Annotated in this window: 55 protein-coding genes and 6 tRNA genes (1 of these 61 running past the window's edge); 30 read left to right on the forward strand and 31 right to left on the reverse strand. The window is 51.0% G+C overall.

Annotation, left to right across the window (positions count from 1 at the left end):
- The 8 genes from ileS to rplU all read right to left on the reverse strand — a co-directional run.
- Positions 1-979: the start of an isoleucine--tRNA ligase gene (gene ileS, locus AC4GL5_RS07135; protein ID WP_490382106.1), read on the reverse strand. It extends 1,829 nt beyond the left edge of the window; only the first 979 of its 2,808 coding nucleotides appear in the window; its start codon is at positions 977-979; its stop codon lies off the left edge, out of view.
- Positions 980-1,114: 135 nt separating this feature from the next.
- Positions 1,115-2,083, reverse strand: a complete 969-nt coding sequence (ribF, locus tag AC4GL5_RS07140) for a bifunctional riboflavin kinase/FAD synthetase (protein ID WP_490382107.1) — start codon at positions 2,081-2,083, stop codon at positions 1,115-1,117.
- A gap of 224 nt (positions 2,084-2,307) precedes the next feature.
- Positions 2,308-3,900, reverse strand: coding sequence for a murein biosynthesis integral membrane protein MurJ (gene murJ, locus AC4GL5_RS07145; RefSeq protein ID WP_490382108.1), 1,593 nt, complete (start codon positions 3,898-3,900; stop codon positions 2,308-2,310).
- 124 nt (positions 3,901-4,024) lie between these two features.
- Positions 4,025-4,291 (reverse strand): 30S ribosomal protein S20, encoded by a 267-nt coding sequence (gene rpsT / locus AC4GL5_RS07150; RefSeq protein ID WP_490382109.1) that lies wholly within the window; start codon positions 4,289-4,291, stop codon positions 4,025-4,027.
- 215 nt (positions 4,292-4,506) lie between these two features.
- Positions 4,507-5,628 (reverse strand): glutamate 5-kinase, encoded by a 1,122-nt coding sequence (proB, locus tag AC4GL5_RS07155; protein ID WP_490382110.1) that lies wholly within the window; start codon positions 5,626-5,628, stop codon positions 4,507-4,509.
- An 88-nt stretch (positions 5,629-5,716) separates the two neighbouring features.
- A complete protein-coding gene (cgtA, locus tag AC4GL5_RS07160) occupies positions 5,717-6,928 on the reverse strand; it encodes an Obg family GTPase CgtA (protein ID WP_490382111.1) in 1,212 nt (403 codons plus the stop codon).
- A 341-nt stretch (positions 6,929-7,269) separates the two neighbouring features.
- Positions 7,270-7,527 carry a 50S ribosomal protein L27 gene (gene rpmA / locus AC4GL5_RS07165; protein ID WP_490382112.1) on the reverse strand — a complete coding sequence of 86 codons (258 nt, stop codon included), beginning with the start codon at positions 7,525-7,527 and terminating at the stop codon, positions 7,270-7,272.
- 93 nt (positions 7,528-7,620) lie between these two features.
- Positions 7,621-7,932 (reverse strand): 50S ribosomal protein L21, encoded by a 312-nt coding sequence (gene rplU, locus AC4GL5_RS07170; RefSeq protein WP_490382113.1) that lies wholly within the window; start codon positions 7,930-7,932, stop codon positions 7,621-7,623.
- 391 nt (positions 7,933-8,323) lie between these two features.
- On the opposite strand from rplU, the gene ispB reads away from it, so the two are divergent.
- Positions 8,324-9,295, forward strand: a complete 972-nt coding sequence (ispB, locus tag AC4GL5_RS07175) for an octaprenyl diphosphate synthase (protein WP_490382114.1) — start codon at positions 8,324-8,326, stop codon at positions 9,293-9,295.
- Positions 9,296-9,498: 203 nt separating this feature from the next.
- Positions 9,499-11,574: a putative bifunctional diguanylate cyclase/phosphodiesterase gene (locus AC4GL5_RS07180; RefSeq protein WP_490382115.1), complete on the forward strand. Its 2,076-nt coding sequence runs from the start codon at positions 9,499-9,501 to the stop codon at positions 11,572-11,574.
- Here AC4GL5_RS07180 and AC4GL5_RS07185 read toward each other — a convergent pair.
- Positions 11,571-14,453, reverse strand: coding sequence for a bifunctional diguanylate cyclase/phosphodiesterase (locus tag AC4GL5_RS07185; RefSeq protein WP_490382116.1), 2,883 nt, complete (start codon positions 14,451-14,453; stop codon positions 11,571-11,573). The two genes, AC4GL5_RS07180 and AC4GL5_RS07185, sit on opposite strands and share 4 nt — an antisense overlap.
- Positions 14,454-14,518: 65 nt before the next feature.
- Positions 14,519-15,742 (reverse strand): MFS transporter, encoded by a 1,224-nt coding sequence (locus AC4GL5_RS07190; protein WP_490382117.1) that lies wholly within the window; start codon positions 15,740-15,742, stop codon positions 14,519-14,521.
- A gap of 206 nt (positions 15,743-15,948) precedes the next feature.
- Between AC4GL5_RS07190 and AC4GL5_RS07195 the strand changes: the two genes are divergently transcribed.
- The 6 genes from AC4GL5_RS07195 (at position 15,949) to AC4GL5_RS07220 (ending at position 20,509) form a co-directional block, all read left to right on the forward strand.
- Complete coding sequence (locus tag AC4GL5_RS07195; RefSeq protein ID WP_490382118.1) at positions 15,949-16,134, forward strand: YgaP family membrane protein; 186 nt, start codon at positions 15,949-15,951, stop codon at positions 16,132-16,134.
- 341 nt (positions 16,135-16,475) lie between these two features.
- Entirely contained in the window at positions 16,476-17,417 is a 942-nt protein-coding gene (locus AC4GL5_RS07200; protein WP_490382119.1) for a hypothetical protein, read from the forward strand.
- A 21-nt stretch (positions 17,418-17,438) separates the two neighbouring features.
- Positions 17,439-17,822 carry a CoA-binding protein gene (locus AC4GL5_RS07205; RefSeq protein WP_490382120.1) on the forward strand — a complete coding sequence of 128 codons (384 nt, stop codon included), beginning with the start codon at positions 17,439-17,441 and terminating at the stop codon, positions 17,820-17,822.
- 84 nt (positions 17,823-17,906) lie between these two features.
- Positions 17,907-19,148 (forward strand): HDOD domain-containing protein, encoded by a 1,242-nt coding sequence (locus AC4GL5_RS07210; protein WP_490382121.1) that lies wholly within the window; start codon positions 17,907-17,909, stop codon positions 19,146-19,148.
- A gap of 114 nt (positions 19,149-19,262) precedes the next feature.
- Positions 19,263-19,700 (forward strand): D-aminoacyl-tRNA deacylase, encoded by a 438-nt coding sequence (dtd, locus tag AC4GL5_RS07215; protein ID WP_490382122.1) that lies wholly within the window; start codon positions 19,263-19,265, stop codon positions 19,698-19,700.
- Positions 19,701-19,729: 29 nt separating this feature from the next.
- Entirely contained in the window at positions 19,730-20,509 is a 780-nt protein-coding gene (locus tag AC4GL5_RS07220; RefSeq protein WP_490382123.1) for an SDR family NAD(P)-dependent oxidoreductase, read from the forward strand.
- A gap of 240 nt (positions 20,510-20,749) precedes the next feature.
- Here AC4GL5_RS07220 and AC4GL5_RS07225 read toward each other — a convergent pair.
- The 10 genes from AC4GL5_RS07225 to AC4GL5_RS07270 form a co-directional block, all read right to left on the reverse strand.
- Positions 20,750-20,825: transfer RNA gene (locus tag AC4GL5_RS07225), tRNA-Thr, on the reverse strand.
- A gap of 20 nt (positions 20,826-20,845) precedes the next feature.
- A tRNA-Gln gene (locus AC4GL5_RS07230) sits at positions 20,846-20,920 on the reverse strand.
- A 14-nt stretch (positions 20,921-20,934) separates the two neighbouring features.
- Positions 20,935-21,010 (reverse strand) — tRNA-Phe (locus tag AC4GL5_RS07235).
- A 52-nt stretch (positions 21,011-21,062) separates the two neighbouring features.
- Positions 21,063-21,138 (reverse strand) — tRNA-Thr (locus AC4GL5_RS07240).
- Between the two features lie 20 nt (positions 21,139-21,158).
- Positions 21,159-21,233, reverse strand: a tRNA-Gln gene (locus AC4GL5_RS07245).
- A gap of 14 nt (positions 21,234-21,247) precedes the next feature.
- Positions 21,248-21,323 (reverse strand) — tRNA-Phe (locus AC4GL5_RS07250).
- An 86-nt stretch (positions 21,324-21,409) separates the two neighbouring features.
- Entirely contained in the window at positions 21,410-21,685 is a 276-nt protein-coding gene (locus AC4GL5_RS07255) for an oxidative damage protection protein (protein WP_490382124.1), read from the reverse strand.
- Between the two features lie 44 nt (positions 21,686-21,729).
- A complete protein-coding gene (gene mutY / locus AC4GL5_RS07260; protein WP_490382125.1) occupies positions 21,730-22,779 on the reverse strand; it encodes an A/G-specific adenine glycosylase in 1,050 nt (349 codons plus the stop codon).
- 165 nt (positions 22,780-22,944) lie between these two features.
- Positions 22,945-25,197 (reverse strand): AsmA family protein, encoded by a 2,253-nt coding sequence (locus AC4GL5_RS07265; protein WP_490382126.1) that lies wholly within the window; start codon positions 25,195-25,197, stop codon positions 22,945-22,947.
- Positions 25,198-25,260: 63 nt separating this feature from the next.
- Positions 25,261-25,704, reverse strand: a complete 444-nt coding sequence (locus AC4GL5_RS07270) for an acetyl-CoA sensor PanZ family protein (protein WP_490382127.1) — start codon at positions 25,702-25,704, stop codon at positions 25,261-25,263.
- Positions 25,705-25,929: 225 nt separating this feature from the next.
- Here AC4GL5_RS07270 and hisB point away from each other — a divergent pair, with 225 nt between their 5' ends.
- The 7 genes from hisB to AC4GL5_RS07305 all read left to right on the forward strand — a co-directional run bounded on the left by hisB (position 25,930) and on the right by AC4GL5_RS07305 (position 32,336).
- Positions 25,930-26,523 carry an imidazoleglycerol-phosphate dehydratase HisB gene (gene hisB / locus AC4GL5_RS07275; RefSeq protein WP_490382128.1) on the forward strand — a complete coding sequence of 198 codons (594 nt, stop codon included), beginning with the start codon at positions 25,930-25,932 and terminating at the stop codon, positions 26,521-26,523.
- 19 nt (positions 26,524-26,542) lie between these two features.
- Positions 26,543-27,193 (forward strand): imidazole glycerol phosphate synthase subunit HisH, encoded by a 651-nt coding sequence (hisH, locus tag AC4GL5_RS07280; RefSeq protein WP_490382129.1) that lies wholly within the window; start codon positions 26,543-26,545, stop codon positions 27,191-27,193.
- 183 nt (positions 27,194-27,376) lie between these two features.
- A complete protein-coding gene (gene hisF / locus AC4GL5_RS07285; RefSeq protein WP_490382130.1) occupies positions 27,377-28,150 on the forward strand; it encodes an imidazole glycerol phosphate synthase subunit HisF in 774 nt (257 codons plus the stop codon).
- 41 nt (positions 28,151-28,191) lie between these two features.
- Positions 28,192-31,113: an intermembrane phospholipid transport protein YdbH family protein gene (locus tag AC4GL5_RS07290; RefSeq protein WP_490382131.1), complete on the forward strand. Its 2,922-nt coding sequence runs from the start codon at positions 28,192-28,194 to the stop codon at positions 31,111-31,113.
- Complete coding sequence (locus AC4GL5_RS07295; protein WP_490382132.1) at positions 31,110-31,295, forward strand: YnbE family lipoprotein; 186 nt, start codon at positions 31,110-31,112, stop codon at positions 31,293-31,295. Before AC4GL5_RS07290 ends, AC4GL5_RS07295 begins: the two co-directional genes overlap by 4 nt.
- 12 nt (positions 31,296-31,307) lie before the next feature.
- The gene (locus tag AC4GL5_RS07300; protein ID WP_490382133.1) at positions 31,308-31,679 is read left to right on the forward strand and encodes a YdbL family probable chaperone protein; all 372 of its coding nucleotides are present in this window, start codon (positions 31,308-31,310) and stop codon (positions 31,677-31,679) included.
- Between the two features lie 111 nt (positions 31,680-31,790).
- The gene (locus AC4GL5_RS07305; protein WP_490382134.1) at positions 31,791-32,336 is read left to right on the forward strand and encodes a hypothetical protein; all 546 of its coding nucleotides are present in this window, start codon (positions 31,791-31,793) and stop codon (positions 32,334-32,336) included.
- A 79-nt stretch (positions 32,337-32,415) separates the two neighbouring features.
- On the opposite strand, the gene AC4GL5_RS07310 is transcribed toward AC4GL5_RS07305, so the two are convergent.
- The 5 genes from AC4GL5_RS07310 to gpmI all read right to left on the reverse strand — a co-directional run bounded on the left by AC4GL5_RS07310 (position 32,416) and on the right by gpmI (position 38,542).
- Positions 32,416-33,006: a YjaG family protein gene (locus AC4GL5_RS07310; protein WP_490382135.1), complete on the reverse strand. Its 591-nt coding sequence runs from the start codon at positions 33,004-33,006 to the stop codon at positions 32,416-32,418.
- A 54-nt stretch (positions 33,007-33,060) separates the two neighbouring features.
- Positions 33,061-34,221, reverse strand: coding sequence for a divergent polysaccharide deacetylase family protein (locus AC4GL5_RS07315; protein ID WP_490382136.1), 1,161 nt, complete (start codon positions 34,219-34,221; stop codon positions 33,061-33,063).
- A gap of 61 nt (positions 34,222-34,282) precedes the next feature.
- Positions 34,283-35,593, reverse strand: coding sequence for a S41 family peptidase (locus AC4GL5_RS07320; protein WP_490382137.1), 1,311 nt, complete (start codon positions 35,591-35,593; stop codon positions 34,283-34,285).
- Between the two features lie 83 nt (positions 35,594-35,676).
- On the reverse strand, positions 35,677-36,903 hold the full coding sequence (locus AC4GL5_RS07325) for a murein hydrolase activator EnvC family protein (protein ID WP_490382138.1): 1,227 nt from the start codon (positions 36,901-36,903) through the stop codon (positions 35,677-35,679).
- 94 nt (positions 36,904-36,997) lie between these two features.
- Positions 36,998-38,542, reverse strand: coding sequence for a 2,3-bisphosphoglycerate-independent phosphoglycerate mutase (gene gpmI / locus AC4GL5_RS07330; protein ID WP_490382139.1), 1,545 nt, complete (start codon positions 38,540-38,542; stop codon positions 36,998-37,000).
- 331 nt (positions 38,543-38,873) lie between these two features.
- Between gpmI and AC4GL5_RS07335 the strand changes: the two genes are divergently transcribed.
- From AC4GL5_RS07335 to AC4GL5_RS07390, 12 genes are all read left to right on the forward strand, one after another.
- Positions 38,874-39,290: a rhodanese-like domain-containing protein gene (locus AC4GL5_RS07335; RefSeq protein WP_490382140.1), complete on the forward strand. Its 417-nt coding sequence runs from the start codon at positions 38,874-38,876 to the stop codon at positions 39,288-39,290.
- Between the two features lie 221 nt (positions 39,291-39,511).
- Positions 39,512-39,766: a glutaredoxin 3 gene (grxC, locus tag AC4GL5_RS07340; protein WP_086479874.1), complete on the forward strand. Its 255-nt coding sequence runs from the start codon at positions 39,512-39,514 to the stop codon at positions 39,764-39,766.
- Between the two features lie 181 nt (positions 39,767-39,947).
- Entirely contained in the window at positions 39,948-40,400 is a 453-nt protein-coding gene (gene secB, locus AC4GL5_RS07345; RefSeq protein WP_490382141.1) for a protein-export chaperone SecB, read from the forward strand.
- Positions 40,401-40,405: 5 nt separating this feature from the next.
- Positions 40,406-41,131 (forward strand): 16S rRNA (uracil(1498)-N(3))-methyltransferase, encoded by a 726-nt coding sequence (locus AC4GL5_RS07350; protein WP_490382142.1) that lies wholly within the window; start codon positions 40,406-40,408, stop codon positions 41,129-41,131.
- A gap of 93 nt (positions 41,132-41,224) precedes the next feature.
- Positions 41,225-42,184, forward strand: a complete 960-nt coding sequence (gene gshB, locus AC4GL5_RS07355) for a glutathione synthase (protein WP_490382143.1) — start codon at positions 41,225-41,227, stop codon at positions 42,182-42,184.
- A gap of 19 nt (positions 42,185-42,203) precedes the next feature.
- Positions 42,204-43,121 carry an energy transducer TonB gene (locus tag AC4GL5_RS07360; RefSeq protein WP_490382144.1) on the forward strand — a complete coding sequence of 306 codons (918 nt, stop codon included), beginning with the start codon at positions 42,204-42,206 and terminating at the stop codon, positions 43,119-43,121.
- A 29-nt stretch (positions 43,122-43,150) separates the two neighbouring features.
- Positions 43,151-43,735, forward strand: a complete 585-nt coding sequence (locus AC4GL5_RS07365; protein WP_490382145.1) for a YqgE/AlgH family protein — start codon at positions 43,151-43,153, stop codon at positions 43,733-43,735.
- 1 nt (position 43,736) lies between these two features.
- Positions 43,737-44,192: a Holliday junction resolvase RuvX gene (gene ruvX / locus AC4GL5_RS07370; RefSeq protein WP_490382146.1), complete on the forward strand. Its 456-nt coding sequence runs from the start codon at positions 43,737-43,739 to the stop codon at positions 44,190-44,192.
- Between the two features lie 81 nt (positions 44,193-44,273).
- A complete protein-coding gene (gene pyrR, locus AC4GL5_RS07375) occupies positions 44,274-44,819 on the forward strand; it encodes a bifunctional pyr operon transcriptional regulator/uracil phosphoribosyltransferase PyrR (protein ID WP_490382147.1) in 546 nt (181 codons plus the stop codon).
- A 126-nt stretch (positions 44,820-44,945) separates the two neighbouring features.
- Positions 44,946-46,004 carry an aspartate carbamoyltransferase catalytic subunit gene (locus tag AC4GL5_RS07380; protein WP_490382148.1) on the forward strand — a complete coding sequence of 353 codons (1,059 nt, stop codon included), beginning with the start codon at positions 44,946-44,948 and terminating at the stop codon, positions 46,002-46,004.
- The gene (locus tag AC4GL5_RS07385) at positions 46,001-47,275 is read left to right on the forward strand and encodes a dihydroorotase (protein WP_490382149.1); all 1,275 of its coding nucleotides are present in this window, start codon (positions 46,001-46,003) and stop codon (positions 47,273-47,275) included. Before AC4GL5_RS07380 ends, AC4GL5_RS07385 begins: the two co-directional genes overlap by 4 nt.
- A 220-nt stretch (positions 47,276-47,495) precedes the next feature.
- Positions 47,496-48,476, forward strand: coding sequence for a chemotaxis protein CheV (locus AC4GL5_RS07390; RefSeq protein WP_490382150.1), 981 nt, complete (start codon positions 47,496-47,498; stop codon positions 48,474-48,476).
- Between the two features lie 142 nt (positions 48,477-48,618).
- Here AC4GL5_RS07390 and AC4GL5_RS07395 read toward each other — a convergent pair whose 3' ends face one another.
- The 6 genes from AC4GL5_RS07395 to AC4GL5_RS07420 all read right to left on the reverse strand — a co-directional run bounded on the left by AC4GL5_RS07395 (position 48,619) and on the right by AC4GL5_RS07420 (position 54,430).
- Positions 48,619-49,134 (reverse strand): nuclear transport factor 2 family protein, encoded by a 516-nt coding sequence (locus AC4GL5_RS07395; protein WP_490382151.1) that lies wholly within the window; start codon positions 49,132-49,134, stop codon positions 48,619-48,621.
- The gene (locus tag AC4GL5_RS07400; protein WP_490382152.1) at positions 49,124-49,888 is read right to left on the reverse strand and encodes an SDR family NAD(P)-dependent oxidoreductase; all 765 of its coding nucleotides are present in this window, start codon (positions 49,886-49,888) and stop codon (positions 49,124-49,126) included. The genes AC4GL5_RS07395 and AC4GL5_RS07400 overlap by 11 nt, the downstream gene beginning before the upstream one ends.
- Before the next feature lie 68 nt (positions 49,889-49,956).
- Positions 49,957-50,775: a DUF6134 family protein gene (locus tag AC4GL5_RS07405; RefSeq protein WP_490382153.1), complete on the reverse strand. Its 819-nt coding sequence runs from the start codon at positions 50,773-50,775 to the stop codon at positions 49,957-49,959.
- Positions 50,776-50,780: 5 nt separating this feature from the next.
- A complete protein-coding gene (locus AC4GL5_RS07410; RefSeq protein ID WP_490382154.1) occupies positions 50,781-52,100 on the reverse strand; it encodes a class I SAM-dependent methyltransferase in 1,320 nt (439 codons plus the stop codon).
- A 3-nt stretch (positions 52,101-52,103) separates the two neighbouring features.
- Positions 52,104-52,952 carry a DUF1365 domain-containing protein gene (locus tag AC4GL5_RS07415; protein WP_490382155.1) on the reverse strand — a complete coding sequence of 283 codons (849 nt, stop codon included), beginning with the start codon at positions 52,950-52,952 and terminating at the stop codon, positions 52,104-52,106.
- 14 nt (positions 52,953-52,966) lie between these two features.
- On the reverse strand, positions 52,967-54,430 hold the full coding sequence (locus AC4GL5_RS07420) for an NAD(P)/FAD-dependent oxidoreductase (protein WP_490382156.1): 1,464 nt from the start codon (positions 54,428-54,430) through the stop codon (positions 52,967-52,969).
- A 266-nt stretch (positions 54,431-54,696) separates the two neighbouring features.
- Here AC4GL5_RS07420 and AC4GL5_RS07425 point away from each other — a divergent pair, with 266 nt between their 5' ends.
- From AC4GL5_RS07425 to AC4GL5_RS07435, 3 genes are all read left to right on the forward strand, one after another.
- On the forward strand, positions 54,697-55,296 hold the full coding sequence (locus tag AC4GL5_RS07425; protein ID WP_490382157.1) for a sigma-70 family RNA polymerase sigma factor: 600 nt from the start codon (positions 54,697-54,699) through the stop codon (positions 55,294-55,296).
- Entirely contained in the window at positions 55,293-56,006 is a 714-nt protein-coding gene (locus AC4GL5_RS07430) for a ChrR family anti-sigma-E factor (protein WP_490382158.1), read from the forward strand. Before AC4GL5_RS07425 ends, AC4GL5_RS07430 begins: the two co-directional genes overlap by 4 nt.
- Positions 56,007-56,252: 246 nt before the next feature.
- Positions 56,253-56,930 carry a fumarylacetoacetate hydrolase family protein gene (locus tag AC4GL5_RS07435; RefSeq protein ID WP_490382159.1) on the forward strand — a complete coding sequence of 226 codons (678 nt, stop codon included), beginning with the start codon at positions 56,253-56,255 and terminating at the stop codon, positions 56,928-56,930.
- Positions 56,931-56,944 lie beyond the last annotated feature (14 nt).

Genomic DNA, 56,944 nt, shown 5'->3' on the forward strand with positions numbered 1-56,944 from the left:
CATCAGTGGTGACGTGGTCGCCCAGAATGACAGGGACCTGCTTGTCGAAGAACGGGTGTTTCAGCAGCTGATTTTCCAACGCCTGACCGGAAGCGGTCGCCAGTACTTCATATTTGTCTTCGCCCCAGCGCGCCATGATGTCGTCCACCATGGTCGCTGCCAGCACAAAGCGCTGATCACGCAGCTGAACCAGCGCGTAATCAAGATTCGCATTCAGGGATACCGCCTGACTGACCGGCAATGTCCACGCGGTGGTGGTCCAGATCACTACCGACAGATCGCCAGTACCAGCCGGATTACCAAACAACTCCAGCGCTTTTGTCTGATCGATAAAGGTGTACGCCACGTCCAGCGCAATAGAGATCTTATCCTGATACTCCACCTCAGCTTCTGCCAGAGCAGACTGACCCACCACACTCCAGTAAACCGGCTTGTAGCCTTTCACCAGATGACCGTTTTCCACGATACGACCCAATGCACGAACGATGTCAGCTTCAGTCTGATAGTTCATGGTCAGGTATGGATTTCCCCAGTCGCCAACAATACCCAGACGAATAAAGTCCGCCTTCTGTCCGGCAACCTGTTCCGCAGCATATTCACGGCACTTAGCACGGAATTCACGGTAAGGCACCTTATCTCCGGCACGACCGATCAGAGTCTCAACTTTGTGCTCAATCGGCAGACCATGACAATCCCAGCCCGGTACATAAGGGGCATCAAACCCTGCCAGAGTACGAGACTTAACAATCATATCCTTCAGAATTTTATTTAAAGCGTGGCCAATGTGAATGTCACCATTCGCATAGGGAGGGCCATCGTGCAGAACAAATTTCGGACGACCGGCACCGGCCTTACGTAACTTCTCGTACAGGCCAATCTCATCCCAACGTGCCAGACGAGATGGCTCGCGCTTAGGCAAATTGCCGCGCATCGGGAAATCAGTTTCCGGAAGATTAAGGGTATGTTTGTAGTCGCTCATGGCTATGAATCGCTGCTCTTTGTCGGTTTATCTGGTATTGGATTGCTTATGTCAGACGGCCGGTTATCACTCCCGGTTTGGAGGATAGAGTTCGTCTCTATGTCAGCAGCGGCGTTCACTCTGACATCGGCCCGGTCAGCCTAACAGCCCACTGGCCAGCGGAATACCCTGGCTGGCATGCTGCTCAAAATAATCCCGCGCCTGTTGCAGATCCATCATAATCTGCTCCCGCAGGGCGGCAACGTCTGAGAAACGCTGTTCGTCCCTCAACTTACTGCAAAAAGTCACCTGTACACGCTGCCCGTACAGGTCACCATTAAAATCAAATAAGTGCACTTCCAGTGCCGGTCTGACACCATCAATCGTCGGACGGTTACCAATGTTAGCGACGCCCTTATGCAGTAAGCCATCGCCACCACTCATCAGAACGGTATAAACCCCCTGCAGAGCAGGCTGCTTGTCTTTCAAAGAAAGATTGGCAGTAGGCACACCCAACTGGCGGCCCAGTTTACGGCCATGCAATACACGGCCACTGATCTGATAGGGAACACCCAGCAGTTTATTGGCCAGCACAAAGTTAGCTTCAGCCAATACGGTGCGGATTCGGGTGCTGCTGACCCGTTCAGCCTCAACTTCGAAAGTGGTCGTGTTGACCACATCAAAGACCTGTTCCTGCCCGACCTGCTGCAGAAGCGCAAAGTCACCGGCGCGGTCACAGCCAAAACGGAAATCATCACCCACGACCAGATGACGGACACCCAAGCCCTGAATCAGCACCTGATCGATAAACGCCCGACCCGACAGGCTGGCCAGTTTCTGGTTAAAAGGCAAACACAGAATGCGATCGATGCCCTGGGCAGACAAACGCTCGACCTTATCCCGAAAACGGGTCAAACGGGCCGGGGCCTGACTGGCGGCAAAAAACTCTCTCGGCTGAGGCTCAAAAACCACCACAGCAGAGGGCACGCCCAGCTCCAGAGCCTTGGCTTTAACCTGACGCAAAATAGCCTGATGTCCCAGGTGCACACCATCAAAGTTGCCGATTGTGGCGACACAGCCCTGATGCTCCGGACGTAAATTGTGCAAACCCCGTATCAGTTTCATTTTGCTCCTGTCGGTCATAACCTGTTTCTGTCAGCTGATTTATTTTTATAGTACGACTCATCATCGGCCTGCCATTAGCCCAACCGATTGCAATTCGTATGCCGGCATTACCTGCCGGATGGTTGAGCATACGAATTTTCTAAAAGAGACCGATTATAGCGAAATTCCTCGCCACTGCACCCCTTCAACCCACTGATTATCCGCTGCCTGAAACAAACTCCGGACTAATGGCGGATATGGCGTAAACGCAGCCCCGCCAAAACCAGCATGATCAGATAGCTACCTCCTCCGGCAACTACCAAAGCCCCGAGCCAAAACACCCGCTGCTGCCAGCTAAAACCCGCCCATTGCTCGACACCCGGCATCATCCAGATAAGGAGAGCAACCATCACCGCTGCCGCCGGAACCAACTGAAGCAAATAGCGCCCCCAGCCCGGCTGCCAGACAAAAACACCGTCACGACGCAAGGTGTACCAAAGCAAACCGGCATTCAGAAACGCGGAAAGCGAGGTTGCAAGGGCGAGGCCCGCATGATCAAGCCAAAAAACCAGCATCAAGTTAAACACCATATTCGCCACCATGGCGATAATACCGATCTTCACCGGAGTCTTCGTATCCTGACGAGCGTAAAAACCCGGTGCCAATACCTTGATCAGCATAAAGGCCATCAAACCTACGGCATAGGCCCTAAGGCTCAACGCCGCCATATCCACATCATGCACAGTCATCGCACCATACTGAAACAGAGTAAAAAGCAGCGGCTCAGCCAGAACGATAAGCGCCAAAGCCGCTGGCACCGCAATCAGCAGAATCATGCGTACCGCCCAGTCCAGGGTTTTGGCAAAGGCTTCACCGGATTTTTCTGCATGCTTCGTAGAAAGGCTTGGCAGAATGACGGTTGCAACGGCAATACCGAAAACACCCAGCGGAAGTTCGACCAGACGGTCTGAATAGTAAAGCCAGGAAACACTACCGCTGATCAGGAAAGACGCCAGCACCGTATCCAACAGCAGGTTGATCTGGCTGACCGAGACACCGAACAAGGCCGGTGCCATCAGTTTCATAATCCGACGTACGCCCTCGTCCTTCCAGCGGACTTTGGGACGGGGCATCAGGCCGATACGCGCCAGAAACGGCAGCTGGAAAAACAGCTGAGCACAACCAGCAATCAGCACACCCCAGGCCAGCGCCATGACAGGCTCATCCATATAAGGCGTGAGCCATAGCGCTGTACCAATCAGAGAGAGATTCAGCAGTACTGGGGTAAAGGCGGGAATGGCAAAGCGGTCATAGCTGTTGAGAATACTACCCGCAAACGCGGTTAGAGAAATGAGTAACAGATAGGGAAAGGTAATACGCAGCATCTCAGCGGTAAGCGCCTGCTTTTCCGGCAGCTGACTAAAACCCGGAGCAAACACCCAGACCAGCAGCGGCGCAGCAACAATCGCCACCAGAGTAATCCCCGCCAGGGTCAGTCCCAGCGTACCTGCCACGGAATCGATCAGGCCACGAACCGCAGTTCTGTCTCTTTGGCTGCGGTATTCCGATAACACAGGCACAAAAGCCTGATTAAAGGCCCCCTCGGCAAACAAACGCCGGAGAAAATTAGGAATCTTAAAGGCGACAAAAAAGGCATCGGCACCGGCACCGGCACCAAAAAGCCCGGCAATCACGATATCCCGCATCAGGCCCAGCACACGGGAGAGCAATGTCATGACACTGACTAACGCGCCTGAACGCAAAAGTCCCGGCGATTTAACCGCCTTACCTGACTCTACCGAACCAGAGGAGGTGTTCTTGGGATCCTGTTCTGCCATTACGCTACCCTGCAATCAAAGAGACCAATAAACGACAAAAAGATTGTTATAACCGAGATTTACCAAATTTCAGGCACAAAAAAACCGGCCTAAGCCGGTTTTTTCAAAGGTAAAACCTCTAAAATCATGCAGCCAGTGCTTTAACTCGCGCATTCAGACGGCTCTTAGTACGAGCTGCCTTATTTTTAGAGATGATGCCTTTGTCAGCAATACGATCAATTACAGGCTGTGCTGAATTGAACTCTGCCATAGCTTTAGCGTGATCACCCGCTTCAACTGCCGCAACAACGCGCTTGATGTAAGTGCGCACCATGGAGCGCAGGCTGGCATTGTGATTGCGGCGCTTTTCAGCCTGGCGTGCACGTTTTTTTGCAGATGCGATATTCGCCACCGTTAAGCTCCTTGGAGAAATCGGTATTATAAAATTGAAAGACGCATTATGCGTGTTTCACGAATTAAAGTCTAATGTCTTTAGGGGTGCGCATTCTACGGCAATATGTAGGGTATGAACAGCCTTTTTGACAATTAAGACTCATTTTTTACTACGACTTTACGCCATAAAGAAAAAAAATGATGAAAAATCAGCTTCAAAGAAGCCTCTTTTTCTTAAACCAGAACCAGATTATCGCGATTAATCAACTCAGGATCTGCGACATAACCGAGCACAGATTCTATCATACTGCTGGGCTGGCCGAGGATTTTTAATGCATCCTCATGATCGTAATTAACCAGACCTTTAGCAATCAACTCACCCTGCTCACTAACACACTGCACCATATCACCACGACGGAAACGACCAGAAATGCGTTTTACACCGACAGACAGCAAACTGGTATTTTTGTCCCGCAACACGCGCACAGCACCTTCATCCAACACCAGTGTCCCACGGGTTTGCAAGTGCCCGGCCAGCCAGCGTTTACGAGCGGCCCAAGGCGTATCTTTGGGCAAAAAGAGTGTCCCGATAGACTCACCGTCAACCGCACGAACCAAAACATCCGGCTGACGACCACTGGCAACCAGCGTTGTTGCACCTGAACGCGCAGCCAAGCCTGCCGCCCGAACTTTAGTAATCATTCCACCACGACCCAGGCGACCGCCATCCCCGGCCATATCAGCCAGCTCAGGATCATCAGCCCAAGCTTCTTCAATCAGCGTCGCATCAGGGTTTGAACGCGGATCAGCAGTAAACAGACCTTCCTGATCGGTCAGGATTATAAGCGCATCAGCCTCCAGCAAATTAGCCACCAGAGCACCCAGTGTGTCGTTGTCACCGAATTTGATCTCATCGGTCACCACAGTGTCGTTCTCATTGATAATAGGAACAACCCCCAGATCCAACAGTGCTTTAACCGCACTGCGGGCATTCAGATAACGCTTGCGATTTGACAGGTCATCATGGGTCAGCAAAATCTGAGCGGCACGCAACCCATGTCGCATAAACTGCGTTTCATAAGCCTGCACCAATCCCATCTGCCCGACAGCTGCTGCCGCCTGTAGCTCATACAGCGTTGACGGTCGCTCTTTCAGCCCAAGGCGGCTCATGCCCTCCGCCACAGAACCGGAAGATACCAGGATCAGCTCAAGCCCCTGCTCTCGCAGCCTGGCCATCTGGTCAACCCATGCTGTTATTGCCGGCAAATCTAACCCCTGACCATCATTGGTCAACAGTGCACTGCCAATTTTCACTACGATGCGCTTCGCACGCGCCAGTCTGTCACGCTGAGACATCTTTTCTGGCCTTATCATCCAAAAGCTGCCACCTGAGGTGGCGGTTAATCCATGACATCTGAGTTTGGCCGACACCAAAGGGAATCACCTATTTGGCGTATTCCACCTCAACATCGTAATCATCGTCATCAAAATCGTCGTCATCTTCGTCATCCTCAAGCTCAGCAGTCGGTCGACTACGGCCATGGCGACGCTCAAGATAAGCCTCTACACGCTCAACAGCTTCCTCTTCCATGCGAGCACGAATCTCAGCTTCTTCCTCAGCCAGCTCAGGGTTTTCTGCCTGAAGCTCACGCTGCTCATCCAGCCAATTCATAATCTGCTGACAGACAACCTGTGTGCCTTCGCTACTGATTGCAGAAACCCGGAATACCGGCCCATTCCAATTCAGCTCGCTGATAATCCGCTCACAAACTGCATCCTGCTCATCTTCCGGCAGCAGATCCAGTTTATTCAGCACTAACCAACGCGGACGCTCTGCCAGTGTCGGACTGTACTGCTCCAGCTCACGGATGATCGCCTGAGCGGATCCAACCGGATCAGACTCATCAAACGGAGCCACATCAACCAGATGCAACAGCAGTCGTGCACGAGTCAGGTGCTTCAGGAAACGAAAGCCAAGACCCGCACCTTCAGAAGCCCCTTCAATCAATCCGGGAATGTCAGCCATCACAAAGTGCTTATACTGACCCAGCTTCACGACACCAAGGTTTGGCACCAGCGTGGTAAACGGATAGTTAGCCACTTTCGGCTTAGCCGCAGAGACCGAACGGATCAGGGTCGATTTACCGGCATTCGGCAAACCCAGAAGACCCACATCGGCCATCACCTTCATCTCAAAGCGCAGATTACGCTCTTCACCCAGTGTACCGTTAGTGGTTTTACGCGGTGCGCGGTTGGTACTGGTTTTAAAACGGGTATTACCCAGTCCGCGACGACCACCCTGAGCAACCGTCAGCTCCTGACCGATCTCGGTGATATCACCCAGAACTTCCAGCGTATCTTCATCGATAACCGTGGTACCGACCGGTACCTGAATATACAGATTCTCACCAGCCTTACCGGAACACTGACGTCCCTGACCACCTTCACCGTTCTCAGCCCGGTAACGGCGCTGATAGCGGAAATCGATCAGGGTATTCAGGGAATCATCACCCACAAGGATAACGTCGCCACCATGACCACCATCACCGCCATCAGGACCACCTTTGGCGATATATTTTTCACGGCGAAAACTCAGACAACCATTACCACCTTTACCGGCAGCAACGTGAATACTTGCTTCATCTACAAACTGCATGCTTGCGTGCTCTTAATCTGGTGTGTTGTTCCAGCTTTTCATCAGCCATACCCCTGCGGATCTGTCATCGGGCCATACCGACACACGTCTGTCGGCTAGCTCCGTGTATCCCACCGATTGTTCATCCAGCCGTAGAAAAGCCCTGTATTTAAGGTATCTGACGCAGGTATTCGACACCTCAGATTAAAACGGTGCCGATGGAAACGCTTAACTGCAGTAAACCTGCAGGTTCTGCCCAAACACCCTGTAAGACTTAAGCCTGAACAGAGAAACATTAAGTTATGGCAGATACGAAAAAAGCCCCGCACACGGCGAGGCTTTTTCAACCGATAAAATCGGTCTTACGCAGGTACGATAGTAACGGTTTTACGTTTCTTCGGACCACGTACTTCAAATTTCACAACACCGTCTGTGGTAGCAAACAGAGTGTGATCTTTGCCGATACCAACATTAACCCCAGGGTGGAACTTAGTGCCACGCTGACGAACAATGATGTTACCTGCTTTAACTACCTGACCGCCGAAGCGCTTAACACCAAGGCGTTTCGATTCGGAATCGCGACCGTTACGGGTACTACCACCAGCTTTTTTGTGAGCCATGAGTACTTCCTCGTTAAATGGATCTTGCCGGGCAGACTCCACTCCGCGAGTGATTATTGAGCCTGACCGAAACTGAAATTTTGTTAGTAAAAATTAACCAGCGATGCCGGTGATTTTTACTTCGGTGAACCACTGACGGTGGCCCTGACGCTTCATGCTGTGCTTACGACGACGGAACTTGATGATAGTAACTTTATCACCGCGACCGTGGTTTACAACTTCAGCAGAAACTTTAGCGCCATCAACCAGAGGAGCGCCAACTTTAACGTCTTCACCGTTAGCAACCAGCAGAACCTGATCGAAATCTACAGCAGAACCGGTTTCCAGTTCCAGCTTTTCGATTTTCAGGACATCGCCTTCTTTAACGCGGTACTGTTTACCGCCAGTTTTGATAACTGCGTACATGCTTGTTCTCCAAAAAACAGCAGTGCTTAGTAGAGTTGGATGCTTCTTACTTACCTGCTTTGAATAGAAGCGCTCTGGCAACTATCGGACAGGGAGCAAAGGACTGCAGACAAATCAAAATTTGCGCACAGTAACTAAGCAGGGCGCGCATTTTATAGCAAGCAGCCATTAACAGCAACCAAAAGACCCGCTTTTTAAGGGCGATTTTAATGACCGAAGCTTAAAAAACAGACAACACACTGATAATTCAGTAAAAGCGCATAATGACCGATTATTCCCTATGCATATTCCGGCCTTTCCTTGACACCCCACCCCCTGCCCAATAGCATTCAGACAGCCCACGGGCAATCTGACAACTGATAGCCAATCAACGAGAAAAGCAGTCCTGAACATGCAGCCAAAGAGCGCCATCCACGATCTGGTAGCGGACGACTTCACCGCACTGAACACCTATATTATCGACCAACTGCACTCACGGGTGCCCCTCGTTGAAAAAATCGCTGAATATATCGTCGATAGTGGCGGCAAACGCATGCGCCCCCTGTTAGTACTTCTGACCTGCAAAGCCTTCGGTTGTAATGATGACAAGCGTATACCGTTGTCGGCACTTGTAGAGTTTATCCACACTGCTACCCTGCTGCATGATGACGTGGTCGACGAATCAGACCTGCGCCGCGGCCGGGATACCGCCAACAACAAATGGGGTAACGCCCCAAGCGTTCTGGTCGGCGACTTTCTTTACACCCGCGCCTTTGAACTGATGGTCAACATCGGCCACATGGATATTCTGAAAATCTACGCCAACGCCACCAACGTGATCGCAGAAGGCGAAGTGCTGCAGCTGACCAACGTGCGCAATCCGAAAATCACTGAAGAACAATATATGACAGTGATCAAGGCCAAAACAGCCATGCTGTTTGAAGCCGCAACGGAGTCTGCTGCTATTCTGTCCGGCGCGAATGCAGAACAGCAAAAGATGATGGCAGACTACGGTAACTATCTGGGACTGGCGTTCCAGCTGCAGGATGACCTGCTGGACTACAAAGGCGATGCCAGCGCCATGGGTAAAAACGTTGGTGATGATCTGGCAGAAGGCAAGCCGACTCTGCCACTGATTCGCGCCATGGAGGTCGGTAATGAAGAAGATGCCAAGCTCATCCGAAAAGCAGTCCGCAAAGGTGGCCTGGAATTTCTGGAACCGGTTCTCGAAATCATCAACAGAACAGGTGCTCTGGACTATACCGAACAAAAAGCCTTTGAGATGGCGGATAAAGCCAAAGCCAGCCTGGCTTGCCTACCGGACTCACCCTTTAAAGAGCGCTTGGCTCTGTTCGCTGACATGGCAGTGAAACGCAGTAACTAGCTGAGTGACCAGATTTGCCTGTGCTCAGCAGAGCTTTGGGCAAATCAGGATCACGTAAAAAAGTGCTTTTAAAACAAGGGTATAAAATACCTCTCACAACCCTCTATGATGCAGTTCTCAAGACTGATATTTTATAGGGACTGTTATCAGGATTAGCTTAAAGGGGCACAGGAACGCCTACTGATGAGATATCGACAGGCGGCATGAACGCAAAAAAAACCTCTTTATATTCTGCAAGCGCGGCGCAATTGGCCACGCTGGACAATCTTAGCGTTCCAACCCTGATCGCAACCCGAGACGGCAGCCTGCAATATGCTAACAAGGCTGCACGTCATCTGCTGACCTACGGTTTATCCATCAGCCACCCTCTTTCCGGTCAGGAACTCTTCAACCGGCTTACTCCCGATCAGTCAGAACAACTGAAACAAGCCTGTGGACGCTTCTGCGATGGACAGCTCAGCCTGACATTCCACTACGGTCAGCATCAGAAAAGCGTACAGATTTTTTTGTCGCCATTGCCAACCAGCACCCTTGCCGAAGAACTGCTGCAGATCACCCTCAAAGACGTTACCCAATACGAAGCGGCTCAACGCCTCCCGGTACACTTCCATCAGGCGATGCAGCAAACGGAAGACATGGTGATGGTTACGGACTGTCACGGCAGTATTGAATACGTCAATCCAGCCTTTATGAGCCAGACAGGCTACAGCGAAGCCGAAGTTCTGGGTAATAATCCGCGCCTTCTCAGTTCGGACGAGCACGATGCTGAATTTTATGCGCAAATGTGGAAAACACTGCGTGCAGGTGAGAGCTATCGCAGTATTTTTATCAATCGCCGTCGTAATGGCGAGCGCTACCATGAAGAGAAAACCATTACACCGATCCGGGATGATAACGGACAGATCAGTCATTTTGTCGCGACCGGTCGTGACATCACCGACCTGATCAACAGTGAACAGCGTCTGAACTATCTCAGACGCTTTGACACTTTGACCGGTCTCCCGAACCGCCAGCGTTTGTCTGAGCAGTTTGAACAGCACGTTATGCAGCGCCGTAAAACCCCTATGGCACTCTTTCTGGTGGACCTGGATCGCCTCAGTCGGATCAATGACAGCCTAGGCCGGGGCGCAGGTGACGAGCTTCTTCGTCAGACCGCGAACCGACTGCGTAAAGCACTACCCTCGCATTATGTTGGCCGCCTTGGCAGCGATGCCTTTATGGTGCTGGCAGAAGAAGTACAAACACCGGACCAGGCGGCACATCTGGCACAAAAAATTCAGCAGGTGATCGCACTACCTTTTGAACTGACTCAGGCAGAACTTTTTATTAGCGTCAGCTTAGGCATCACCCTTTACCCTTACGACGGTGATCAGTTTGATGAACTGGTCAATAAAGCCGACAGCGCTATGCACCGCTGTAAAGAACATGCGCAGCCATTCGGGTTCTTCACCGAAGACCTCACCTTACAGACTCAGCGCCGTGTTAAACTGGAAAACCAACTGCGTCAGGCACTGTTACACAAAGAGTTTCACCTTGTCTTCCAACCCAGAGTCGACCTGGCAAGCGGCCTGATTACAAGCGCTGAAGTATTACTGCGCTGGATCAAGGCTGACGGAAAAATGACATCACCGGGTGAATTTATTCCGGTTCTTGAAGAGATGGGACTGATCACATCAGTGGGCGAGTGGGTACTGATGCGCGCCTGCATCTCTGCCAGCCAGTGGCAAAAGCAAGGCCACCGGATGCGTATCTCGGTCAACCTTTCTGCACGACAGCTGCGCCAGCCTAATTTACCGGACATTGTCGACCGGTGCCTTACCTCATCAGGACTGGAACCGGATCTACTGGAGTTGGAACTGACTGAAACCAGTATGCTGGAAGATGTTGAACACTCTATCGCAACACTTACCCAGCTTAGGGCAAAAGGTATCCGGATCGCCATCGATGACTTTGGTACTGGATACTCCTCTCTGGCCTACCTGAAAAAATTGCCGGCAGATACACTGAAAATCGATCAGGCATTTGTTCAGGAGCTGGATAGCGATGATCCAAGTGACCGCAATATTGTGCAAACCATCATTCAGCTGGCTCACAATTTTAACCTCAGCGTTACGGCAGAAGGGATTGAAACCAAAGAGCAGCTGGCGATTATTCAGGAACTGGGCTGCAATGAAGCCCAAGGCTTTCTGTTAGCCAAGCCGATGAACGAGACCGAGCTTCTGACCACTAAACACCGGTTTGAAGAAAAGTCCGGCTGTTTCAGCAACTCTGCCCCTTAACGATTCTCATCCTGCAGAAATGCCAGACGACGCTGTTCAGCTTTTAGCCGGGCTTCCATATCATCAGGCCATAGCGGGCGATCCAACAAAAAACCCTGAGCGATATTGCAGCCTAACTCCTGCAGATACTCCAGCTGCTCGGTTGTTTCCACACCCTCAGCGATCGTCAGCAAATTCAGGTTTTTAGCCAGACCGATTATCGCGCTTGTAATCGCCGCATCATCGGTATCCATCGGCAGATCAGAAATAAAGGCTTTGTCGATCTTGAGCTTATCCAGAGGGAAGCGCTTGAGGTAAGCCAGCGAAGAATACCCGGTGCCAAAGTCATCAAGAGACAGCCAAACGCCCAAACCTTTCAGATCAGCCAAAATCTCAATCGCCTGAGAAGCCCCCTGCATCAGAGTGCTCTCAGTTACCTCAATAACAAGATTTTCCGCAGGGAAGCCTGTCTCTTTTAATACCTGCTGAACCTGATCAGCCAACCCCTGCCGGAACTGAAGGGCTGATACATTAACCGCCAGCTCTATATCCGGATAGCCCGCCTGACGCCAACGCTGCCCCTGTGTACAGGCTTCACGCAAGACCCATTCACCCAGTTCTAAGATCAGGCCGGTATCTTCTGCCAAACCAATAAAGAAATCTGGCGGCACCAACCCTTGTTCAGGGTGTTGCCAGCGCACCAGAGCTTCAACGCCCCGCAAACGCATACTCCCCATACAGAACTGAGGCTGATAAACCAATCGCAGCTCTCCTCCGGCAATCCCTTTACGAAGCGCATTCTCCATCACCAGCCGACGGGAAACATCATCATTCATCTGCTGTGTAAAGAACTGATACTGATTCCGACCCTGCGCTTTAGCATGATAAAGCGCCGCATCCGCATTTCGGAACAGCATCTCAAAATTCAGCCCATCACCGGGATAAAGCGTAATACCAATACTCGGTGTCAGGGTCAGTGTATGACCACTCAACTCCACGGGCTGACTGATTTGCTGCAGAATGTCTCTAGCCAGCACCGCTGCCTCATTGGGATGTTCCAACTCGGGCAAGAGCAATACAAATTCATCACCACCAACACGACTCACGGTCACGCCATCAGGCACCAGAGCGGTCAACCGCTTAGCAACGGCACACAACAACCGGTCTCCAACCTCATGCCCTAAAGAATCATTCACATTTTTGAAGCGATCCAGGTCGACAAACAACAGCGCCAAAAGGGCCTGATTATGACGGGCCAGATGAATCGCCTGATCCACACGGTCAGCCAATAACCGACGATTTGGCAGGTCGGTCAGAGAGTCGTACTCAGCAAGATAGCGCAGCCGCTTCTCATTAGCTTTGCGCAGCGAGATATCGCTGAGGGTAGCGATATAGTTTTTAATTTCACCCTCTTCTTTCACCATACTAAGTGAAAGCCACTCAGGGAAAAGAACCCCGTCTTTTCTTCGGTTCCAAACCTCGCCCTGCCACTGCCCTGTCTTAACCAGACGGGACCACATATCCTCATAGAAGCGCTCATCGTGATTTCCCGATGCCATGAAAGAGGGGTTCTTCCCTAGCGCCTCAGCTTCCGAATATCCTGTAATCTCAGTAAATGCCGGATTAACGGCTAAGATCCTGTTCTGGGCATCGGTTATCACAATCCCCTCAGTGGCATTGCGAAATACCTGGGCAGATAATTCCAGTTCACGGCTATTATCGGTCAACTGGGCTTTCTGCCGTTCAATATTCAGCTCATAGTTAACAAACAGGACTTTCAACCAACGGGAATAGAGAAGAATCAGGACAAGGGATAGCAACAGAGCAATACTCAGAACCAGCAGAAAAGCACGAACCGATTCACTGCTCTCCTTATCCAGCAGCACTTTATGCTCTTTCAGCATAGGCGCCAAATCATCCGGGTAGATGCCTGCCACCAGAATCCATCCCCACTCAGGCACAACCTTAACCAGAGAGCGCTTGACCACCGGGCCTCGCCCATCAGGGTAGAACCAGCTGTACTCCACAACACCGCCACCACCCGCGGCACTATTCATAATGGATTCAATGGCACCCCGTTGAAGTCCCTGTATTGCCGGAGTATCCGCCAAAGTGGATAACGCAGTATTCACCAGAGTATTGCCCTGCATATCCAAAACTGAGATGTAGCCATTATCACCAAAGCGGAAATTCTTCAGCCGGCGCAGAACCTCCTGTTTCAGATCATTCTCGATGCGGTAGAGATAATCCCCTGCACCGATGATCCAATCGTAAGGCTCGAACAAGCGCACATAAGCAATTTTATCTTCCATGTACTTTTTATTGTCCGGCGGATACCAGCGATAACGGGAGAAACCATATTGTTGAGGGCCCTGTACCGCATCAATCAACCCCCTCATAATGTAATGCCCGGTGTCATCCCGGTTATCAAACAGAGACTTGCCCTCCAACTGAGGGGCGGTAGGCAAAAGCACGCACATGCCATCAGTATCATCAATAAAAAGATAGCCACGACCATCAAAGAAACGAACCTGACGCAGTGATTCACGGATCAGCTGCTTAATTTCAGCATCTGGCAGCTTATCCTTACTCTGTTGATAAATAGATCTGGCAACATTGATAGCCTGATCCACAAAGACTTTTGACTGATCTTTCAATACTTGCTCTGTACGGGTGCGCATGTATTGAATATAGCTGATGGTCGCATCGAGTTCGGATGTCAGAAGTGCCTCCTGCTGCCCCAGAACCTCCTGCTCCAGGCTCTGTAGCTGCTGCTGTTTCTGACTTTGAAGCGCAAACAGGAAATAACCACTGACAATCAGGCTGATAAACAGCACAACCGCCAGCATTCCTATTGTTTGTAACCCCGGCAAACGACGGGCGTTGATCTCAAAATTCATAGATAGCCTTAAATACAGCCACTCCGATAGCTTGATTCAATTCGCTTCAGGAACGGCAAACCAGATCATCCGGAATGGACACGGGATAATCTGACATAAAGTCCAATAATCATCAGCACATGTAATGCGAGCGTTGCACCAACTAAGATCACAATACTCTGCTCAAGAAGGCCCAGCACGACCATCCCAAGAACAGCGCTGACAATCATAAAGATAGCGTTGTAAATATTATTTGCTGCAATCAGCCATGCACATGACTCACCGGAAGTTTGCTGCAAACGGGTATAAAGAGGTACGGCATAAATACCACCGCCAATGCCTATAACACCAAAAGCCAGCAGTGTTGTTTCAAGCGCTGAACTGGGGATCAGTAAAAGCATTCCAAGCGCGATAAGAACAGCACCCAACCAGTAAACACCAACAAAGTTGATTTTAACATACAGCTTTCGACTACTCAGAGACCCAATGCCTACTCCCCCGGCAAAAAAACCTAATACCAGAGAGAAAACCCAGGGCTCCGCCGCAAGATGATCTTCTACCCAGGCAGGCAACTGAGTCAAAAGAGTCGCACCAACAAACCAGAACCAACTGATCGACAAGACCAGATAGAGACCTTCTTTGTTGTCATGGCAAAGCTTCATCGTCTGAGAGAAACTTAGCCGGTCCGATGCTGGCTGCTCATTTTTTAACGGCTCAATGCGTCGACTTTGCCATAAGCCGATCAACGCCAATAGCACGATAGTGATCGCCACCAGATCCTTCGGCATCAGTGTAATTCCCAAACTCAACTCGGTACTGAGCAGTACACCCGCAGCCAGTGTTCCCAGAAGAATCGCCAGAAAAGTTCCCAGTTCCACCCAGCCATTAGCCGAAATCAGGTCTCCCTGCTTAAACCAGGCCGGTAAAATGCTGTACTTCACCGGCCCGAATAACGCTGACTGAGTCCCCATCAGAAACAGCAACAACAGGAGCACAATCCCCTGGTCCAGCCAAAGCATAAGCGCTGCCAACAACATGATCATGCATTCCGCCATTTTAAGTCGGCGCATCAGCAAAGCATGGTCGTGACGAATCGCCAGATTTGCTCCGACCGATGAGAACAGCAGGAAAGGCAAAATAAAAATACCCGCAGCCAGATTGTTAACCAGCCCAACATTGCCCATCGGCACCGTCAGCACACCGTAGGCAAACAGAATTAACAGCGTGTTTTTATAAACATTGTCATTAAATGCACCAAAAAACTGAGTCAGCCAGTAAGCGGTAAAACTCTTGTGTCGTCCTAAAAGCATCCGAAGCTCCGTGCACCTGTTGTAAATAGGGAGTCGTGTTGCCGAAATTTAAGCCAGACAACAGTTCAGTAAACAGCTTTAACAAAATAGCGCTACTCTAGTGCTTTTTTAACCGTAAAGAAAAGACTACTCTTCACAAGCGTTATATAAAGCAACGCTAAAGTAACATTCATATTTTTCTTGGAAAAATATATAAGGAAAGCATTATGAAAAATGTTGGCTCTATCGATAAAATCTTGCGAGTGGTTGTTGGCCTGGCTCTGATTGCGATTGTATTTGTCGGCCCGCAAACGCCATGGGGCTGGATTGGTGTTATTCCTCTTCTGACAGCCGCTATCGGCTTCTGCCCGCTATACAAATTAATCGGTGTAAATACCTGTCGGACAAAATAAACGACAAGCCCGGTGATAAAAAAGCTCTGGCAAGATTTCTTCATGTCGGGGCTTTTTTTGCTTTAAACTAAGCCTCAGGACGGTTAGATTACCTTTTGAATCCACAGAATATTTTCCAAGACTGATAGCGACAATCTGAGTCACACAAAGTCTCACGATGTTACAACGTGAAACAGTCATTAAGGAGCGGACAGCGCTAATATGACTCCGGTTAATCCCAATCACATATAAGCCTGCTTAGACAAAAAATGGATGAAAGAAAATTAGCGCCCAGCGCTACTTCTGCAGAAACACCCAAAGACCTGCCATCAGTGCCGGGAGTATACCCTGCGCATCATAAAATGACGTCTGCAGAAATGGCGGAAAAGGAAGCCGAACGAGAACGGGAAAAAATCAAAGCGCAGTGGGAAGCCAAACAAGCCGAGAAAAAACAGGAAGAGCGTAAAAAGGCTGAAGAAGCCCGAATCAAAGCTGAACGTGAAAACCTGTATAAAGACCTGGAAACACTGGATTACACACTGCTGTCTCTTGACGATTACCCCTCTGATTACGAAATTGAATCTGCCCGTCGCTCACGCCTAGGCTGGTTTTTTGGTTTGGGTATTTCTGTATTTCTGTTTACCAGCTCATTATTGAACCTGGTACACCCTTGGGTGGGTGGTATAGCAGGCGGCATCGCTTTCGTTCTCTGGCTGAGCCATGGCACCGGCATGATGCATTTTTTACCGGGTCTTTCCCGCTATCCGGAGCTTTTGGCTAAACGTCGCCGTATAAAAAACAGTGTGACCGAATATATTCAGCAGATCGAAGGTAAACGGGGCTTTATCCATCGTATCTATCCGTTAGTACATCATAACTCTCGCCTAAGAGCCCGCAAGTTTCGCCGAATTGCGCTGATGTCAAAAGAACACAATCTGATGAGCAATATGAAGACACTTCAGGATGTTGCTCTTTATCACGAGTATCTTGATGAGTGCCGTAAAGCCGCAGAAGAGTATTTCCGCAAAGAACGAGAAGATCAGTTACTTGGGGATCTAGATATTGACCCCAATGTGGAAAATCTGGAGCAGGATCTTGACGAAAATCAGCAGAAAGACGATGACACAGACAGAGAAACCACTCCATTAGATGAAAAGCCTCTAAAAACAGACAATACGCTTGCTGACAATCAAGAACCCGAGCCAACTGACAAAACGAATCCTGAGCCTAACTCAGATGAACCTCAATCAGAAGACTTGGCGGCAACCTCATCCGAACAGGACGATCAGGCAAAACAACGCTGACCCCTCATTAAGGAGCGAACAATGGCAGAGACAACCTCCCCCCTTCAACATGTTGTGGTTCTTGGAGCCAGTCCGAAAACAGAGCGTTATTCCAATCAGGCTGTTCGCTTACTAAAAGAGCATCATCATCGGGTTACTGCAGTCAATCCCGCATTTGACCAAATCGAAGGTCAAGCCTGCGTTCACCATCTGGCCGATATTCAGCAGCCGGTTGACACCTTATCTCTTTATCGCAATGCATCTCAGCTTTCAGAGCAAATTAATGATATTATCAGCTTGAATCCAAAACGCGTGATTTTTAATCCCGGCACCGAATCATGGGAGCTTCAGCAAGCTTTAACTCAGGCAGGTATTTCCTGGCAGGAAAGTTGCACGCTTGTCATGCTACGCAGCGGTCATTTCTGAAGGACTTCGCCCCCTCAGAAATACATTAGAGGATTTTGTATTGCACAACATCTCGTGACAAAATCAGAAAGACATACTCCCTCTATGCAAGTACCTACTTTAACTCCGGAACGTCTGGCCGTTTTTATTCCCTTCTCAAAACTTTCTGGAGAACACCTGATTCTACTTTGCCTCCGTATAGACGTCTGCCGTCTGGAAGAAGGTAACGAACTGAGCTCACGGGGAGATAAACGCAATGAAGAACTGTTTCTGCTAAGCGGCCGTGTCAGCATTTTTGGTGAAAGTGAAGCCAATATCACCCTGTCGGCCGGTGATGACCGTAGTCGTTTCAGCCTGTTGAATCTACGCCCCAGCCCCAACCGCATCATAAGCCAGACTCAAATCGAGTATTTTCTGATCGATAGTGAGTTACTGCAATCTCTTCAGGCGGAGTGCTCACAACCCTCATTACCTTTGACAGAAGTACTTGCTAACGACAACAGCCATCCCTTGGTACTTCAATTCTATCGTGCCCTGATACAAAACCAACTATCACTTCCAGCCCTGCCCGAAGTCACCCGCAAAGTCAGCCAAATCATTTTAGACGAAGAGCTCAATACCGATAAGGTCGTTGCACTGGTTGCTGCCGATGCTACTGTGGCAGCACGCCTTTTAAAATTGGCTAATAGCACACTCTATAGGGGTTGCGTGCAGATCAGCCAATTGCAAGATGCTATTGTACGCTTGGGAATGGATGCCACCCGGCATCTGGTTTTGGCTTTTGCGCTGCATGATCAAAACCAGATTCCAGCAGCGCCCTGGGTACGAAAGCGCCAGCTGCGTAGCTGGAAAGAGAGCATTCAGCTGGCAGCCATCTGTTACGTCCTGGCCAAGAAATGCACAAAGATACCGCCGGAAGAAGCGCTGTTGGCCGGCCTGTTGCACAACATTGGTGAGCTGCCTTTACTGCAGTTTGCCAATCAGTACCCGGAACTCGCAAACGACCCGGACTATCTTGATCAGATTATGCAGGAAGCCCGGGGACAAGCAGGCGCGATGATTCTGCATCGCTGGAACCTTCCCGTTTCTCTGGTGACCGCAGTTCAGCATGTGGACACCTGGTTCTATGAACCCAATGCGACCGAAGCAACCCTGACGGATATTCTGATTCTGGCCCGACTGCACAGCATCGCCATGAATGAGCGAGCCCCTTCGGCACCAGCAATCAGTCAGGTACCGTCCTACGAGAAGATCGCTCCCGGCCCTCTGACCAGTCAGCAACGTCTGGAGATCCTTGAAGATGCCCGGGATCAGATCATCGAGATCCGTAATCTTCTGAACCAATAGCAATTCAAATCTGATCAATAAATTTTTTCTCTCTTTTAGCATCCGCTAAAACCCAGTCATGGGTTAAGATAGCCCCAGCAGACATTTTAAAGATCAATAAAGAAGGAGTTGAGCGTGCGAGCACTGATTCAGCGGGTAGCCCAGGCAAAGGTTGAAGTTGATCAGCAGTGCATCGGTGAAATCAATCAAGGTCTTCTGGTCTTTATCGGCGTAGAGAAAGGGGATCGGGCCGAAGATGCTGACCGCCTGCTGAAGAAACTACTGGCTTACCGTGTATTTGCCGATGCTGACGATAAAATGAATCTCAGCGTGACGGATATTCATGGGGGACTGCTGCTGGTTTCTCAGTTTACACTGGCCGCCAACACGCAAAAGGGACTCCGACCCAGTTTCTCATCCGCTGCCCCTCCGGCAGAGGGAGAGGCCCTGTACAACTATTTTGTTGAACAGGCCCGAAATCTACACCCGGTTGTCGCAACCGGTCGCTTTGGTGCTGATATGAAGGTAGAGCTGCTCAACGATGGCCCGGTCACCTTCCTGCTGGAAACCTGAGTGAGATACTATTTTCCTAAGGCAGAGCTATGACACAAAACGCTGCATCACAAAAAGTCGCATTAGTTACCGGTGGGGGGCAGGGTATAGGCCGTGCCATCTGCCGGGGACTGCTCCATCAGGGCATGATTGTCATCTGTGCTGATATTGATCTTGAAGCTGCCGATGAGACCGCTGCGCTTTATGCCGATCTGGGTACGATTAAGGCCTGCTCTCTGGATGTCGCTGATGAACCTGTGGTTCAGGGTTGTATTCAGGAAATTATCGGTGAATTTGGCCGTCTGGATGTTCTGGTCAATAACGCGGGTCTGTCCACACCTTTCAATGATCCGATTGAAGATCTTTCGCTGGAAGATTGGCAGCGCTATCTGGATGTCAACCTGACTGGCGTTTTTCTGGTCAGCAAACATGCCGTTCCGTACCTGCGGGAACAACAGGGCAGCATTATCAATATCGGTTCATCCCGCGCAAATCAATCTGAGCGGGATACCGAAGCCTATGCCGCAAGCAAAGGCGGTGTTATCTCCCTGACTCACTCGCTGGCGATCAGCTTAAGTGGCGAAGTACGCGTTAACTGCATCAGCCCCGGCTGGATCGAGGTGGGCGACTGGCAGAAATCCCGAACCCGCATTGAACCGATCCACTCACCGTCCGATCTGGCGCAGCATCCGGTTGGCCGTATCGGAAAACCGGATGATATCGCGTATATGGTCTGCTATCTGGCGACCGATGTAGCTGGCTTTATTACCGGTCAGAACTTTGTCATCGATGGTGGCATGAGCATCAAAATGTCCTATAACGACAGTTAAAAAAACAGCATTTGAAAGCCGTAACCACCCACTATAATAATAGCTATCCAATAGCCATGAGAGCTTGAGACCATTCTTTGATCTTAAGCTCTCGCACTGCTTCTTATAAGAACCCGCTTATAAAATAAGCCAATGCTCTGTTAGAACCACTCGTACCACGAGCTTCAGGCAAAAGAGTAGAGAACATATCCACAATCAGCGAGACAATTCACTAAGCTATTTTAAGAAAGGAATTTGAAATGGTGCCGGCACCAGGAGTTGAACCCGGGACCTACTGATTACAAGTCAGTTGCTCTACCGACTGAGCTATACCGGCAAAAAAGATTTAAAGCAAGATGGCTGGGGTACCAGGATTCGAACCTGGGGATGCTGGAATCAGAATCCAGTGCCTTACCGCTTGGCGATACCCCAATAAAAAATAATAGTGGTGGCCGGAGACGGAATCGAACCGCCGACACGAGGATTTTCAATCCTCTGCTCTACCAACTGAGCTATCCGGCCAAACCATGCTTCAAAAAATTATCAGCGTAGGAAAATATGAGAAGTGCTGAAGTGGTGCCGGCACCAGGAGTCGAACCCGGGACCTACTGATTACAAGTCAGTTGCTCTACCGACTGAGCTATACCGGCAAAAAAGATTTAAAGCAAGATGGCTGGGGTACCAGGATTCGAACCTGGGGATGCTGGAATCAGAATCCAGTGCCTTACCGCTTGGCGATACCCCAATAAAAAATAATAGTGGTGGCCGGAGACGGAATCGAACCGCCGACACGAGGATTTTCAATCCTCTGCTCTACCAACTGAGCTATCCGGCCAACGAGGCGTATTAAACAAGAAAGACTTTTTTGCGTCAACTCTTTTTTCAAAAAAAGTTAAAAAAATACAGTCGCTTAATGGCTTTTTAACTTTCCGGAGGCACGTAACCTGCAACAGGCTCAAGATCTTCAGAATTTGTGAAGAATTTATCCATTTCAGCCATTAAAAACTGACGTGATTCTGGGTTCATCATATTCAGATGCTTTTCATTGATCAGCATGGTTTGGTATTTAAGCCACTCCTGCCAGGCCAATTTTGAAACACTTTGCACAATCTCCTGACCCTTTGCACCTGGAAATGGTGGAACAACCAAGGCCTCGAGTTCTTTCTGATATTTTTTGCAGAATACAGTCTGACTCATCGTATTTTCTCCAGAAATAAAGTGAAACGGGTGAAGGTAGCAGCTTAACGGTGCAACAGTTTATGAATAGGCCCCGGAAGACCGATACTATCGGGCTGTTGAGGGTTGTACCAGCGGGAGCTCTGTTCCCCGATATTGTTCTCAATCAGTTGCTCTTGGGCCGGTGTCAGTCTAATCCGCTGGATCTCAGCTTGCAGAGTAAAGTGAGAAAATTTGTGTTCTAGCCGTTGGTCATGCTCGCTGTTTGGGAGTGTTGGTAGCAGCTTTTCCAGCTCAACCTGATCCGGCAGGCTCCAGAGGCCACCCCAGATACCTGTGGCTGGGCGCTGAAACAGCAAATAGTGCTGCTGGGCATTCTGCAGTAAGTAGAGTTTTTGCTGGCGCACCGGATTGGTTTTTTTAGGTTTGGAATTGGGGAAATCATGCTGGCTCCCGGTGCTTCTTGCTGCGCACCAGTCCTGAACCGGGCATAAATCGCACTTGGGGTTTCTTCGGGTGCAGACTAAAGCCCCCATATCCATAACGGCTTGGGTATAGGCTTGGCTGCGGCTTTCAGGTGTGTAGTGCTCCGCCAGTAGCCAAAGTGTTTTCAGCGTTTTGCTTTGTCCCGGCCATCCGGGCACACAATGGAGGCGCGCAAGAAGCCGTTTAACATTGCCATCGAGAATCGCGGCTGGTTTATCAAAGCTTTGGGCAACAATAGCTGCTGCGGTTGAGCGCCCGATTCCGGGTAATGCCTCCAGTAGAGCGGGCTCATCCGGAAACGCACCCTGATATTGTTCTGTCAGTACCTGAGCGCATTTATGAAGATTGCGCGCACGGGCGTAATAGCCGAGACCGGTCCATAGATGGAGTACTTCATCGACTTCCGCTTTGGCAAGAGCCTCGACAGTTGGGAAGCGGGCAATAAAGGCTTCGAAATACGGAATAACGGTAGCAACCTGGGTTTGCTGCAGCATTACTTCTGATAACCAGACCTTGTAGGCGGTCCGGTTCTGCTGCCAAGGCAAGGATTTTCGGCCGTGTTCATCGTACCAATCAAGTAGGGCCGTTGAGACCTTTTGTGCGTTGTGAGGTTTAACAGACAGATCCAAGTTGAATACCTGCAGGCATGAATTTTGTTCGGTTGAACAGAGGGCACCGCATAGAAAAGGGTCGGTATAACCGACCCTTTTGCTGGGTTTTGCTCATTTTAACTGAGGATGCCTTTTGGTCAAATCAAGAGGCTATCCCGGTGGCCCAATGGAAAGGGCCATCGCTTAATTGAAAAGGCTCTTCAGCTTTTTCTTGGCTTCCTCTTCAGCTTTCTTCCGGGCCGCGGCCTTTTCTGCTTCCAGCTTGGCTTTAGCCTCTGCTTTCAGGCGGGCTTGCTCCGCATCCGCTTTGGCTTTCAGACGAGCTTTTTCAGCATCCGCTTTAGCTTTCAGACGGGCTTTTTCAGCGTCGAGAGCTGCCTTGGCCTCCGCTTCAGCCATTTTGGCGATGGTGTCTCCAATGGCGTTGCTGTCCAGGCCGCAGTTGATATCAAACGGTGTGCCATAACTTCCTTTGCAGGCAACTGGCCAGCGCACGGTCTTGAAACTGCTTTTAACGGTGCAGACCTTGTCGTTGGCGTCAGTGATTTGGGCGCCCATGTTGTAGGCAAAGGTCTCTTTAGGTAGGTTAAGTTTGCCGTAACCGGTGAGTAAAATGCCCGGTGTTGCGATGGTCATATCGTTGTTCTGACCGACACCGTTTTTAAAGACCATGCTGCCTTTTAGCGAGGTGAAGTCAGTATTCGGCGACCATTGAGCGTTTTTAGCATCGCCCAGTGCGCTACACATCTCTTTCGCCAGGTTGGTCTTCAGGAAGGCACCATTCTGAACGTTGAAGTCGACCTTGCCGTTAAGGTTGCTCATCAGCGTTGAAATACGGTTTGTCTTGGTGGTGAAGTTAGCATTTGCCGAAACGGCACCTGCAACATCTTCAAACTCAACCATCTGCGCCAGAATCGGAGTGATCTCCACACCTGCAGTGGCATGTTTAAAGTTGATGGTCAGGGGTGTCGGGCGTACATCAAGTTTGGCGGTATTGGTGATACTGCCACCGTAAAGTTTTGCATTCGCTTTACTGAGATTGACCAGGCCATCTTTGGCGGTAACCGCCAGTTGAATATCGGTAACCTTTAGTTTCTTGATGGTTAGTTGGTTAAGGTTGATTTTTGCATTGGCATTCAGCGTTTTGATCAGCTCTACCGGTAGCAGATCAGTTTCCGGTGCGGGTTCTGAAGAGGTTGTTTCTTCTGTAGCAGCCTCTTCCTCTTCTTTTACCGGTGGCAGATAGTGATCCGCATTCAGTTTGTCGATATCCAGCTGGGCAACAATTGCCTGATTTGCCAGCGTTACTGAAGCGCCACCATCAATGCGGGTGTCATCCAGTGTGATCAGCAGGTTTTTGATTGCAGCTGATTCTGTAGAGGCTTCAAAATTTGCGGATAACGCCAGAGCATGCATCGCATCTTTCCGCGCCATCTCCGGTAGAACTATCTCAAGCTGAGCCAGGGTGTCTTTCAGATTGAACTGGCTGATTTTCAGATCGCCTTTAACTGCAGGAGCTGTTGTCAGCTTATTAACCTCTGTATTCAGGGCGATATTAATACCATTGACGCTGATCTTGCTGGCGCTAAGGCGGGCGCTGTCCCGCTTAAGATTGGCTTCGGCATCAGCCTGAACGTTCAACTGTGCCTTGTTCCCCGGAATCAGTGGCGAGTTAGCATTAAGTTGAAGATCCAGAGCATTCAGGCGGAAAAGCTGCTTGTCCAGATCGGCCAGAACGCGGGCGCTGAGTTGGAGGGTGGCGTCAAGCTTTGGATTGCTGCTGGATACCTGAGTAGAGAACTCAATCGGGAAGCTTTCCCCTAGTTTGATATCGTCACTGGTGAAGTTAAGTTCTTTAACCGCAAAGCGCATATCTTGCTGCTTGTCGGTAAAACTCAGGCGGGCGTTGGTAATATCGATGCCACCGATCGCGATAGCCGGCAGGGCTGTTGGTGCTGCATCTGCTTCGGCGTTAGCCGGTGCTTCCTGCGAGCCTTCGTTCGCCTGAGCTTCGGACGTTTCGGATGTGTCAGTGCTTTCGGGGATCAGGGCCTGCCAGTTGCCTGTGCCGGACTTGTCCACAACAAGGTCGGCTTCAAGTTTATCCACAATGACCCGGTCAACTTCCACGCTGCCGGATAGCAGTGGCATCACTTTGACTGATACCGCGACCTGATTGACTGAGGCCAGTGTGGTGTCGGTTGAATCGGGAAGCTTAACGGCAACTTCATTAATATTCAGACCGATGCGGGGAAAAACAGTGACGTTCAGTTCGCCATTAATCTCCAATGGTACGCCAGCGTTTTCAGCGGCTTCCAGAATCTGAGGTTTGTATTGGTTGGCATCGAAGAACTGCGTCAGGTAGATCGCAACGCCTGCGAGAAGCAGAACGATCAGACCCACCAAATAAAGTAGGGTTTTCAACAAGAGTCGCACGTTAATTCCTTCCCTGTTGTTTCGTATTAGTTGTTTGCTTTTTTGTGTGATTCGTCTGCTCTGTTAGCGCAGGTCCAGCAGATAGTAATCACCTGCTTCATTCAGTGCGTAGCCCATGCGCTGCAGAATAATATGATCCTGTGTCATCAGGGCATCGGCCGCAACACAAATGGCTTTATTTTCCGCGCGGGCGGCCTGAATGACTAAGGTCAGTAAGCGGCTACCAACGCCTCTGCGTCGGGTGACGCTGCGAACACACAAATGACTGACTTGCCAGTAGTCATCACTTTTACTGACAACTAAGGCTGCGATCAGGCGCTCATTAAAGAGTCCACAATAGAAGCTATGATCAGGGCTATGCAAAATATATTCTACAAAGCTTTTCGCAGAATCGATATTTGGGAGCTGAGCCAGACGTTCAGGTTGGGCATCGGTATAGATTTTTTCCAGCTGCTCAACACGGGCTTGATCGGTCTTATCATTAACAACAGTTAATAAAACGGGCATACAGCGTCTCCGAAAGAAAGATAAAAGCGGTTTGTGGGCATAAAACACTTTTTGAATGGTGCATAATAGACGGGGTCTGACTCGGAATAGCACCCGATACCTTATCGCCACAAATGAGTGCGCTGAGAATAAAGCGCAGTGTCTGCGGAAGTATTGTAGCGGATAGCCGGTCAGATTCTCTATAATTCCCGTTTCTTGAATAACAAAGCCCTCCGGAGAATCTTCATGGCGGAGCGTACCGCAAGCGTAGAGCGTAACACCCTGGAAACCCAGATTAAGGTTTCTATCAATCTTGATGGCACCGGTAAGCTGGACATCGACACCGGCGTTCCTTTTTTAGAGCACATGATTGATCAGATCGCCCGTCATGGTCTGATTGATATGGATATCGTAGCGAAAGGGGATCTGCATATCGATGATCACCACACTGTTGAGGATCTGGGTATTACCCTCGGTCAGGCCTTTGCCAAAGCAGTAGGCGACAAAAAAGGTATGACCCGATACGGCCATGCCTATGTACCGCTGGATGAAGCACTTTCCCGCGTTGTGATTGATTTCTCGGGGCGTCCGGGGCTGTGTCTAAACGTTGATTTTACCCGGGGCAGCATCGGTAAATTTGATACCCAGCTGTTCTCAGAGTTCTTCCATGGTTTTGTGAATCATGCCGGAGTCACCCTGCATATTGATAACCTGAAGGGTTACAACGCACACCATCAGGCCGAAACCATCTTTAAAGCGTTTGGTCGTGCTTTGCGTATGGCACTGACGATGGATGAGCGTATGGCAGGCATGATGCCATCCACTAAAGGCAGTCTGTAAGCGCATTTAAGGACTTATGATGAAGACAATTGCTGTTATCGATTATGGCATGGGCAATCTGCACTCGGTATCGAAAGCGCTGGAGCATGTGGCTACTGATCAGCAGGTGGTGGTGACGTCTGACCCGGAAGTGATCCGCAACGCCGAGCATGTGGTGCTGCCCGGTGTAGGTGCTATCCGCGATTGCATGGCGGAGATTCGTCGCCTGGGTGTGGATAAAGTAGTGCAGGAAAATATCGCTTCCGGTAAGCCTTTCCTTGGCATCTGCGTGGGGTATCAGGCGCTGATGCAGGACAGTGAAGAGAACGGCGGCGTGCCTTGTCTGGGACAGTTTGAAGGTCATGTGCGTTTCTTCGGTGACCCGCTGACAGATGACAATGGCGAAAAACTGAAAGTACCTCACATGGGTTGGAATCGGGTCAAACACACCCGCAACCACCCGATCTGGAAGGGTATTGAAGATGATGCCCGCTTCTATTTTGTCCACAGCTACTACGTGGAAGCGGCGGATCCATCTCAGGTCATTGGTGAAACCCGTTATGGCAAAACCTGCCATGTGGCGCTGGCACACGAAAACGTGGTTGCCGTGCAGTTCCACCCGGAAAAGAGTCACGATGCGGGTCTGCAACTGCTGAAGAACTTTGCTGAATGGGATGGTAAAAGCGCCTGATTCAGCGCCCGTCGCAATAAAGGCTGCTATCGATTTTATCTGGCGTGCGTCGGTTCATCCCTGAACCGAACTTTCGCCCGCCGCCATCCATGGCGGCTACAGATAAAATTCGATGCAGCTTTTGGCAGGCATAACGCTGCAGTCGTCTCATCACTTTGGATTTATAGAGAACAGGAGCCGAACATGGCACTGGCCAAACGAATTATTCCTTGTCTGGATGTGGACAAAGGCCGCGTGGTTAAAGGCGTGAACTTTGTGGATATCCGTGACGCCGGTAACCCGGTTGAGGTTGCCAAACGCTATAACGAACAAGGTGCGGATGAGATCACCTTTCTTGATATCACCGCCAGTAACGAAGACCGTGAAACCACCGTTCATATGGTGGAAGAGATCGCCAGTGAGGTCTTCATCCCGCTGACCGTGGGCGGCGGTATCCGTACCTGTGAAGATATCCGCCGTATGCTGAATGCTGGTGCCGACAAAGTAGGCATTAACACCGCAGCAGTATTTAATCCGGACTTTGTCCGTGAGGCAGCTGAACGCTTTGGTAGCCAGTGCATCGTTGTTGCCATTGACTGCAAACGTGTCAGTGCCGAGGGCGAGCCGGGCCGCTGGGAGATTTTCACCCACGGCGGTCGTAAGCCAACCGGTATCGACGCGGTGGAATGGGCGATTAAGATGAATGACTATGGTGCTGGTGAGATTCTGCTGACCAGCATGGATCGTGATGGCACCAAAAACGGTTTTGATCTGGAAGTGACCCGGGCGATCAGTAATGCGATCCCTATTCCGGTGATCGCCTCCGGTGGAGTTGGTAATCTGCAGCATCTGGCTGATGGCGTTACTGAAGGCCATGCAGATGCCGTACTGGCTGCCAGCATTTTCCACTTTGGTGAGCATACCATTCCTGAAGCCAAAGCCTTTATGGCGGCTCAGGGTATTGAGATGCGTCTTTAAGCGTAGCTTATCTCCACCCTAAGGACAGGAGTGTGGCTCAGATGCGGTTTCAGCGCCTTCTGATGATTGGCTCAGCCTCTATGCTGGGTCTTGTCCTCTTTCTGGGCCTTTTGCTGGCGGTTCTGGCTTATAGCTATGACCGCTGGCTTCCCTCCTTTGTTAATCAGTTTCTGCTTTCCGAGTCTGTAGTAGGCCTGCCTGCCGATAGCCTGCATTTGGAACAATTTGAGCTGGAGAGCTGGCAACGACTCGGCAAGTTGAGTCTGACAGGTCCGCATCTTAGTCGACTGGACATTCAGGGTGTGACCTGGCCTTTTTCCGGTGAGCTTATTATCGACCGACTCGTGATCCGTTTGCCGGATCAGTTACCGGAGCTGTTATCGGAAAAAAAAGAGCCGCAGCCGGGATATCAATCCACCGGAGCAGAAGAAACGCTTCGGCTGAAGGGGCTGACTACCTCAACATCGCCTGCGACAGAAAATAGCGCCTATAAAAATCCTTCTGCAACGTCCGAACCTGTGCCGGCTCATGAATTAACACTCAAAAAAGTCTACAACGACTTTTTCGCTCAGACAGGCATAGTTTTCAAACAGCTTGAGGCGCTGCGTAAGCAGTATCAGTTACATACACTGACCATCAGGTCGCTGCAGGTTAATGGCCTGCCTCTGAAAAATGCTGTGAGTTTGCAGTATTTCAAAGGAGATCCCGGTTTTCAGGAGGGTCAGCCGTACTGGCAATTCAATCTCACCTCGCGAAAGAAGCTTATACCGGATCAGGAACTGGCAGGGGCGGCTAATCTGGATCTCAGGCTTCATCTGGGACCTGACGAGCAGCGATTGAATCTGGATCTGTGGCAGCTGGATCAGTTCGTTCCTGAGCAATTTACACTTCCGGCATGGGTTCCTGTTAAAAGCGCTCTTGACCAGCTGATGCGTTTCAGTGATCAGTATGGCCTGAGACTTATTGATTCAAACGCAAAGCTTGACTTCCAAATGAAACCCAAAGGGGCCGATATTGCTGTCAATTTGCCAGCCTTTGAACTACAGGCGCGGAATGATTGCAGGCTGTCTTTTGTCCCGCGAACCCTTGCTCTGGGTTACCGGGTATCTGAGACGGGGGCAGAGCAACTAAGGTTTGATCCCGGAAAAGTGCTGGTTCAGGATCTTTCCGGTCGCTGCGTCATCAGTGTGATGGGCCTGCCCAAAGATTCCCCATTGCACACCTGGATAAAAGGCCTGGATCAGGATGCCCTTCGTCAGGGGGGACAGCTGCATCTTAAGCTGGAAGAACCGTTAACCGCAGATCTCGGGACTGAAACGCTGAAGATTAATGGCCTTAAAATCGGTTGGCAGCCTAAAGAGACTGTCTCAGCATCACTTCAGCTGGCGTTGTCTGATGTAAAGCTGACACCGAAAAAACTAACCTTCGGTCTTGAAAGCCGCCTGAAAGCTGACCTGAAACCTCAGCCGCTGTTTGCTAATCAGTCCAGGCAAATAGCTCTGAGTATGCAGATGACATCGGATATTGGGTGGGATTTAACCCGCTATCTGCCCGGAAAACAGGTACAGGCTGAGGCATCGTCAATGCTTCGTGATCTTCGCATGGAGATACAGGCCAGCGAGCTAACCTTGTCGCCTGCCCCTAATGATAATGCTGTACTTTGGGCGCCATCCCGTTTTGAAATGCCTCTGTTTCAGCATGATGGACGCTGGACTGTTGAGTTACGGCAGCCGCAGCACCCGTCAGGCCGATGGCATCTTATTCATAAGGGCCAGGGTGAGGCTTTTGTACGCTACCCCGGACTAAAACGTAATGTCCGGGTACCTTATCAGGCTGAGCTGGACCTTAAAGGTACTTTAGGCACGCTCAAGCCTGAAAGCCTGATAAAAGAGATGGTTGGTAACCTCGACTGGAAACTGATCGATGGGCCTTCACGTACGGCTGGCATGGCAGACTCTCCCTTCAGTTTATTACCCCAGCTGAAGACGACTACCCGGATAGATGCGGGCAAGATAGCAAGCGATATCGCCGCTGAGGTTGAGCTGGCGCGAGTTTCAGAGTGGCTGGCTCTGCCAGCGGGAACCCTGATTAATGACGGGCAGTTAAGTGTTGAGTCCGCAACCCGAATCGATAAAGAGGCTCTGATTTCCGGGGCCGAGTTGGCAGAAACAGATAAGTTACTGTCACAGGTCTCGTCACGCGTTACCTTGAATCTGAGCCAGCTAACGGGCGAAGCAAAGGGCTATGAGTTTGGTGGTGTTAATCTGCCTCTGCAATTGATGTTGTCAAAGGGGGATTTAAACCTCGAACCTACGACACTTAAGATTGACCGGTTTTTTGCCGGTGTTGAACTAACAGATCTCAATGCTGATCTTAATGCCAGTGCCAATCTGAAAACTGTTGGAACGTCGTTGAAAGGCCGGCTGACAGATTTCTCGGCTCAGACCTTGGGTGGCCATATTCAGATGGCGCGACTGGATTATCCGTTTACATCCGGCCATACCTCAGATCTGATATTGGAAAAACTGGACCTGAGTCAGTTGATCGCTCTGGGCGAGAAACAGATTAAGGTAACAGGTCTGCTGAATGGTAGACTGCCCCTAAGGCTAAGCCAGAAGGGGGTTGCTATCCATAAAGGCCGGGTGAAGAGTGACGAAGGCGAAATTGTGCTGAAGAATAATCCTGCCTGGCAATCGATGCTTCAGCAGCAGCCTGTACTGGCCAGTCAGCTAAAACATCTCAATCAACTGCATTACACTGTTTTGCAGGGAGATGTGGAGATAGAAGAGAGTGGGCAGCTTATTGCTATTCTGCAGATCAAGGGAGAAAACAGGGCTGAGGATCAGCCTGTTACTCTGAATTTTACCAGCGAGCAGAATATTCTGACGCTATTAAAGGCGCTGCGATTAAGCGACCAGATCGATAAATCGCTCAGCGAATCAGCACAAAGGATGTATCAATGATACTCAGACTTTTACTTTTAACAGGTGTGCTCAGTTTTGTGGCTGCCTGTACGCCTCGCATTGAGGTGGGGGCTAAGGAGCCAATCACCATCAATCTGAACGTCAAAATTGACCATGAGATTCGGGTGAAGGTTGATAAAGAGCTGGATCAGATGTTCAGCGAAGACAGTGATCTTTTCTAAGGAGCTAACCTGATGGATAACAAGATGAGCATTAACCGCTTAGCACCACAGCAGTGGGTTTCTTCACTAATCGCACTGTTTGCTGTTTTCATGCTGTCATTGGTATTGGTAACGCCAGCGTTGGCACTGGATCTGGATACCGCTAAAGATAAGGGTTGGGTTGGCGAGCGCTATACCGGCTATCTGGGTGTTGTTAAACCGGAATCCGGTGTTAAGGCACTGGTCGACGAGGTCAATCAGAAACGCACCCAGGCTTATAAAGATCTGGCTGCGAAAAACGGTATTGCCCTGCAAGAAGTCGAGAAAATTGCGGGTAAGAAAGTGATTGAGAAAACCAAGCCGGGTAATCTGGTGGATCTGGGTAATGGCTGGTTGAAAAAATAAGTCCGTCATTACTCAGCCTGCTCTGTTTCAGGGGCAGGCTTTTTTTGTTTTTAATGCAGAGTTTTCTGCGGATCACGTAAGTGCTACACATTAACAGCTAAAGGAAGTTTCATGTCCACAGAGCAGTTTGTCGCCTATCAATGGTATCTGGCCGGTGCATTTATGGTCTTTATTTTTGCGATCTGCACCCTGTTTTTTCAGGCGCTGTTTCACGAGAAGCGAATAGCGTTAGCCTGGCTGCTGGTGATTTTTGTGATTAGCATGCTCAACGGCTCTGGTGTGGTCAGCATGGAGATTCTGGGCACGACGTCAGCAGAAGAGAACGTCATTGTCAGCGGTATCAGTGGCATTGGGGATTACTTAGTCCTGGGTCTTGGTCTGGTCGAAGTGGGACTGTTTGTACTGTTTGTGGCTCGCCACTATAAAAAAATCTATGTGAGTGTACCGGCTGTCGTGCTTGTCCTGTGCGTTGGTTTTGCTTATTACGCCTATCAGGATCTGATGAGCAGCGGTAACCTGATGTTTGAGTCAGATATTGAGCAGCAGGTGGAGCAGGGGTCGGTGTCAGTGGAAAGTGAGGATGATAAGTCTTTCCACAGCAGTGTCCGGGACCGGGATCTGAATGAGGGTGGTGCTGACACCGGTGCAACGCAATAAAGCATCTCTTTTACAATCAAAAGGCCCGCAGAAGTGATTCTACGGGCCTTTTTAGTAGGAGGTTTACGGTGCTGAAGCGTTAAACCGCCAGCCCCAGACAGCTGACGCCTTCGTTCTGGGCCATCAGACGCAGTTCTTTCAGGGCGTCTTTCTGCGGGTGTTTCATCGCGCTGATCTGCTGCAGTACCTCATCCTGAAACTCCCGATCAAACTGCATCAGTTCGTGATTGTTCAGCATGTTGCGGCAGGCCTTCTCATCTTCCGGCAGCTCTTCAGTCGCTTCGATAAAGCTGATGATCGTCTGACGCATCAGACGGCTGACACGGGTAACCTCTTCGGCCTGAGTACCCATTGCCAGTTCCATGGCGGTGTGGGCGGCCATCGCAGCATCTATCGCCGGATAAACGCCATACATTTCATAATCCATGTCATTAGGGATCAGGTCGGCTAATTTTTCCAGCTGCACTTCAAAGTTGATCTTGCTCTCTTTGTTCGCCAGTTGTTCCCAAATCAGCATCAGGCCTTTCTTGAGTGCTGCCGCCTGCTCGTCCTGTTCGGTTACCTGGCAAAACAGGGCGTAATTGGGATACATGCGTTCCGCCAGGGCTGTGGCAAAAGCGGTTTGTTGCCACGGGGCAAGCTCTTTCAGTTGTTGAAAAAAAGCACTCATTTAAAGGGGTTCTCTACCTGTTAGCAAATCAGAAAAGGTTCTTAAGAGCTGACACTATTTGGATACGGGCGTCAGCCACTCAGGTTGATGCGCGGGCTGAAGGGTAATATCACGCTCCTGCCCGTTATCAGGTGATGCTTGTTGTCTCTTGAGCTGGGGAAACTCTGTTCCCGGAGGAATCTCTGGCAGAAGCTGCCGGCGCTGAACCGCTTCTTTTTCGTTGCGGTTGAGCTGTTGCCGGTTTACCTCTTGCCGTCTGATAACAACGTCTCTGCGAATAATCTTTGAATGAGTGATATCGGTTTCTTTGTAGCGGGTCAGCTGTTGAATCTCGCTACGCCAGAATGCCGGGCTGCGTGATGGTAGATTATTGGGTGCCGCAAAGACTGGCGGACTATCCTGATAGACCTGCCCCATCGCCACCAGTTGATCTGGTACGGATATCAGACGAATGCCCTGTTCCCTAAGTTCTGGCAGACGGGCTTCAAGCATCTCAAGGGTAACGCTGTGAGGATGGCCGATACCAACGGCATGGCCGTTTCGCTTGGCGTGTCTGACCAGAGTATCAAAAGCTTCGTGAACGGCTTCTGGCGTGCGGATATGATCTAAAAATACATCCCGGCTCATGCTGGGAATACCATTGCTGCGGGCTGTTTTGGCGGCAACGGATTTCGCTGTCGTCCGGCTGTCGATAAAGAAGAGGCGGCGTTTGCTCACCTCCTCCATCAGCCACTGCATGCGTTCACTGTCCTGAGTCAGTTCACTGCCCATGTGGTTATTAACGCCCTGAACAAAGGGGATGTCTGCCAAGGCATTTTTCAGTTCCTGATCGAAGGTTTCTCTGTCCATTGTTGGCGTCAGAGTGCCCGGCCCAGGTGCGCGATGATGCACATTGGTCATTGGTGCGTGCAGCATAACGGTTTTGCCTTGCTTGTGTGCCGTTTTAGCGAGTCGTTGGCTATAAGGTGTGTGTGGCAAGACGGCAAAAGTAATAGCTCCGGGCAGATTAACAGCCCGCAGGCCATTGCGCAGGTTATAACCAATATCGTCAATAATCAGAGTTATTGTCGGTGAGCTGGATGCCACAACCAGAGGGCTGAAAGACAATGCAGCACCGCCGAAAATAATAGCTTTCAGAGACGAGGTGAAAGTATCTCTGGTGTTTTTTAGCTGATGTCGCACAGTGGTGAGTGCGCGCAAAATGAATCGTGTCATAGTGATCGTCGTTTGGGCGGCGTCTCAATGCAGCCTGTGTCTAAAAATACGACAGCCCTGGTCAGGGCTGCTTCGTCAGAATATGCATGCCTTTAAGCAGGCTGAGAGCTTCAAACAGCTGGTAGTCTGTTTCAGCCAGTGATGACTGATGCTCTGTTTTTTCCGGGCCGCTTTGTGTTTGGCCACTTTCCAGATGGCCTTCCAGATCGGCTTCCTTGATCTGTAGTCTAGCCTCTAATGGCGTTAAACGAGCAGGTTTTACTTCGATGTCGGGAATAACGCCCTGAGCTTGAATGGAGCGACCAGATGGCGTGTAGTAGAGCGCCGTTGTCAGTTTAAGCCCCCGATCACTACCGAGTGGCAAAATAGTCTGTACCGAGCCTTTGCCGAAACTTTGTGTGCCCATGATGACGCCGCGCTGATGATCCTGCAGCGCACCGGAAACAATCTCTGAGGCTGAGGCTGATCCTTCATTGATCAGTACAATCAAAGGCACGCCGCGGCTTGGATTGTTAGGTGTTGCTTCAAAGCTAAGCTCGGCATTGTCCAGGCGACCTTTGGTATAAACGATCACGCCCTCGGTGATAAAGGCATCGACGACTTCTGCTGCGGCCTGCAGCACACCACCGGGATTGTTACGCAGATCCAGAACCACGCCTTTAAGCTTATCATCTGAGGTCTGATGCATCTTATTCAGCGCTTTAACAACTTCTTCACCAGTGTGTACCTGGAACTGGGTAATGCGGATATAACCATAACCCTCATCCAGCATGCGATGCTTCACACTGGTGACCCGGATCAGGGCGCGTTTGAGTGTGATTTCAAACGGTGCATCAACCCCATCCCGCATAATGGTCAGTCGGATTTCGGTATTCGGTTTACCGCGCATCAGTTCGATCGATTTATTCAGAGGCAGGTTTTTTACCGGTGTGTCGTTGATCTTGACGATCAGGTCGTGGGGACGGATACCGGCGCGGGCTGCGGGTGTGTCATCAATCGGAGTGACAACCTTGATAAAGCCATTTTCTGAGCCGACTTCCAGCCCCAGGCCGCCAAACTCGCCCTGAGTGCTCTCCTGAAGTTCGTCATAATCTTCCGGTGTCAGGTATGAAGAGTGTGGATCAAGGCCGGATATCATGCCCCGAATGGCGTTATCCAGCAGTTCCTTATCGTCAATATCATGCACGTAGGCACGTTTGATGCGTTCGAAAACTTCACCAAAGGTGCGTAGCTCTTCCAGAGGAAGCTCCTGAGTTTCATAGGGCACGGCTTCTGCTGGCAGCGATTCTTCTGCAAACAGATTAAAACTGGTCAGGCTCAGCAGCAGGCCAAGGCCAAGGCCAACTCCCAGTGTAGTCCGCGTGTTGCTCATGGATAACTCCTTCTGCCCGGATTGCTCAGTGGTTAATTCCGGGGTTAATAATCAGATCGTTCTGATACGGATCAAACCGATGTTCAGCGTCGTCCCAGCCAGATAATGGGGTCCTGGGGGGCACCTTTTTCCCGAATCTCAAAATAGAGACCGCTTCGGGTCTGGCCACCACTTCGACCAACGGTGGCAATGCTTTCACCGGCATGAATCCAGTCGCCCGCTTCTCTCAGTAGCGCCTGATTATTGCCGTATAAGCTCATAAAACCGTTGCCATGATCAAGAATCAGCAGCACGCCATAGCCCCTGAGCCAATCCGCAAAAACCACGCGTCCGGAGTGAATGGCTTTAATCTCGGTGCCTTCACCTGCGCGGATCACCATGCCGTTGCGCCTTAGCTTACCGCGAATCTGCTCGCTACCGAAGGCGTAAGCTACCCGCCCTTTGATGGGCCAGGGCAGTTTGCCCCGCATCGATTTGAACGGGCGGGTGTCTTTGGGCATCGGGATGTTAACAATGGCTTCCCGAACCTCTTCCAGTAACTGCTCAAGACGGGCTCTGTCCTGATTCAGAGTAGCCAGTTCCTGTCCTTTACCGGAGATCTCTTTATCCAGCTGCGCCACCAGACCTTCGCGCTTTTTTTGCTCCGCCTTGAGGCGACCGCGATCCGCTTCAAGTTTGCTGCGGGTGGTGGTCAGTACGTAATCTTTTTGCAGAATCTCTTTTTTCACCCGATCAAGGGTTTTGGCCGTTTCCAGATATTCGTCAATGTGTCGGCTGCGTTCTTTATTGATGTAGTCGTAATAGCGTAAGACACGGGAAACCTGATCCGGTTGCTGTTGATTAAGCAGAACTTTCAGATACTCCTGGCGGCCCATGGCATAAGCCGAGCGAATCTGTTTTTCCAGATAGTTCTTTTGTTGATTCTGCTTGAGTGTCAGGTCCGCTTTCTCAGCTTTCAATTCGGAAAGACGACTTTTAAGACGTTTACTGCTGGCCAGATTACTACGAATCGCTTTTGCGGTATCCGCGATCTTTTTCTCTGAGGCCTGTAGCTCTTTTAGTACTGCTGCCTTGGCTCCCTTCACCTGATTGAGGGATTGTTCAAGGTTCTTAATACGGGTGTTCAGCTCTTTCAGCTGCTGTGCTGAAACCTCTTTATCTGCAGCCTGAGAGATAGACGGCAGTATCAGGAGTACTGACAGCAACAGAAGTACCAGCAGTGAACGTATCTGCTGCTCAGAGTGAGGCAGGGGCCTGATTTTCTGGTTCTTATTCAAATGCAGCACAGAAGCAGCGGCTCTAATTATCATCAATGACGGTGTTATCCATTGCCCGGAGGGCTATTTATTCAAACCGTAAAGAGCCGGACATTTCCGGCTCTTTACGATAACGGGATCTTAAAACCTAAGAGAAGTTAACCAGATTCTGGCCGGTCATCTCTGCAGGTTGTTCCAGCCCCATGATTTTTAACAGGCTTGGAGCGATATCGCAAAGGCGACCGTTTTCCAGTGAGGCGGATTCAGTACGTTCATTGACGTAAACCAGGGGAACCGGAAAGGTGGTGTGTGCGGTTTGAGCCTGACCGGATTCCGGATTCACCATCTGCTCGGCATTACCGTGGTCAGCCGTAATCAAGCACTCACCGCCTACTTCCAGCAGGGCGTCTGTGACGCGACCCAGACAAACATCCAGCGCTTCAACCGCTTTAACCGCGGCATCATATTTACCGGTATGGCCCACCATGTCGCCATTGGCGTAGTTGCAGACGATCAGGTCGTAATCACCACTCTTAATGGCATCGACCAGTTTGTCGGTCACTTCCGGTGCGCTCATTTCAGGTTGCAGGTCGTAAGTGGCGACCTGTGGCGATTGCACCAGAACGCGGGTTTCACCCTCGTACTCATCTTCACGACCACCGCTGAAGAAGAAGGTCACATGGGCATATTTCTCAGTTTCTGCGATACGCAGCTGAGTTTTGCCCTGTTTCGCCATGTATTCGCCCAGAGTGTTCACCAGTTTTGCCGGAGGGAAGGCAGTGGTGGTTTTAATGTCGGCGGCGTATTCGGTCAGCATGACAAAGTCCGCCAGTTTTGGCGTCACTTCGCGGGTAAAGCCGTCAAAGTCTGCGTTAACAAAACTGCGGGTGATCTCACGGGCGCGGTCGGCACGGAAGTTCATAAAGAGAACCGTGTCGCCATCTTCAATCTTAACGGTTTCGCCATTCGGGCGGATGCTGGAGGCGGCGACAAACTCGTCGTTTTCATCACGCTCATATGCGGCATGCAGTGCTTCCTGAGCGTTATTGTATATGTGCTCAGCTTTGGCCTGTGTCAGCAGATTGTAAGCAGATTCAACACGATCCCAGCGGTTGTCACGATCCATGGCGTAGTAACGGCCGATCAGGGATGCAACAAAGCCCACGCCCAGATCTTTCAGCAGAGTATCGGTCTTAACAATAGAGTCTTCAGCGCTGCGTGGCGGCATATCACGGCCATCTAGGAAACCGTGAACATAAACTTTTTTCGCGCCCCGCTCTGCGGCCATTTTGCAGGCTGCCAGAATATGATCTTCGTGGCTGTGTACGCCGCCCGGAGAGAGCAGGCCCATCAGGTGAACCGCTTTGTCGGCTGCAACCGCTTTATCGATAGCGGCAACCAGTGCTTCATTTTCGAAGAAATCACCATCGTTGATCGCTTTGGTGATGCGGGTAAATTCCTGATAAACGGTACGTCCTGCACCCAGATTCATGTGGCCAACTTCAGAGTTGCCCATCTGGCCTTCCGGCAGACCAACGGCCATGCCCGATGTTTCAATCAAAGCGGTTGGGTATTGCGCCCAAAGACGATCCCAGACCGGTTTGTTGGCGTTAGCAATGGCGTTGTTTTCAGCAGTTTCGCTGTAACCGAAACCATCCAGAATAATAAGTGCAACAGGCGTACGTTTTGACATGATGTTTTCAGGGTCGCGTTAGATTTAATAAAAAAGTTTCACGTCCTGACAGACGTTTCGCAGTAGCCGAACATCATACCCCAGATTCTGCAGGCCTCCCAAATTCTTTCCCCGTCTCTTTACTCATGGAAAGGTGTGAAAAAAGTATATAAACCTGCTGCTTTGGGGCGGTTAAATCTTTATCAGGTTGTGTATACTAACTGCCCTTAAATGCCAGTGCCTTTTAGGTGTTTTGTCTGATTTTCCGGTCGCTGTTGTGCGTTGGAAAGGGACAGGAATACAGGGCAGATCTGTGCATTCATGACCAATGAAAGGCTGACGAGGAAAGAAGTTGGAACAGTTTATTGAGTTTGCGACCAACCACTGGATGATGGTGGGTACATTTGCGATCCTGCTGATTCTTTGGCTGGGATATGAGTTCACCACTGGTAATAAAGCGATCAGCAATCAGCAGGCAACTTTGCTGGTAAACCGGGAAGATGGCGTTTTTCTGGATATTCGTGATCGTGGTGATTTCCGCAGCGGCCATATTGCTGGTTCGGTCAATATCAGCATGGCCAGCCTGAAGGATCGTATGGGCGAGCTGGAAAAATACAAAGCTAAGCCTGTGATTGTGGTGTGCAAAATGGGTAACAGCGCATCCATGGCGGTCAGCGAGTTGCAAAAAGCGGGCTTTGAAAAAGCAGCGGTTATGCGTGGCGGTATGAATGCCTGGCAGAATGATAATCTGCCAGTTGTCTCCAAGTAATTGCAGCGTCAGGTGGTCATCCTGCTTTAGGGATGATCATTCACTCTGTTCAGCGGGTGGCTCGCACCTGTGGATAGGGTTGATTAGGGTTTTCTGATATTCTGGTGATAACGGAAGCGCAAAGGTTTTAACGGTTGGTTTTCCAGCTCTCTTGTAAGCCGCTTCGTTAGACCCCACCTTCGGGGTAAACCAAATATCTTCTGCAATTTATAGGTGAGCTTATGCAAAATGTAGTGATTTACAGTAAATCCTGGTGTCCGTTCTGTGTTCAGGCAAAGCGACTGCTTCAGTCGAAGAAAGTTGATTTTACTGAGATCGATGTTGAGCGTGAGCCTGCCAAGATGCAGGAAATGATGAAGAATAGTGGCCGTCGTACTGTACCGCAGATCTGGGTAGGTGATACTCATGTGGGTGGTTGCGACGACCTTTTTGCCGCAGAGCAAACCGGGAAGCTGGATCAGCTTTTGGCGGGATAATCGCTCCGGTGTCTGCGGGTTTTGGTTTGATGGTGGCCATCAGCTGGCAGCGGCTGATACTGACAGAGTATCGCGCTGTGATGGCTTGTCATCGAACAATAAAAGTGTCCGGCAATAATAATGCGTGTCAGGCAACCCAGAGAGAAGCCGTTTTCGGCACCGATAATTTTAAGGAAGCACCATGAGTGAAGAACAGAACCAACCACAATTCGTATTACAGCGCATCTACCTGAAAGATCTGTCTTTTGAGTCTCCGAATGCTCCGGCAACCTTCCAGCAGGATTGGGCGCCTAAGGTTCAGTTTGACCTGAACAGCAACAGCCAGCAGGTGGGCGAGAATCTGTACGAAGTGGTGGTTTCTCTGACCGTAACGGTAACTAATGAAGAGAAAACCGCGTTTCTGGTAGAGATCCAGCAGGCAGGTCTGTTCTTCATTCAGGGTCTGGAAGATGCACAGCTGCACCACACTCTGGGCGCTTTCTGCCCGAATGTTCTGTTCCCATATGCCCGTGAAGCGGTCGACAGCATCGTAACCCGTGGCAGCTTCCCGGCTCTGATGCTGGCTCCGGTTAACTTTGATGCTCTGTATGCCGATGCGGTTCAGCGTCAGCAGGAGCAGGCAGGTAACGCTTAATCTGAATGGCCACACCACGTATCTATAGTCCCCAGCCCCTGGTAGAGGGGCAGTCGGTTCCTCTTGATGAAGCCGCTGCCCGCCATGTCGGGCTGGTCTTGCGTATGAAGGCCGGGCAGCCGCTGACTCTCTTTAACGGAGAGGGCGGCTGTTTTTCTGCCACCATCGAAGAATCCAGCAAGCGTTCGGTAACGGTGTCCCTTGATGCGTTTCATCCGGATGAGAAAGAATCCCCGCTGAGCGTGCATTTGGCTCAGTCCATCTCCAAGGGCGATCGTATGGAATATGCGATTCAGAAAGCCACCGAGCTGGGAATTACCGAAATCACCCCCATCTACACCGAGCATGGCGATGTGCGCCTTAAAGGCGACCGTGCCGCTAAGAAGCAGCAGCACTGGCAGCAGGTGGCGATCAGTGCCTGTGAGCAGTGTCAGCGTAACCGTGTGCCTATGGTTCACCCGCCGGTGGCCCTGCAGGACTGGCTGGCCTCTGTTGAGGCGGATCTTAAGCTGGTGTTGCATCACAGAACCGAGCGTCAGCTTAGCGGTTATGACAAACCGGAGCAGGTCGCGCTGCTGATCGGCCCGGAAGGTGGCTTGTCGGCACCGGAAATTGCTCAGGCTGAGTCTGAGGGTTTTCACCCGTTGGCTCTTGGACCACGGGTTTTACGCACAGAAACAGCACCTGTAGCTGCCTTGAGTGTACTGCAGTATCTGTGGGGCGATTTTTAAGCCGAAGGCACTTTAAGCTGAAGGTACCCACAGCAACCAATCTTTTTATGATGCCTGTGGATCACGAACAGGCATTGGTCGGGAGAAGCGGATATGACGATCAAACTAGGTGTGGTGATGGACCCGATCGAGGCGATCACCTACAAAAAAGACACCACACTGGCGATGCTTTGGGCGGCTCAGGACAGAGGCTGGGAGCTGTACTATATGCAGCAACAGGATCTCTATCTACAGCAGGGCAAAGCGATGGCTGTGATGCAGCCTCTGAAAGTCTTCCGTGACCCGGAACACTGGTTTGAGCTGGGTGAGCCGGTTAATACCAGCATGACGGAGCTGGATACGGTGCTGATGCGTAAGGATCCGCCGTTTGATACCGAATTTCTGAATGCGACCTTCCTGCTGGAACAGGCAGAACGTGAAGGCGTACTGGTGGTGAACAAACCTCAGAGTCTGCGTGACTGTAACGAGAAACTGTTCGCTCAGCAGTTCCCTGAATGCTGCCCGCCAACGGTGGTCAGCCGTCGGGAAGATATTCTGCGTGGCTTCCATAAAGAGCACGGTGATGTGATCTTCAAACCGCTGGACGGTATGGGCGGCACCGGTATTTTCCGGGTAAAAGAGGATGGCCTCAATATCGGTGCGATTCTGGAAACTCTGACCGAGATGGGCAGTCGCCAGATTATGGCGCAGAAATATCTGCCGGAGATTGTTGAAGGTGATACCCGCATCCTGATGGTGGATGGCAAACCTGTGCCTTATGGCCTGGCGCGTATTCCGGCTCAGGGTGAAGTGCGTGGTAATCTGGCTGCTGGCGGTGCCGGTGTTGGTCGTCCGCTGACCGATCGTGATTACTGGCTCTGCGAACAGGTGGCTCCGGTTGTAAAAGAGAAAGGCCTGCTGTTTGTCGGTCTGGATGTGATCGGTGGTTACATGACCGAGCTGAACGTCACCAGCCCGACCTGCGTGCGTGAGCTGAACGATCAGTTTGGGCTGGATATCGCCGGAGACCTGATGGATGTGATCGCTGCCAAGCTGGCTCAGCGTTCCGTTTAACGCTTCAGGTTAAGCAAAGGTGAATAGGGATGCCAACGCCTCAGCCGAATCTGTTATTCAGGTTGGGGCACTGCCGCCCATTACCCACCCGGACAGTCAGGTGCGGGCGGTGGATCGTATCGCCTTTACACTCTTACTGGCGTCTGCGATTCACTTTCTGATCTGGGCGGGGCTGGGAGTTCACCCGCCGGAGCCAAAAGAGCATCTGTCGAGCACCCTTCATGTTACGCTGAGCAAGGTTCCATCCAAACCGGTGGAAGAGCCGGTAAAACATATTGCGGAACAGGATCAGCAGGCCAGTGGCCTTAGCGAAAAGGAGCAGGAGCCGCAAACCTCAACAGCACCGCCGGTACAGCCGGAAAAAACGTCTGTTGAGTCCAAGCCTGCGGCTAAACCTAAACCGAAGCCACAACCTGAGACTGAAAAAAATTCAGCACCGGAATCACAACCGTCGAGTGAATCACCGCCGCTGGTCACTAATTTGAGCGACGCGCAAGCGCTTCTGGCCCGCAGTCTGGAAATCGCCCGGCTAGAGGCCGAGCAAAATGCTCTGGCAGAGCAATATGCCAAGCGCCCCCGGGTCAGAACGATTTCGACCCTGACAGCAAAGGCATCCGATGATGCTTTTTACCTGCGCCAATGGCAGGAGAAAATCGAACGGGTGGGTAACCTGAACTATCCTGAGCGTATCCGCAGAGAAAACCTGACGGGGCGATTGCGGGTATTGGTTGCACTCAATCCGGATGGTAGTGTCAAAGAGGCACAGATATTAAAATCTTCCGGCCACCCGGTACTGGATGAGGCAGCATTAGAGATTGTGCGTTTGGCCGCACCCTTTGCTCCCTTCCCGCGCTCCATTCGAGAGCGTACCGACATTCTCGAAATTATCCGAACCTGGCAGTTCGGGAATGGCAACTTATTTGGCGAGGCGGGTTGACCCGTCTGGCAAGAGACAAAGGTTAAGTGATGAGTCAGTTTCAAAGTTTGCGTAACCACTTCCTGATCGCGATGCCTCATCTGGAAGATTCGAATTTTTCCGGCACCGTGACTTATATTTGCGAACACAATAAAGACGGTGCTTTGGGCATTGTCATTAACAAAAAACTGTCTCAGCTGCCCGTTGCCGAGCTGTTTGCCCAGCTGGAGTTGCCGAATCCAAACAGTGGTTTGGCCGAGTCTGAAGAGGTTGTTCCGGCGATTATGGAAGGCGGCCCGGTGCATCATGAGCGTGGATTTATTATCCACACAGGTTCAGCTGATGACTGGGAATCCAGTATGCAGGTTACCGACGAGCTGGCGCTGACCACGTCTGTGGATATTTTGGATGCCATCGCCAATCGGCAGGGCCCAGAGCAGTTTATGATCGCCCTTGGCTGTGCCGGATGGGAAGGTGGACAACTGGAGAAAGAGCTTCAGGACAACACCTGGTTAACCTGCCCGGCAACACTACCCGTACTGTTTGAGGCTGAAACGGAGCAGAAGCTACAGGCTGCAGCCGGTCTTTTGGGTATCGATATCAATCTGATGAGTTCACAGGCAGGCCACGCCTGATATGAGCGCTACAGATAAAAAAAAGAAAGATAACACCGGTCAGCGCACTTTTCTGGCCTTTGATTTTGGCACCACCCGAATCGGTGTCGCCGTCGGACAGGAGATGCTGGGTACGGCAACCGCACTGGCACCGGTTCCGGCCAGAGATGGTATCCCCAATAAAGAAGTGCTGAAAAATCTGATCGATGAGTGGCAGCCGGATGCCTTTATTGTTGGCCTGCCGATCAATATGGATGGCACCGAAAGTGAAATGAGTCGCCGGGCACGTAAGTTCGGCAATCGTCTTTACGGTCAGTACGGTAAGCCCTGGTTTGGTGTCGATGAACGCGGTACCACCAAACAGGCGAAAAGCATTGCCAAAGATCTGGGGCACAAAGGCAGCTATAAAGAGAATCCGGTGGATGGCATCGCCGCCCAGCTGATTTTAGAAGCCTGGTTTGATTCCCCTCAGGGATAAACAATCTCAATATGTTACATTGCGCCCAAGACACGCCACTGCTTTCTAAGGCGCAAGACTTATCAAGGATCAGGACTACCCATGACCAATGCGACTCAAGGTTTAGTGATACGTTCCAATGAGGATCTGCCGGAGGTAGCGCCTCTGCTGGATCAGATGGCTGATGCCCTGCGTCAGCGTTTCGAGAAGACCGGGCTGAATAATATTGCCCTCGTGGGTATTCACTCCGGCGGCGTCTGGATTGCTGAACAGCTGCACCAGCGTCTGGGGCTGAGTGAAGCGATGGGGACGTTGGATATTTCGTTTTACCGTGACGATTACACCCGCGTCGGCCTGAACCCCAGTGTTAAACCCTCCAACCTGCCGTTTGCAACGGAATCCCGTCATATCGTGCTGGTGGATGATGTGATTATGAGTGGCCGTACCATCCGTGCAGCCCTGAATGAGCTGTTTGACTATGGCCGCCCGGATTCTGTCACCCTGGTTACACTGCTGGATCTGCCGGGCCGCGAGCTGCCCATGCAGCCCGACATTACCGGCATGCGTCTGCAGTTGCCGGAAGGCGTGCGTATCAAGCTGAGCGCAGAGCCTCTTGCCTTAGCGTTATTAGAGCCGACCCCGGCTTAACCCTTATTTAAAACGGCAGTGATTTCACTGCCGTTTTTCTGCGTCCGGAAGAAAGATCGGGCGACGAAAAATATAACTGACTAACGTGCTGTTCTTTTTAATGTGTAAGACTGGTGAGAACGACCGATGAAGCCGACAACCGCCCCCCTGAAAACAACAGATCCCCGATCTGTCCAGCTGACCGAGGATGGTAAGCTGCGCCACTTTTTGACCCTTGGTGGCTTAACCAAAGAGATTCTGGAAGAGATCCTCGATACCGCTGATTCCTTCGTCAATATGGGCGAGCAGTCGGTTAAAAAAGTGCCCCTGCTGCGGGGTAAAACCGTAGTAAACCTTTTCTTCGAAAACAGTACCCGTACCCGCTCCACCTTTGAGCTGGCGGCCAAGCGTCTGTCTGCGGATGTACTGAATCTGGATATTAGCACCTCGGCCACCTCCAAAGGGGAAACCCTGATGGATACGCTGCAGAATCTGGAAGCGATGGGCAGCGATATGTTCGTTATCCGCCATGCTGACAGTGGTGCCCAGCACTTTATCGCCAGCCAGATCTCGCCTAATGTTGCCATCATCAACGCTGGTGACGGTCGCCACGCACACCCAACGCAGGCGATGCTGGATATGTACACCATCCGCAAGCACAAGGGCGATTTCTCCAAGCTGAAGGTCGCCATCGTTGGCGATATTCTGCATTCCCGTGTGGCGCGCTCCCAGATTCAGGCGCTGAATATTCTGGGTGCGGAAGAGGTTCGTCTGATCGGCCCGAAAACCCTGCTGCCACAGTCTCTGGCAGAGATGGGCGCAACCCTGTACACCCGCATGGAAGATGGCCTGAAAGATGTCGACGTGGTGATCATGCTGCGTCTGCAGAAAGAGCGTATGGATGGCGCTCTGCTGCCCAGTGAAAGCGAGTTTTATCGCCTGTACGGTCTGACGACGGAGAAACTGAGCTACGCCAAACCGGATGCGGTTGTGATGCACCCGGGGCCTATTAACCGGGGCGTGGAGATCGAATCTGCCGTGGCCGATGGCCCGCAGTCCCTGATTCTGAATCAGGTGAGTTACGGTATTCCGATCCGCATGGCGGTGATGTCCATGGCGGTCAGCGGTCAGACCCAGCAGAAAGCGAAAGCCGCAGAAACAAACTCTGAACACCAAAATACAGCAAACGGGGAGGCCTGCGCATGAAATTAACCATCCGTGGTGGTCGTCTGATTGACCCGTCTCAGCAGGTGGATCAGGTGACTGATATTCATATCGATGGCGGCCGTATTCTGGCGCTGGGTCAGGCTCCGGCTGGTTTTGCACCAGAGCGTACGCTGCATGCTGAAGGTCAGATTGTGGCACCGGGCTTTATCGATATTGGCGCGCACCTCCGCGAACCGGGCCCAAGTTATAAAGGCAATCTGCGTAGCGAAACCAAAGCGGCACTGGCGGGTGGTTACACCACCATCTGCTGTCGTCCGGATACCTCTCCCTGCATCGACAGCTCTGCGGTTATGCAGCAGATTATGGATAAAGTGGAGTTGATCGGTCAGGCAAAAGTCCGCCCGATTGGTGCCTTGACCAAAAATCTGGAAGGGACACACCTGAGTAATATGGCGGGTCTGCAGCATTCCGGTTGTGTTGCTGTGACCAATATGCGACAGGCGATCGACAACACGCTGATCCTGCGTCGTTGCTTTGAATACGCCTCCACCTTTGATCTGCGTGTCGTCTTCTATCCGGAAGATTCCTGGCTGCGCGGTGAAGGTGTTGCCCATGAAGGCGCGCTGGCCAGCCGTCTGGGTCTGGCAGGTATTCCGGCCGCTGCTGAAGCGATTGGCCTGTCCCGTGTCCTGCATCTGGTGGAAGTGACCGGTGTACGGATTCACTTTAGTGCGCTGTCTACCGCGCAGGCGGTGGCGATGATCGCGGAAGCGCAGGCCAAAGGGCTGCCGGTTACGGCAGACACCACCATGGCGCATCTGACCTATACCGAAGCGGAAATCGACGGCTACAACAGCCAGTTCTTTGTTCAGCCACCGCTGCGCAGTGAGGCGGATCGGGATGCGCTGCGTCAGGGCGTGCGTGATGGCGTTCTGAGCGTGATCAGCTCGGCACACCTGCCACATGAGGAGGCTGCGAAGATGGCTCCGTTTGCGGCTTCTGAACCGGGTATGGCGACACTGGAAACGCTGCTGAGTCAGGGACTTGAGCTGGTAAATGCCGGCGTTCTCACCCTGTCGCAGCTGGTGGAGCGTCTGACCTCTGGCCCTGCTCAGGCGATGGGGCTTAACGCCGGCCAGCTTAGTGAAGGCCAAGCGGCAGATCTTTCGATCTTTGATCCCGAAATTAAATGGGACGTTAACGATGAGAACCTCTTCACCGCTGGTGAAAATTCTCCTCTGATCGGCGGTAAGCTGAAAGGCCAGGTTAAGCTCACACTGGTTGATGGTCAGATCGTTTTTGAACGATAAGTTAAGCCATTACGGTTGAGCCGCAGAGCCCCTGAATGCAGGGGCTCTGCCTGATTTATTATCCCTAAAATTTATATGTTATTTTTTGTTGCTCTGGTAAAGTAGCGCTAGAAATAAAAACAGCCATATTCTGGTCAAGTGCAACGGCCTTTTATCCGGCAGGCAATTCGGATGGTAGGGATATTCGACCGGATAACAGGAAACTTCAGAGAGGGAGCTTATGAACGCTGTCAGCCCGGAAAAACAAGCGATTCTGCTAGAAAGCGGCACTAACGAGCTGGAAATTATTGAATTCCAACTGCGTAAGCAGCGTCCTGATGGCACTGAAAAAATCAGCCATTACGGAATCAACGTCGCTAAAGTGCGCGAAGTGATCCGGGTTCCTGAAACCACTGATTACCCCAACCCACAGCCTCATCTTGTGGGTGTCTTCTCTTTGCGTGATAACCTGATCCCTTTGGTGGATCTCGGTGGTTGGCTGGGCGTTAAAACACCAACGGCTTTTGAAACCAAAAACGTTATCGTTACCGACTTTAACCGTATGGCGAATGGTTTTCTGGTCGACAGTGTCAGCCGTATTCACCGTATCTCATGGGAAGAAGTGGAGTCGCCAAGTCAGTTTCTGGAAAGTGGTGAGCAGGATTGCGTGGTTGCCGTGGTACGACGCGAAGATCGCCTGATCATGATTCTGGATTTCGAGAAGATCATCTCCGATATCAACCCGGAACTGAGCATGGAGAAATACGATGTTAAAGAAGATCGTAAAGTAATCATCGATGATCGTATGACCGCCAAGCGTCAGGCCAACACCCTGCTGGTAGTGGATGACTCTGCTTTTATCCGCAAATTGATTGAAAGCACCCTGCGCACTTCTGGCTATAACGTGATTGCCGCTAAAGATGGCGCGGATGCTTATGAGATGCTGCAGGAGTTTGAACTGGTCGCAGAAGAGGAAAATCTGCCGGTGAGTGATCTGGTCAGCATGGTGATCTCTGATGTAGAGATGCCCCGCATGGACGGCCTGCACTTGGTAAAACGCCTGCGTGAGGGGAAAACCTACCGCACCACTCCTATTGTGATGTTCTCGTCCATTATGAGTGATGAGAACCGGAATAAAGCCCTCAGTCTTGGTGCCAACGACACCATGACCAAGCCTGAAATCGGCAAACTGGTAGGGCTGGTCGATGGCTATCTGTTGTAACGCGCTGCGTTGACCAAACCGCATAAAAAACGCCCGGCTGTGAGAACAGTCGGGCGTTTTGCTATTTAGGGGGATGCATAATCTCAGTCTGCCATACAGAACGTGGGAGCCAGTCTTATGCCGAAGACGGGAATCAATGGGATCAGCCCTTCCCCGCATTCGCCACTTTGGCTTTGATCCAGCCGATCACCTTGCCGAAAAACGGCAGTTTCTCGTAGAAGTGCTCACCCGCATCCCAGAAGTCAGTGTGGTGGGTGATACGCCCCTCCTCATCCTGTTCAATCTCGCTGACGCCGGGAAATTCCCAAAGACCGATGGTGTCCAGATGGCCGCTGAAGCGCCACTTCACCAGATAATGCCGGTTGTGCAGCGGATCATGTTCGGGGTGTTCAAACACGGCTTCGATAAGAAAACGGGCATTTTTGACCGAGCTGTGGAAATGATTCAGCAGATGGCATACCGCAGTTGGGCCGTTGATGCACTGAAAAGGGTCTTTAAAAACGATATTAGGATGCACCAGATGAGCAATATCTGCTGTCGTTAACGGTCTGGAATGCTGTTCACCCTGAAACAGATCAAAATAGTGTTTGAGCTGTTGGTGCAGCTGATCCGGTTGTTCCTGCTGATGGCTTTGCTCCGCTTCGGAATTAGCGTCCATGACCGGTACCTCTGTTGATCATCGGGAAGAAGATACGATCAGGTAACCATTTTAGAACGCTCATGGCAATGGCCATTCGGGTTGGGAAGACAACCTCAAACTGTTTGCCGGAAAGTCCTTTGACGATAGCGTTGGCGGCTTCGTCAGCGGTGATCAGAAAAGGCATGTCGAAATCGTTTTTATCCGTCAGCGGTGTTTTAACAAAGCCAGGATTGATCAGGCGGATATCAACACCGGAACGGTAGAGTTCGGACCGAAGTGACTCGGCCAGGTTGATCAGGGCAGCCTTGCTGGCGCCATAAGCACTGGCCGTGGGCAGCCCCCGATAACCGGCAACAGATGCGACAATTGCTATTTGCCCCTGCTGGCGTTCAAGAAAATGAGGGAGCAGTACCTCAAGCGGGATCGCTGCCCCCAGGGTATTGATTTGTAAAAGTTTACTGATTGTTTCTGCCTTGAACTTGTCTGCATCCATCGGCTGGTGCGTACCGGCATTCAGGATGACACGATCAGGAAGTCGCTCCTGCTCAATCAGCTGGTTAAGGCATTCCGTCACCTGGTCTTTATCTGTCACGTCGCAGGGTAGTGCCAGAATTCGTCCGGTCAGGCTGGACGCTTCATCGACCACTTTCTGGAGATTATCTGAGCTTCGGGCGCTTATTGCGACGGTCTTGCCCGCTTCGGCATAAGCCAAGGCAACAGCTTTACCGATACCCTGACTGGCACCGGTAATCCAGATCAGTTCCTGTGACATGAAATCACCTCATAATATTCTGATGTGTATTTGCGAATTTCAGACAACCTGGTGATCGGTCGGATCACTTAATCCGGATAACAGCGTTGGCAATTGAGCTGGATAGTTGAGCCATCATCGGCAATAAAGCGCATCCGTACCCAACGCTGATCGTTGGCGTACCAAACCCAGGTATCTTTCAGATCTCCTGTGTAGCGGTAACGGGTGGCGAGTACTTCCTCGCGTCCATCGGAAACCCGTTCAAGGTCTTCTTTTTTCAGTTGAATCTGATTCAATTCTCCGGTGAGAGAGTTGAACAGCTGTCTTTGTTGAATAATGCCACAGTTGTAGTGATTGCTCAGCGCCAGAGTTTGCGCCCCATTGGTGAGCGGTCTAGCCGCTTCTGTCGCCATTTCACCTTTCTTAGCCTGGCGCAAGCCACCACGCCAGAAGGGCAGGCCGCTGGCATCCTGTGTGCGTTGCAGAAAGGTCTCGCTTAACTCACCATTGCGATCGATTCGACTGGAGAAGCTTGTCAGTCTGTTTCCCTGCCAGTGCTCGATACCCAGATAACGAAAGCGGTATGAGAAAAAGAGAAACGCTTTAAAATCCAGCGCCATACGGCTCTCAACCTGCCAGTTTGCATCATTACCCGTGAAGTTAACCTGATAGCTGCCCACCAGTCTGCCATTACGGGTGACTTCAAAACTGATTTCATCTCCGTAGAGTTGCTGCCAGTGGGACAGGCTATGAAAGTTTTTCTGAGGCAAAAGCTGCTGTAAGGAGGCGGTATCCGAGTTATCAGCTATCGCCTGCCGGTCAGCGAGCAGAGCGCTGCTGAGGACAATAATAAGGCCTGCCAGTAGCCGCTGCCCGCTGCTGCTGATTGGTTGCTGAGAGCTAGCCATGTTTGTTACTCCGGCTTTTTCAGGCGGAACAGATAAACATCGATACTTTCATGGCGGAAACCGCTTTCGCAGTAGCAGAGGTAGTAGCGCCACAGACGGCGGAAGCGATCATCGAAACCCAGTGGCCGGACCGACTCCCACGCATCTTCAAACTTATCCCGCCATGCAGACAGCGTACGGGCATAATCCTGACCAAAGGCTTGCTGATGATTCAGTTCCAGACCGGCTTGCTCCGCTTGCTCCTGCACGACGCGAGGCGTCAGCAGCATGCCACCGGGAAAGATATAGCGCTGAATAAAATCGGCATTGTTTCGGTAGCTCTCAAAGCGCTTTTCCTCAATCGTGATCACCTGAATCACGGCTTCACCACCGGGTTTCAGACGGTCATAGAGGGTTTTGAAGTAGGTTGGCCAGTGCGCTTCACCAACCGCTTCCAGCATCTCAATGGAGGCTATTTTGTCGTACTGACCTTCAATCATGCGGTAATCGGTCAGGGTTGCTTCTCCCCGGTTATCCACCGCCCGATTTTTCAGCCGGTTCTGAGCCCAGGCTAGTTGCTCTGTGGATAAGGTGACACCGTGGTACTGACTCTCTTTATGTTGGGTCAGCAGTCGCTCGGCAAAGCCGCCCCAGCCACAGCCTATCTCCAGTACTTTATCCTGGGGCTGAATATTCAGCAGTTCCAGAATGCGGTCATACTTATTGTGCTGAGCCGTCTGCAGCGTTTCCTTAGGATGCCGATAGAGCGCAGAAGAATAGGTCATGCTGGGGTCGAGCCACTGAGCATAAAACGCGTTACCCAGATCGTAGTGTGCGGATATGTTGCGTCGGCTGCCCTTGAGGCTGTTGTCATTCAGGCGATGCAGCAGGCGGTGTAGCCAGCGGCCAAAGGCACTGCCTTCAAAGACATCATCTAACGCCTTGTCATTATGCATGGCCCACTCTGTGACCTGAAGAAGGTCATCGGTTTCCCAATCACCTTCAATGTAGGCCTCTCCCCAGCCGAGAACACCGGAGATATAGGCTTTTCGAACCGCTGCGGTACTGTTCAGTCGAATGGTGGGTGCCGGGACACTTTCCTTAATATCGCCAATATGGACGGATCGCTGATCGGGCAGTACCAGAGTCAGGCGACTCAGATGTGCTTTTTGCATGGTGCGGATCAGCCAGCGCCAGAAAGGGTGTCGAATCTGATTAACCTCAACGTCATGACTGCCCTGCTGTGTATTCGCTGCAGGTTCATGACGACTGAAACCTGAAGCCGATACCGCAGTGCTTTCAGAAGAGGCCGGTGCCTGTGTTGTTGAACGTGAATTGGACAGCATGGTTTATTCCTCTTTTGTTGTCGTTGCCAGAGGCTGGCCTTTGGAGACAAGCGGGGGATGGGCGATGCCTTTTCGACTGACCAGTGGGATCTTTTTCAGCCAAAGACGCAGAGCTTCCCAATGAATGCCTGCAATGACTTTATAGGTGAACAAGGGGCGTTTAAGAGCCATCGCGATCAGGCCTGAGGAGCTGAGTGGTGTGCTCTTTCCGGTAAGGGTTGCGTTTAACAGCAAGCCTTCACGGTCTTCCTGACGAATCAGAACCTTGAGTACATCCCCTGGCGTCGCAATCCTGAAACGATATTGGCAATCCATATTGATAAAAGGCGAGACATAAAAAACTTTATCCGCCTGATGACGCAAGGCGCTTTTCTCGCCTATCTGCACAGGCTTAGCTTCGACGGCATACACGTGTTTCTGGCTGAAGGTATTACTGACCTGATAGAGCGTGGTGTACAGCTCACCGGCTGCGTCATAGCAGAAGAAAATACACAGGGGATTGAAGCTGTAGCCCAGGTGTCGGGGCATGCACAACAGCTCAATGCGGGCAGCCGGATCACAGCCATTGTCGGCCAGAAGACGCTGCGCATGTTGCTTCAGGGTGTCGCCTTTTTGTGTGACGTAATCTTTATCGTAGAGACTGAACAGCCCCGGACGGTTATACGCGAACAGGCGTAGCCCCAGCTTTTTACCGGCGCTGTTCTCCAGTTGAGTCAGTTCATCCAGGTCCAGCAGAAAGGTTCCGGTTTTATAGACAAAGCGATGACGGACCGGTTTTACCCGGTCGTGCATCACGGTGCTGTAATAAAGACGACTGTTCAGGCCATTATCCGAATGCGCAGACTGAGACATATCCGTTACCCCGATCAACTGACCTTAGATGGCTGGTTGGCTGATGATTGAATGGCAGACGATTGCTGCACTGATACATGACCGGGCCAGAAGATACGACCTGATTCATTTTCAACCTGCCATGGGCGACGCACATCGCCCAGCGCCTCAGCAACAGCAAGACCGGATTGCAGGCCATCTTCATGGAAACCAAAACCAAAGTAAGCACCGCAAAACCAAGTGTGGTTCTGTCCCTGCAGTTTGTACAACTCCTGCTGAGCGGCCATCGCGTTTTTATCAAACACGGGATGGTCATAGAGGAAGCTACAGTGAATGCTGCCCTCTTCCGGCTCTACCGGTGGGTTCAGCGTCACAATCAGAGGTTCATCTGTTTCCAGCGGTTGTAGCTTGTTCATCCAATAGCTCACCGCCAGAGACTCTTGATTATGCCGTTCTCCGGTACGGCCACGAAGATAGTTCCAGCTGGACCATAGCTTGCGGTTTTTTGGCATCAGGCGGGTATCACTATGCAGAATCGCCCTGTTGCGCTGATAACCAAACGCCCCCAGCAGATGCTGCTCTTGCTGCGTTGGGTTGCTCAGCAACTGAAGCGCTTCGTTGGCATGACAGGCAAGGACCACCTCATCGAACTCCCGCTGTTCGCCACGGGAATCCACCACGATCACCTTGGTTTCACCTTGCTCTTTATTCGGGCGGATCACCTGACGGGCACCCCGGTTGCAGAAGCTCGCAGGCTGAATCTCCCGAATCAGTTTGCTGACATATTCCCGGCTGCCGCCACGCACGGTGTGCCATTGAGGACGGTCATCAACCTGCAGCAAGCCATGGTTCTGGCAAAAATTCAGAAAAGCCAGCGCCGGGTATTCCAACATCTGATCAGCGGGAGTAGACCAGATAGCGGCTCCCATCGGGATCAGGTGGAGATCGCGGAAATCATCGGAGTAATTAAACTTTTTCAGCAGTTCGCCCAGCGTCATCTCTTCCGGAATCTTATCCTGCAAGGTATCGGATTCTTTATAGAAGCGCAGTACGTCTTTCAACATACGCCAGATACGAGGATTGAGGACGTTTTTCAGGTTAGGAAAGATGCCGCTCAGGCCGTTACCGTTATATTCAATCTGGCCCTCTTCGGCGGAAACCACAAAGGACATATCGGTTTCCGGTGCATCAACGCCAATATGTTTAAACAGTGCGGTCAGGTTCGGGTAGTTCACCGGATTGAAGACGATAAAACCGGTATCCACCGGAATGCTGCCATCCTTTGTGTTCACGGTAACAGTGTTGGAGTGCCCCCCAAAACGATCATCCTTTTCAAACAGAGTGACGGAGTGTTTTTTGCTCAACAGCCAGGCCGCAGACAGACCGGAAATACCCGAGCCGATAACTGCAACCGCTTTGCCACTGGCCGAGTCGGCCGGAGACTGAGCGTCAGATGCTGAAATGTCGGTCACAGAGTGGCCGGTAACTGTAGAGACCATAAAGATGCTCCAAATAAGCTGATGTTCATAAATCCATTGACTGACTTTACGGCAGGGTGAGATAAGCAGATCACTTAAAAACAGGTGCCTGGATGATTCACCCTAATTTAGCAGCATAGCGTGAAACAGATCTCAAAACGTGCCATCGTGAGATCTCCGGAAAACGTGTTTCCTTTTTAGGATATAAATTCACCATCCTGTTGTATGCCCTGTGATCTGCCGTAATGATCGGGTCGTACAAGAGCGCAGACAACGGGAGATATTGGATGGAAAAAGTGCAATCAGCATCTCAGAACTGGAATCAGGCGCTGACGGAAGTGGGGTTAAACCGTGACCGTGAACAATTTGCGGCCCTGTATCAGCATTTTGCTCCTCGGGTGAAAACCTATCTTCTCAGGTTTGGACTGTCTGATGCTCAGGCCGAAGAGCTGGCGCAGGAAGCTTTGCTTCAGGTGTGGCGCAAAGCCGAGCAGTATCATGCTTCCAAAGCAGCGGCATCGACCTGGATCTTCTGTATCGCCCGTAACTTATTTATCGATCAGCAGCGCTCAGGTCGGGGTAAGCTTGAAAACAGCACCGACTCCTACCATGAGCATGAAGGATTGCTGAACCATAACGAGCAAGCCACAGAGGACGACAACAGTTGGCAAAGCTCACAGAAGCATATTGAAGACGCTTTGAAAGAATTACCGCTTATGCAAGCTCAGTTAGTTTATAAATCTTACTATCAGGGCAAGAGTCACAGTGAGATCGCTGCCGACCTTGAGATTCCGATTGGAAGTGTGAAGTCCGGACTGCGTCTGGCTTTCAAAAAGCTACGCCTATCCTTAGCCGCAGAAAGCTTTGCCGGGGGGGAAATGTTATGAGTTTTGATCCGATCACTATTACCCGAACCCCTGATTATCGTCTGGATTCGGCTCCTAAACATCACCCGGACGATGCCACTTTAGTCAGCTATGCGTCTGGTGGTTTGAGTGCCGGTGCTAAGTTGTTGCTGCAGTGCCACCTGGCCTGTTGTGAGCACTGCCGTGAACGGGTAGCGGAAGCAGAAGCCATTGGCGGTGGCTTGCTGGAGCATCTCCCTCTGGCTCAAATGAAAACCAGTGTTGATGATATCTGTGCCAAATTAGATCTTCTGGATGCAGCACCAACGTTCAGCACAGAACAGCAACCGGTAACACGGCCTGACTGGTTACCTGAATGGGCTGAGCCTATTGCTCAATGGCTGGAAACCGATCAGAACTGGCAGCGTTTAGCACCCGGTATCAGTCAGATTAAGTTTGATCAGCCTGAATTTTCCAAAGATAAGGCGGTACGTCTGCTGAAAATCTCACCTGGCACCTGCATGCCAAGTCATGGTCATAACGGTAGTGAGCTGACGCTAATTCTCAGTGGATCCTACTGTGATGAGACTGGCCGGCTTTGCGCGGGTGACGTTGCGGATCTGGATCCGGATATCAAACATCAGCCCATTGCAGACCGGGATCAGGATTGTATCTGTCTGATTGTTACCGATGCACCGTTGAAGTTTGAAGGTTGGATTCCAAAGCTGATGCAGCCGTTTTTTGGCTTATAACTCCCTTAAAAGGTTCTATCGGGAATTAAGCACCCTGCTTTGGATTCTTTAGAGAGTCGAGTAAATACTCGGTTTTTCCCGGTGGTTACAAACTGAAAAGCCCGATACAAAATCGGGCTTTTTTTATGCCAAAAAAGAGGAGTACTCTATTAAGAGTCAAGTGTTATGCTCTTTCTGAAAAACATAAACCATAAGAACCATAACCTACGTGCTACTCTCCATTTTTGAGATAAGGATACTTCTGCCATGGCCTTTAACCTGCAATGGGCTGATAACAAGCCGACTCCGTGGAGTCTGGGCAAAATCGTTTGTATCGGACGTAACTATGCCGAGCATGCTAAGGAACTGAATAATCCTGTGCCGGCCAAACCTTTGCTCTTTATTAAGCCCGCGACGGCTGCCGTTGATATCGCTCAGCCACTGCACCTGCCTGCAGGTCAGGGTGAATGTCATCATGAGGCAGAGATTGCACTGTTGGTGGGCGATACCATCAGCAAGGCGAGCCCGGAAGACGCGATGATCAATATTGTCGGGGTTGGTCTGGCATTGGATCTGACGCTGCGTGACCTGCAAAGCCAGCTGAAAGAGAAAGGTCATCCCTGGGAAGTATCCAAAGCTTTTGATGGCTCTGCGCCTTTGTCGGGCTTTATTCCCTGCGAGCCGATTTGTGATGAGCACCTTGAGATCAGCCTGAGTGTTAACGGCAAGCTGAGACAGCAGGGCAGCTGTGATCAGATGATAACCCCAGTGGCTGAACTGGTGAGTTTTATCAGCCAGATCTTCACACTGGAAGCCGGTGATGTGATTCTGACAGGAACGCCTGCAGGCGTTGCGGCAATCAATCCTGGTGATCGTTTTGAGATGTCGCTGAAAAATCAGCGCCAGGAAGAACACTTGCTGGTCACGGGATCTGTTGCGGGCTGACACGGGTCAATAAG

The organism is Oceanospirillum sp. (genome assembly GCF_982874595.1).

Excerpts from the sequence above, each read along its gene's own strand:
- AC4GL5_RS07405 (WP_490382153.1), bottom strand. The coding sequence starts at position 50,775 with ATGGCTAGCTCTCAGCAACCAATCAGCAGCAGCGGGCAGCGGCTACTG.
- AC4GL5_RS07400 (WP_490382152.1), bottom strand. The coding sequence starts at position 49,888 with ATGTCACAGGAACTGATCTGGATTACCGGTGCCAGTCAGGGTATCGGT.
- AC4GL5_RS07180 (WP_490382115.1), top strand. The coding sequence starts at position 9,499 with ATGAACGCAAAAAAAACCTCTTTATATTCTGCAAGCGCGGCGCAATTG.
- AC4GL5_RS07320 (WP_490382137.1), bottom strand. The coding sequence starts at position 35,593 with ATGAGCAACACGCGGACTACACTGGGAGTTGGCCTTGGCCTTGGCCTG.
- AC4GL5_RS07390 (WP_490382150.1), top strand. The coding sequence starts at position 47,496 with ATGAACGCTGTCAGCCCGGAAAAACAAGCGATTCTGCTAGAAAGCGGC.
- AC4GL5_RS07200 (WP_490382119.1), top strand. The coding sequence starts at position 16,476 with ATGACGTCTGCAGAAATGGCGGAAAAGGAAGCCGAACGAGAACGGGAA.
- ribF (WP_490382107.1), bottom strand. The coding sequence starts at position 2,083 with ATGAAACTGATACGGGGTTTGCACAATTTACGTCCGGAGCATCAGGGC.
- AC4GL5_RS07305 (WP_490382134.1), top strand. The coding sequence starts at position 31,791 with ATGTCCACAGAGCAGTTTGTCGCCTATCAATGGTATCTGGCCGGTGCA.
- AC4GL5_RS07290 (WP_490382131.1), top strand. The coding sequence starts at position 28,192 with ATGCGGTTTCAGCGCCTTCTGATGATTGGCTCAGCCTCTATGCTGGGT.
- AC4GL5_RS07195 (WP_490382118.1), top strand. The coding sequence starts at position 15,949 with ATGAAAAATGTTGGCTCTATCGATAAAATCTTGCGAGTGGTTGTTGGC.
- AC4GL5_RS07220 (WP_490382123.1), top strand. The coding sequence starts at position 19,730 with ATGACACAAAACGCTGCATCACAAAAAGTCGCATTAGTTACCGGTGGG.
- AC4GL5_RS07435 (WP_490382159.1), top strand. The coding sequence starts at position 56,253 with ATGGCCTTTAACCTGCAATGGGCTGATAACAAGCCGACTCCGTGGAGT.
- AC4GL5_RS07430 (WP_490382158.1), top strand. The coding sequence starts at position 55,293 with ATGAGTTTTGATCCGATCACTATTACCCGAACCCCTGATTATCGTCTG.
- hisF (WP_490382130.1), top strand. The coding sequence starts at position 27,377 with ATGGCACTGGCCAAACGAATTATTCCTTGTCTGGATGTGGACAAAGGC.
- AC4GL5_RS07210 (WP_490382121.1), top strand. The coding sequence starts at position 17,907 with ATGCAAGTACCTACTTTAACTCCGGAACGTCTGGCCGTTTTTATTCCC.
- ispB (WP_490382114.1), top strand. The coding sequence starts at position 8,324 with ATGCAGCCAAAGAGCGCCATCCACGATCTGGTAGCGGACGACTTCACC.
- AC4GL5_RS07385 (WP_490382149.1), top strand. The coding sequence starts at position 46,001 with ATGAAATTAACCATCCGTGGTGGTCGTCTGATTGACCCGTCTCAGCAG.
- AC4GL5_RS07325 (WP_490382138.1), bottom strand. The coding sequence starts at position 36,903 with ATGATAATTAGAGCCGCTGCTTCTGTGCTGCATTTGAATAAGAACCAG.
- gpmI (WP_490382139.1), bottom strand. The coding sequence starts at position 38,542 with ATGTCAAAACGTACGCCTGTTGCACTTATTATTCTGGATGGTTTCGGT.
- proB (WP_490382110.1), bottom strand. The coding sequence starts at position 5,628 with ATGTCTCAGCGTGACAGACTGGCGCGTGCGAAGCGCATCGTAGTGAAA.
- hisB (WP_490382128.1), top strand. The coding sequence starts at position 25,930 with ATGGCGGAGCGTACCGCAAGCGTAGAGCGTAACACCCTGGAAACCCAG.
- rpmA (WP_490382112.1), bottom strand. The coding sequence starts at position 7,527 with ATGGCTCACAAAAAAGCTGGTGGTAGTACCCGTAACGGTCGCGATTCC.
- AC4GL5_RS07415 (WP_490382155.1), bottom strand. The coding sequence starts at position 52,952 with ATGTCTCAGTCTGCGCATTCGGATAATGGCCTGAACAGTCGTCTTTAT.
- gshB (WP_490382143.1), top strand. The coding sequence starts at position 41,225 with ATGACGATCAAACTAGGTGTGGTGATGGACCCGATCGAGGCGATCACC.
- cgtA (WP_490382111.1), bottom strand. The coding sequence starts at position 6,928 with ATGCAGTTTGTAGATGAAGCAAGTATTCACGTTGCTGCCGGTAAAGGT.
- AC4GL5_RS07410 (WP_490382154.1), bottom strand. The coding sequence starts at position 52,100 with ATGCTGTCCAATTCACGTTCAACAACACAGGCACCGGCCTCTTCTGAA.
- AC4GL5_RS07395 (WP_490382151.1), bottom strand. The coding sequence starts at position 49,134 with ATGGACGCTAATTCCGAAGCGGAGCAAAGCCATCAGCAGGAACAACCG.
- pyrR (WP_490382147.1), top strand. The coding sequence starts at position 44,274 with ATGACCAATGCGACTCAAGGTTTAGTGATACGTTCCAATGAGGATCTG.
- AC4GL5_RS07365 (WP_490382145.1), top strand. The coding sequence starts at position 43,151 with ATGAGTCAGTTTCAAAGTTTGCGTAACCACTTCCTGATCGCGATGCCT.
- AC4GL5_RS07315 (WP_490382136.1), bottom strand. The coding sequence starts at position 34,221 with ATGACACGATTCATTTTGCGCGCACTCACCACTGTGCGACATCAGCTA.
- AC4GL5_RS07420 (WP_490382156.1), bottom strand. The coding sequence starts at position 54,430 with ATGGTCTCTACAGTTACCGGCCACTCTGTGACCGACATTTCAGCATCT.
- ruvX (WP_490382146.1), top strand. The coding sequence starts at position 43,737 with ATGAGCGCTACAGATAAAAAAAAGAAAGATAACACCGGTCAGCGCACT.
- grxC (WP_086479874.1), top strand. The coding sequence starts at position 39,512 with ATGCAAAATGTAGTGATTTACAGTAAATCCTGGTGTCCGTTCTGTGTT.
- AC4GL5_RS07185 (WP_490382116.1), bottom strand. The coding sequence starts at position 14,453 with ATGAATTTTGAGATCAACGCCCGTCGTTTGCCGGGGTTACAAACAATA.
- AC4GL5_RS07380 (WP_490382148.1), top strand. The coding sequence starts at position 44,946 with ATGAAGCCGACAACCGCCCCCCTGAAAACAACAGATCCCCGATCTGTC.
- rplU (WP_490382113.1), bottom strand. The coding sequence starts at position 7,932 with ATGTACGCAGTTATCAAAACTGGCGGTAAACAGTACCGCGTTAAAGAA.
- murJ (WP_490382108.1), bottom strand. The coding sequence starts at position 3,900 with ATGGCAGAACAGGATCCCAAGAACACCTCCTCTGGTTCGGTAGAGTCA.
- AC4GL5_RS07270 (WP_490382127.1), bottom strand. The coding sequence starts at position 25,704 with ATGCCCGTTTTATTAACTGTTGTTAATGATAAGACCGATCAAGCCCGT.
- secB (WP_490382141.1), top strand. The coding sequence starts at position 39,948 with ATGAGTGAAGAACAGAACCAACCACAATTCGTATTACAGCGCATCTAC.
- AC4GL5_RS07205 (WP_490382120.1), top strand. The coding sequence starts at position 17,439 with ATGGCAGAGACAACCTCCCCCCTTCAACATGTTGTGGTTCTTGGAGCC.
- AC4GL5_RS07255 (WP_490382124.1), bottom strand. The coding sequence starts at position 21,685 with ATGAGTCAGACTGTATTCTGCAAAAAATATCAGAAAGAACTCGAGGCC.
- AC4GL5_RS07300 (WP_490382133.1), top strand. The coding sequence starts at position 31,308 with ATGGATAACAAGATGAGCATTAACCGCTTAGCACCACAGCAGTGGGTT.
- AC4GL5_RS07190 (WP_490382117.1), bottom strand. The coding sequence starts at position 15,742 with ATGCTTTTAGGACGACACAAGAGTTTTACCGCTTACTGGCTGACTCAG.
- AC4GL5_RS07350 (WP_490382142.1), top strand. The coding sequence starts at position 40,406 with ATGGCCACACCACGTATCTATAGTCCCCAGCCCCTGGTAGAGGGGCAG.
- AC4GL5_RS07310 (WP_490382135.1), bottom strand. The coding sequence starts at position 33,006 with ATGAGTGCTTTTTTTCAACAACTGAAAGAGCTTGCCCCGTGGCAACAA.
- hisH (WP_490382129.1), top strand. The coding sequence starts at position 26,543 with ATGAAGACAATTGCTGTTATCGATTATGGCATGGGCAATCTGCACTCG.
- AC4GL5_RS07295 (WP_490382132.1), top strand. The coding sequence starts at position 31,110 with ATGATACTCAGACTTTTACTTTTAACAGGTGTGCTCAGTTTTGTGGCT.
- AC4GL5_RS07425 (WP_490382157.1), top strand. The coding sequence starts at position 54,697 with ATGGAAAAAGTGCAATCAGCATCTCAGAACTGGAATCAGGCGCTGACG.